The following is a 56963-nucleotide window of genomic DNA, read 5'->3' as shown; positions in this document are numbered from 1 at the left end:
TATAGGCCTGCAGCGCCTTGGCGGTCTGCTCGGAGGTGCTGGCCACCGGATCCAGGTAGTTGGCCGCAAACTGCCTGTGCACTTCCGGATCCTGCATCACCTTGTGGATGGCGGCGGCATAGCGCTGCACCTGGGCGGCAGGCATGGACTGGGGCGCAAAAAAGGTGTTCCAGCCGGCTGCAGACAGGTTCACACCCGCTTCCTTCAGGGTCGGCACATCGGGCACAACAGCATTGCGGGCATCGCCACTGACAGCCAGCAGGCGCAGCTTGCCAGCCTGGTGCTGCTGCACCAGGGTGTCGAGCGTATCGACCGCTACCGGCACCTGCCCGCCCATCAGATCGGTGAGCAGGGGCGCCGAGCCCTTGTAGCCCACTGCCTCGGCCTCGACGCCAGCTTGCTGGCCAAGCATCAGCGCAAAAAAGTGCGGCAGGCTGCCGGTGGCAGGCACGCCGATATTGGCCTTGGCCGGGTTGGCCTTGAGCCATGCCAGCAGATGCTTCATCTCCTTGACCGGCACGGCGCTGGCCACGGCCACGCCAAACACATAGCGGTTGACTTCGCTGACCGGCACAAAATCCTGCTCGGGGTCGTAGCCCAGGTTGTTCACCACCAGCGGCGCCACCACCATGACGGCGGGGTTGGCCAGCATCAGCACCGGCTGGCTGGCGGGCGCGTTCTTCACGAACTGCGCAGCCACGCGGCCGCCGGCGCCCACCTTGTTTTCGACAATCACGGTGCTGCCCAGGCTGGCCTGCAGCTTGTCGGCCACGATGCGCGCGACGCGGTCGGTCGCCCCGCCGGGCGGGTAGCCAACGATGATGCGCAGCACGCCATCCTGGGCCTGCGCGGGCAAGGCCCACATCGAAGAGGTAGTGGCCAGCACCGAGGCAGCCAGGGCTGCGGACTGGCCGAGAAAATGACGACGTTGAACCATGGGAAGTGTCTCCGGTGCATATGAACAGGGGCCCGCAACAGCAGGCCCAGGCCCGCTATGGTGCCGCGTTTGATCTAGCCTGAAGGCATAAGCTTTTTCCACTGCAAAACAATCGCCCGCGCAGCATGTCTGCACTGTAGAAAACCAGGGCACAATTGTTCTAATCAACCATCGCCCGGATTTACCCGCAGTGCTGCCCAACCCCCTTGCCGATCCGCAGCAGCCCAGCGACCTGCTGCTCTACCGCCTGGCCAAGCTCACCGCCTCAGCGGGCCGGCTGGTCACGCGGCTGTGCGAGCGGCATTACGGCATCACCCGGCGCGAATGGGGTGTGCTGATGTGGCTGGCGCGCCAGCCTGGTCTGCAGCCCTCGCAACTGGCCGATCTGCTCGAACTCGACCGGGCCCGCATCTCGCGCGCCATTGCGTCGATGCAGGCCAAGGGCCTGTTGCACAAATCCACCGAGACGGGCAACCGCCGCCGCGCCGCGCTGCAACTGAGCCCCGCCGGCCAGCGCCTGCATGATGCGCTGCTGCCCCAGGTGCGGCGCATCAACACCGATCTGGTGGCCACGCTCGATGCAGATGCCCTGCAGCAGCTGGACCAGAGCCTGCACCGCCTGCAGCAGCAGGCGAGCCGGGCCGCGCAGGACGAGGCCAGCGACGCGGCCTTTCCGCCGCGCCAGTCCGGACACCGCCAGAACCCCCTGGGATGAGCCACCGCAGGCGCGCGATCTGCGCACCTGGCTCCATACCCTACCCTGGCAAACCGGCATCGCTGCCCAGGCATCGGCAACTGCGCGACAATCCCTGCCCATGAGCACGACATTTGCACCGCTGACCAACGACACCTTCCTGCGCGCCTGCCGCCGCCAGGCGACGGACTACACCCCCCTGTGGCTGATGCGCCAGGCGGGCCGTTACCTGCCCGAGTACAAGGCCACGCGCGCGCGCGCCGGCAGCTTCATGGGGCTGGCGACGAATGTGGACTACGCCACCGAGGTGACCTTGCAGCCGCTCGAGCGCTTTGCGCTGGACGCCGCCATCCTCTTCAGCGACATCCTGACCGTGCCCGACGCGATGGGCCTGGGCCTGTCGTTTGCCGAAGGCGAGGGCCCGCGTTTTGCCAAGGTGGTGCGCGACGAAGCCGCCGTGCAGGCGCTGGCCGTGCCCGACATGGACAAGCTGCGCTATGTGTTCGATGCGGTGACCAGCATCCGCCGTGCGCTCGATGGCCGCGTGCCGCTGATCGGCTTTTCCGGCAGCCCCTGGACCCTGGCCTGCTACATGGTCGAAGGCAAGGGCAGCGACGACTACCGCCAGGTCAAGTCGCTGATGTACAGCCGCCCCGATCTGATGCACCGCATCCTGGCGGTGAACGCCGACAGCGTGGCCGCCTACCTCAACGCCCAGATCGATGCCGGCGCGCAGGCCGTGATGATTTTTGACAGCTGGGGCGGCGTGCTGGCCGATGGCGCATTTCAGCAATTCAGCCTGGCCTACACCAAGCGCGTGCTGAGCCAGCTCAAGCGCCACGGCACCGATGGCAGCGACGTGCCCCGCATCGTGTTCACCAAGGGCGGTGGCATCTGGCTGCCCGAGATGCGCGATCTGGACTGCGAGGTGCTGGGCCTGGACTGGACCGCCAACCTCGGCAAGGCCCGCGCGATCGTCGGCGGCGAAGCTGGCGGCCCCGGCAAGGCGCTGCAAGGCAATATCGACCCCAATGTGCTGTTTGCACCGCCCGAGCGCATCGCCGAGCAGGTACGCCATGTGCTGGAGAGCTTTGGCACGCCCCACACCGACACCAGCCGCCCGGGCCCCACGCACATCTTCAACCTGGGCCACGGCATCAGCCAGTTCACCCCGCCCGAGCACGTGGCGGCCTTGGTGGAAGCGGTGCACAGCCAGTCGCGTGCGATGCGCGCTTGATGGCGGCGGCTGAGCGCTGCTGCATCGCCCAAGCAAAAGCCCCGCCATGCGGGGCTTTGTGCATCGTGGGAGCAACCTGCTCTCAAGCCTGCGGCGGCCGATTCGCCATGCTTTGCAGCAGGTGCTCGGTGCACTGGACCATGCTGGCATGCTGCTGCGCCTCCTGCGAAGGGCAGAGCGCCGTCTCGGTATCCGACCCCCCGGGCACGGAAACCCAGTGCAGGCGCGCGCCCAGGCTGGCTGCGGCCTGCAGCAGGCTGGCGCTGCGGGCGATCACTGCGACCTTGCCCGCTTCCATGTTGAAGCGGTCCAGAATCTGGCGCAGCAGCGCGGCCTGGGCGTCCAGGCAGTCGCAGTGGTCATCGGGTGGATGGGGGCAGAAGAACACCGCATCAACCTTGGCGCCGACGGTGGCCAGCTCCTTGTACATCTGACGGTGGTAGTCGTTGAGCGCGGCGCAGTCGTACAGGCCCCGCCCCAGACCGGGTTGGTTGGCGACCAGCACCACATGCCAGCCAGACAGGTTGAGCCGGGCGATGCTGATGGCCGCATCGGGCATGCTCTGCCAGTCCTGGTGACCGCTCAGCTGGCCCGGCACGGGCTGGCCGACTATACCGTCGCGCTCGAGAATCGCAAGTTTCATCACAGGCTCCCTCAGAAGACAGGCTGCGGCCCTCGGCCTTGGTGGGCGGCAGCCACGCGCGATGGCTGCGCGTCCATCGAGCTTATCAGGCGGCGGCCAGGCGCGACAGATCGGCGATGCGGTTCATGGCCTCATGCAAGGTCGCCAGCAGGCCCAGGCGGTTGGCCTTGAGCGCCGGGTCTTCGGCATTGACCATCACATGCTCAAAGAAGGCATCGACGGGCGTGCGCAACGCAGCCAGGGTCTGCAGGCTGGCGGTGTAATCGCCTTCGGCAAACTGGGCATCGGCCTTGGGCGCAACGGTTTGCAGCGCGGCAAACAGGTCCTTCTCGGCCTGCTCTTGCAGCAGCGCTTCGCCCACATGGGCACGGACCGGGCCATCGGCCTTCTTCAGGATATTGCCCACGCGCTTGTTGGCTGCGGCCAGTGCCGGTGCCTCGGGCAGTGCGGCAAAGGCGCGCACGGCTTCCAGGCGCTTTTGCACATCGGCCAGGCGCTGGGGGCGGTAGGCCAGCACGGCTTCCACTTCCTGGGCGCCAAAGCCTTGCTCACGCAGGCTGCCGGCCAGCCGGTCATAGATGAAGTCGGACAGCGCGGCGCTGGCATCTTCGATCTTGTCACCAAAGGCGGGCAAGGTGCTGACCAGCAAGGTGTCCAGGTCCAGCGGCAGATCCTTTTCGACCAGCATGCGGATGACGCCCAGCGCATGGCGGCGCAGTGCAAACGGGTCGCGGTCGCCGGTGGGCAGGTTGCCAATGCCGAACATGCCGACCAGGGTTTCGAGCTTGTCGGCCAGCGCGACGATCACGCCGACGTCGCCACGGGGCAGCACATCGCCGGCAAAGCGCGGCTTGTAGTGGTCTTCAATGGCGTCGGCCACTGCCGTGTCGAGCTGGTCGTTGAGCGCGTAGTAGCGGCCCATCGTGCCCTGCAGCTCGGGGAACTCGCCGACCATGTCGGTGATCAGGTCGGTCTTGGCCAGTTGCGCAGCCTGGTCCACCTGTTTGCCCAGCTGGGTGGCACCCAGCTGCTGCGCAATGCTTTTGGCAATGGCGCGCACACGCTGCACGCGCTCACCCTGGGTGCCCAGCTTGTTGTGGTAGACGACCTTGTCCAGCGCTTCCACACGCGAGGCCAGCGTTTTCTTGCGGTCCTGGTCAAAGAAGAACTTGGCATCGGCCAGGCGCGGGCGCACCACGCGCTCGTTGCCGCCGGTCACCGCCGATGCATCGGCCGGGCTGATGTTGCTCACCACCAGGAACTGGTTGGTCAGCGCGCCATCGGCAGCCAGCAGCGGGAAGTACTTCTGGTTGGCCTTCATCGTCAGGATCAGGCACTCTTGCGGCACGTCGAGAAACTCTTTCTCGAAGGCGCAGACCAGCACATGCGGACGCTCGACCAGGGCGGTCACTTCGTCCAGCAGCGCTTCATCGTCGATCGGCTTGACGCCGCCGCCCACGCGCTCGGCTGCGGCCTGCAGCTGGCGCAGGATCTCGGCCTTGCGCTCGTCAAAGCTGGCAATCACGGCGCCCTGCTCGGCCAGGGTCTTGGCGTAGCTGTCGGCATCGCTGATCACCAGCGGATCCACCAGCGCTTCAAAGCGGTGGCCATGCGTGGTGTTGCCGGCCTTGAGGCCCAGCGCTTCGATCGACAGCAGCACCTCGGTGCCATGCAAGGCCACCAGACCGTGCGCCGGGCGCACAAACTGCACGCTGCTCCAGCCGGGCAATTCGCAGTTGCCTTCGAGCTGGTAGGTCATGACCTTGGGGATGGGCAGCTTGGCGATGCTCTCGCTCAGCGCCTTTTGCAGGCCTTCGGCCAGGCTGACGCCAGCGGCCGTGCTGTCGTAGAACAGCGCTTCGGCCTTGCCGTCCTGGGCCCGTTTGAGCTGCGGCACCACCGAGGCGTCGGCGCCCAGCGCAGCCAGCTTCTTGAGCAGGGCCGGCGTAGGCTGGCCATCGGCCGACAGGCCCACGGCCACCGGCATGAGCTTTTGCGAGACCTGCTTATCAGCGGCGCGCGGCAGCACATCGCTGATCAGCGCAGCGAGGCGGCGCGGCGAGGCATAGGCCGTCAGCTGAGAGCCGTCACCGGCCAGGCCCTGCGCACGCAATTGCTGCAGCAGCACCTGGGCAAAAGCGTCGCCCAGCTTTTTGAGCGCCTTGGGGGGCAGCTCTTCAACAAACAGTTCAACCAGAAGATTGGGAGAGGAAGTCATCAGGATTTCCGGGTATGGCGCAGCGCGAAGATGGACAGGCCCAGGGTCAGCAGCGGGAACCATACGTTGTAGAGTTCACTGACCAGGACCTGCACACCGCGCTGCGAGAAAAAGCGGTCTGCAGCGATCGGCGAGACGGCAATCGGTCGCCAAGGGCTGAAAAAACGTTCGGAGCTCAACGGCCACAACAAGGCAATGCCGCTGCCGCCGCTGGTCATCATGTCCAGCAAGGGGTGCGACAAGGTGCAGAAAAACACCCAGGCAAAGCCGGCCAGGCGCGGCACATTCCACCAGCGGGCCAGCCGCAGGCCAAGCAGGCCCATCAGCAGTGCAAACAGGGCCGTGTGGGTGATGCCACAGTGGGCCCAGATGCCACTGCCGGCGCTGCCGAACTGGTAGGGAATGCCGTCGAAATCAGGCGCAATCGCGGCCAGCGCGCCCACCAGCAGCATGCTGGGCGGCACACGGCGGCTGCCCAGCGCCAGCGCTGCGGCAACCGGTACGGCGACATGCGTGAAGATCGTGGGCATGGGCAGCGCGGCGGGGGTGTTTAGGCAGCAGCCTTGGGCGGGATCTGCGCCACCCACTCGCGCGGCGCCATCGGGAAGCCCAGGCGCTCGCGGCTGTCGTAGTAGCTCTGCGCCACGGCGCGCGCGAGGTTGCGGATGCGGCCAATGTAGGCGGCCCGCTCGGTCACGCTGATGGCGCCCCGCGCATCGAGCAGGTTGAAGGTGTGGCCGGCCTTGAGCACTTGTTCATAGGCGGGCAGCGCCAGTTGCTGCTCCATCAGCAGCTTGGCCTGCTTTTCATGGGCGCCAAAGGCCTGGAACAGGAACTCCGCATCGGAATGCTCGAAGTTGTAGGTGGACTGCTCCACCTCGTTCTGGTGGTAGACATCGCCATAGGTCAGGCCGTCGGTCCACTGCAGGTTGTAGACGTTGTCCACGCCTTGCAGGTACATGGCCAGGCGCTCCAGACCGTAGGTGATCTCGCCGGTCGCGGGCTTGCAATCGATACCGCCCACTTGCTGGAAATAGGTGAACTGCGTCACTTCCATGCCGTTGAGCCAGACTTCCCAGCCCAGACCCCAGGCACCCAGGGTCGGGTTTTCCCAGTCGTCTTCGACAAAGCGGATGTCGTTCTTCTTCAGGTCAAAGCCCAGCGCTTCGAGCGAGCCCAGGTACAGGTCGAGGATGTTGGCTGGCGCGGGCTTGAGCACCACCTGGAACTGGTAGTAGTGCTGCAGGCGGTTGGGGTTCTCGCCGTAGCGGCCATCCTTGGGACGGCGGCTGGGCTGCACATAGGCGGCTTTCCAGGGCTCGGGGCCGATGGCGCGCAGGAAGGTGGCGGTGTGCGAGGTACCTGCACCCACCTCCATGTCATAAGGTTGCAATAGCGCGCAGCCCTGGTCGGCCCAGTACTGCTGCAGCTTCAAAATGATTTGTTGGAAATTCAACATGGAGAGTCTGGTGGTGGACGCAGCCTGCTGCTGGCGGCCCGCGAAGTGGGCGCGCAGCGGCAAGATCGGACTGCATGCATGCCTTGCTGCCTGTCTGCACCAGCAAAGCGGTCAAAAACATTTGATTTTAGTGCTTTCAGCCGCGCTCTGGGCGGCGATAGCCGAGCGCACCAGGGGCCAGCACCGCCGGGCGCCGCAGGCTGCCCGCGCTGGCGGGTGTTGGAGCCGCGCCTGTGCTGCATCAGCGATCTCATTTTGATAGCAGCCCAGGCACTGTTGCGCCCGCAAAAGAAAAGCGCCCGAAGGCGCTTGGTCAGAGGGATTGTGGAGGGGGACCGGTCAGGCAGCATCCCAGCGCTTGAGCACCAGGCAGGCATTGGTGCCACCAAAGCCGAAGCTGTTGGACAGCACCTGCTTCAACTCCGCCACTCGCGCCTTCGTGACCAGCGGCATATCACCGACGGCGGGATCGGGATGGTCCACATTGGCCGAGCCGGCGATGAAGCCCTTCATCAGCATGATGAGGCTGTAGATCGCTTCCTGCACGCCGGTGGCGCCCTGCGAGTGGCCGGTCAGTGACTTGGTCGACGAGAACGGCGGAATACGGTCGCCAAACACCTTGCGGATCGCGTGCAGCTCGGGCACATCACCCACCGGGGTGGAGGTGCCATGGGTGTTGATGTAGTCGATCGGGGCGTCCAGGCCTTCAATGGCCTGGGCCATCGCGGCGACCGCACCTTCGCCCGAAGGCGCCACCATGTCTTCACCGTCCGACGAGATGCCGAAACCGACGATCTCACCGAGGATGGTGGCGCCACGGGCCTGGGCATGCTCCAGGCTCTCGAGCACCAGCGCACCGCCGCCGCCGGCAATGACAAAACCATCGCGGTCGGTGTCATAGGGGCGGGAGGCCTTGGTCGGGTCGTCGTTGAACTTGCTGGACATCGCGCCCATGCCATCGAACAGGATGGCCAGGCCCCAGGACAGCTCTTCGCCGCCGCCGGCAAACATCACATCCTGCATGCCCCAGGAAATCTGCTGGGCGGCTGCGCCCACGCAGTGCGCCGAGGTCGAGCAGGCCGAGGTGATCGAGTAGTTGATGCCCTTGATCTTGAAATTGGTCGCCAGGTTGGCCGACACGGTCGAGCCCATGCAGCGCGTGACCTGGTAGGGGCCGACGCGGCGAATGCCTTTTTCACGCAGGGTATCGGCCGCCTCGATCTGGTTGGCCGGCGAGCCGCCGCCCGAGCCCATGATCAATCCGGTACGCGGGTGGCTGATTTGTTCGGGTGACAGGCCTGCCTGGGCAATCGCTTGCTGCAGCGAGATCTGCGCGTAGGCGGCAGCATCTCCCATGAAGCGCAGCTGCTTGCGATCAATGAAGTCTTCAACATTGATGCGCGGAATGCCCGCGACCTGGCTGCGCAGGCCCATTTCCTTGAACACCGGCATGTGATCGATGCCGGAGCGGCCTTCGCGCAGCGAAGTCTCCACGGCCTCCAGCCCCACACCGATACAGGAGACGATGCCGGCCCCTGTAATAACCACCCGACGCTTCATGCTGCGTTTTCCTTGCCGTCGCCCTCGCGCAGGAACAACCCCACACGCAGGTCATTGGCGACATAGATTTCCTTGCCGTCGGCGAGCAGTCGTGCATCGCCAATGGCCATGTTCAGTTTGCGCTTGATCACGCGCTTGATGTCGATTTCGTAGGTTACCAGCTTCACGTCGGGGCCGACTTCGCCGGTGAACTTGACCTCACCGGCACCCAGGGCGCGGCCCCGGCCTGGCAGGCGCAGCCAGGTCAGGTAAAAGCCGATCAATTGCCACATCGCGTCAAGCCCCAGGCAGCCAGGCATCACCGGGTCGCCCTGGAAGTGGCACTTGAAGAACCACAGGTCGGGATTGACGTCGAGCTCGGCCACAATTTTTCCCAGCCCGTGCGCGCCGCCGTTTTCGCTGATTTCCGTGATGCGGTCGAACATCAGCATCGGCGGCAGTGGCAAACGGCCACTTTCAGGGGTAAACAACTTGCCCTCACCGGAGGCGATCAGTTGTTCATAGGAAAAAGATTCAGCCATTGTCAGTCCAACTTCTGGTGGCGGTCACTCCGCCGCATTTCTCTGATGGTGCCCAGGCACCATTACCTGCAGGTACGCATTATCCCGCTTCTGGGCCCGAACGTGCGAGACAAAGCCGTGGAGTGCGCTGTGCTTTGTCCACCAAACCCCGGCTATCTGCGTTTTTTAACAGCAGTTACATTTGCAACGGGTACCCGTTGGGGTAGTGCCGGGGCGGCAAGCCTCCCGGAGAGGTGCCGCCATCTGCTGGTAACGTGCTTTCTTAAGACGGCATCTGCATTTGCACGGTGCCGCGTGCTTTACCGGCGCCGCCGGCCCAGCCAGGCCGCCAACACCACCAGCACACCCAGGCCCCACAGCGGCCATAACCCCCACCGGCCCGCCCACTGGGCAAACCAGGTAGGGCCCGCATCGACGCCCTGCACCTGCGCCTGCAGCACCGCCCGGCTTTGGTGCGGCAGGATCTGCTGGACCACGCCAGCCCGGTCGATCACGGCGGTGGCGCCAGTGTTGGTGGCACGCAGCATGGGCCGCGCCAACTCCAGGGTCCGCATGCGGCTGATTTGCAAATGCTGGTCGATCGCGATCGAATCACCAAACCAGGCGATATTGCTGGCATTGACCATGATCGTCGGCGATTGTGCATTGTCGACAAAGCGGCTGGCCAGCTCTTCGCCAAACAGATCCTCATAGCAGATGTTGGGCGCCCAGCGCTCGCCTGCCCAGGGCAGCGAGGGCTGGTTCATGCCGCCGCGGTTGAAATCGCCCAGCGGAATCTGCATCAAATCGGTGAACCAACGGAACATCGGCGGGATGAACTCGCCAAACGGCACCAGGTGGTGCTTGTCATAGCGGTAGGCCTCGGGCTGGCCGGGCACCAGGCCGACCATCGAGTTGGTATAGCCCTGCTCAAAATCGCCCAGCGGCACACCGATCAGCGCGGCCTGCTGGCCGCTGGCAAAGCGCTGCTGCAGCTCTTGCCAGTAGCCATGCGGGGTTTGCTGCAGCAGCACGGGGATAGCGGTCTCGGGCGCAATCACCATGTCCGCCTGGCTTTGCTGCAGCTGCTGGGCATACCAGGCCAGCGCCATCGGAATGCCCGAGCTGGCCTGGAACTTCTCGCCCTGCGAAATATTGCCTTGCAGCAAGGCCACCGATACTGGCTTGTTGGGCGCCGCCGCCACCGGCGCCTGGGGCAGGCGCTGGGCCAGCCAGAGTACCCCGGCCACTGCCACCAGCGCGGCATAGCCTGGCCAACGGGCGATATGCGCGCCGCGCAGTCCGGCCAGCCACATCGCAGCAGCCGATGCGACCGCGCCAATGCCATAGACCCCCATCCAGGGCGCCAGACTGGCCAGCGGTCCCTCGACATGGGCATAGCCGCCCGCGCCCCAGGGAAATCCGGTCCACCACTGGCCGCGCGCCAGCTCGGCCAGCAACCACAGCGCTGCAAACAGCAGCACCGCACCCGCCAGCCGCTCGCCCCGCCAAGCGACGAACAAGCCACAGGCCACCGCGTAGTAGAGCCCCAGAAAAGCGGCCAGGCCCAGCACCGCCAGAACCGCCAGCGGTGCCGGCAGTCCGCCGTAGGTATGCATGGAGATGAACAGCCACCAGAAGGTGGCGCAGAGCCAGGCGCAGGCAAAGGCCCAGCCGATCAACACCCCATGCCAGGGCCGCTGCACACGCAGCAGCGCGGCAGGCAGCATCGCCAGCGACAGCCACTGCAGCCACCACAGCGGCTGGCCATGGTGGCCCGGAAAACCACCGGTATGCCAGGGCCAGGCCAACGACCAGGCTTGCAGGACCCCGGCCATCAAGGCCAGGCAGACCCACCACCACGGAAAGCGGCGCGGTGACTCAAACAGGGAATAGGAAGAATAGGAAGCGGGCACAGGTCGATCAGGGTTGGCAGGGAACACCACCGCGCGCTCTACGGGCACGGCCGCTGGGCGCACTATACGCGATCCCCCTGCGTAGTGCCTGCGGCAGCGGGGCACCGCGCAAGCAACAGCCACCCCACCCAGCAACACCCGATAGAAAGAGGCAAATGCGGCGAATTAGCGACAAAAGAGAATGCATTTGAGAATAATTATCGATTGCAATATAAAATTACAAACTGCTTATCCTCCTCACGCTCCCCTCCCCCCTCCCGAACACCATGCAATACGCACGCTACACCCCGGTGGTCCACGCCGTTCTGCTGGCCATCGGCGCTATCGGCTTTGCCGCCCCTGCGCTGGCACAAAACGTAGACAACCCAGAGACGGCGCCAACCCCGGCTCAGGCCAGCGCCCCCAGTACCACGCTGGAGACCGTGACCGTGATCGGCTCGGTCAACGATCTGCAAAGCCTGGACTTCTATGCGCCCAACTCCAGTGCCGTGCTGCAAAAGGACCAGATCGACGCGCTGGGTGCCCGCAAGCTGGACCAGGCGCTGCAGTACCAGGCCGGCGTGGTCAGCGAGCCCTTTGGTGCGGACAACAAGGTCGAGTGGTTCAAGATCCGTGGCTTTGACGCCTCGGTGTCGCTGGATGGCACGCCTACGTCGCCCAATGGCTACTTTGTCTGGAAGCCAGAAATCTTTGGTGTCGAAACGGTCGAAGTGGTCAAGGGCGCCAACTCGCTGGTCTTTGGTGCCTCGGAGTCCGGCGGCGTGGTCAACCTGGTGACCAAGCGCCCCAAGAAGGAGCGCGCGCTGCAGCTGAACACCGAAGTCGGCAACCAAAAGCGCCTGGGCGCCGGCATTGACTACAACGACATCGCCAATGCCGATGGCACCGTGTATTACCGCCTGGTAGCGCAGGCACGCCGCGAAGACGGCCAGCAGCGTGACACCAACATGAAGAGCTACTACCTGGCTCCCAGCGTCACGATGGAGTTCACGCCCCAAACCTCGCTGACCCTGCTGGGCAGCGTGCAGCGCGAAGATGGCCGCCCCACCAACGGCTTCCTGCCCGCCTACGGCACCATCACCGATACGCCTTATGGCCGCATCGACCGCCGCTTGAACGCGGGCGAGCCCGGTGTGGACCACCTCAAGCGCACCCAGTCCAGCCTGGGCTGGCTGCTGAGCCACCAGATCAACAGCGACTGGAAGTTCACGCAGAACTACAAGTACACCCACCTCGATCTGGACCAGGTCAACACCTTTGCCTATGGCTCGGACGGCGACCGTACGCTGTCGCGCGGCTACACCTACACCGACGGCACCTCCAAGAGCCATTACCTGGACAACCGCATCACTGGCAAGCTCAAGCTGTCCGACAGCATCCAGCTGCTGCCCACCTTCGGTATCGACTACCTCAAGTCCGATACCGATGGCCTGAACAACGGCTTCGGCTTCGTGCCGGGGCTGGACATGTTCAACCCCGTCTACGGCGCGCCTTTCGACATCACCGGTACGCCTTATGGCCTGCACTCCAAGCAGTGGGGCGCCTATGCCTCCACCCAGTTGCGCGTCGGCAGCCACTGGAACTTCAACCTCGGCTTCCGCCATGACAAAGCCAAGAACACCGGCTCGGTCAGCGGCTCGGATGCGGCCTACGACGTCAGCAAGAACAGCGTCAACCTGGGCGCAATGTACATCACCGACTTCGGTGTCTCGCCCTACATCAGCTATTCGGAATCCTTCAAGCCCATCGCCGGTGTGGACAGCCAAGGCGTGACCTACAAGCCTTACGAAGGCAAGCAAAGCGAAATCGGTCTGAAGATGGAGCCCACCTGGCTCAATGGCACCCTGACCCTCGCCTACTTCGACATCAAGGAAAAGAACGCGCTGATCTCGGACGCCTCCAACATCCAGACGCAATCGGGCAAGCGCACCAACAAGGGCATCGAGCTGCAAGGCGACTTCAAGCTGGGTGCGGCGACTGCGGTCAAGGCGGCCTACACGCACAACAACTCCAAGCAGGACATCTCGACCACGCAGACCGTGCGCACGCCGCTGATTCCGGACAACCAGGTCAGCCTGTGGCTGAGCCACAGCCTGAGCCTGGCCAACAGCCAGAAGCTGACGGTGGCGGCCGGTGCCCGCTACAACGGCCAGACCGAAGACCAGCGCTACAGCCCTGGCAAGCGCATCTCCGGCTACACCTTGCTGGACCTGATGGTGCGCTACGACCTGAGCCGCGAATGGGCGCTGCAACTCAATGCCCGCAACCTGACCGACAAGACCTATGTCAGCGGCTGTGACTTCTACTGCTACTACGGCGGTGGCCGCACCGTCGATGTGCAGCTGCAGTACCAGTGGAAGTAAGCCACTAAGATGGAATGCATCGTGCCAGTGCTGCGGGCAGCGCCCGCGGCACTGGATGTGGCTTCTTCTCTGCCTCCTTTTCCATGACGACTTCTTCCGGCAGTGCCGCCCCCTCTGCCGCCGGCACCGGACCCGCGCAGTGGTCCGTTCGCGCTTTGCTGACGGTCGTTTTTCTGGGCCTTACCGCCGGGGTGCAGATGAGCGACTATGGCCTGCAGGCCATCTCGCTATCGGCCATCCAGAAAAGCTTTGCGATCAGCGATGCCGCTATTGGCGCCTTGCAGGGCCTGGCCGGTGTGCTGGTAGGCAGTGCGCTGGCGATTCCGCTGGCGCGGTTTGCCGACCGTTTCTCGCGCAAGCGCGTGCTGCTCTGCCTGATTGCCGCCTCCACCGCGATGATGGTGCTCAGTGCGCTGGCGCCCAACTTCCCCCTTTTCTTTCTCGGCTGCTCGGCCGCCGGTATCACCGAGTTTGCGATGGTGCCGCTGGTCTACTCGATGATCCCCGACCTGGCACCGCAGCGCCACCGCGTGCTGGCCAACCTGGGCTTTGCGGCCCTGGTCTCCAGCGGCGCCAGCGCAGGCTTTTATTTTGCCGGTGACATCCAGAACGCGGCCGTCGCGCTGATTCCAGGCGATCTGGACGCCTGGCGCAAGGCCTTCCTGCTGCTGTCGGCGGCTGGCCTGCCTTTGCTGCTGGCGGGCCTGCTCACCGCCGATCCGCCGCGCTACATCGCCAGCAGTGATGGGGCCAGCGGTGCCTCGCTGCGCCAGTTCCTGCGTGCGCGCTGGCAGCCCATCGGCCTCTTTGTCGGTATTGCCGGCAGCCTGATGATTGCCGTGCAAGGGCTCAACCAGCTGATCGCCCTGGCGCTGGAGCGGCGCTTTGAGGCCACGCCCGCCCATATTGGCGAGGTGATGGGCCCGATCCTGCTGGTCAGCACCCTGGGCTGCCTGCCGGTGGTGGCCGGGCTGGACCGCTGGCTCGCCCGGCGCCTGGGCCAGGCGGTGCGCCCGCTCGTCATGGGCGTTTGCGCGCTGCTGGCCATCCCGGCCATCCTGATGCTGTTCTCCACCGCATCGCTGCCGCAGGCCTTTGTCGTGGTGGGGCTCTTTCTCTTCATCACCTGCACCGCCAATGCGCTGGTGCCGACGATGCTGCAGGACCTCACCCCCGCCGCGTTGCGCGCCCGCATCTTTGCACTGTGGAGCTTTGTGGTCTCGGTGTTCAGCGCGCTGGGCCCGCTGCTGGCGGGCTTTATCTCCACCTGGGTGGTGCAGGGGCATTTGCTCAGTGCCATCTCGGTCACGGCAGTGCCGGCGCTGCTGGTGTCCGCCTGGTGCGCCTGGGCGCTGTTTCAGCGCAACCGCCCCCGGGCGTGCCCCCCGGTCTAAACGGCTGGCGGCTTGCCGGCCAATGCGCAGTGCTGGGCAAAAGCCCAGAGGCGCGCCGCCTGGCCCAGCACACTCTCTTGCTGGTCGCTTTCCTGGTGGCCGCTGTCCGGGTTCAGCAGCAGCAAGGCCGGTGCCGTGCTGGTGGAGCGGCGGCGTACATTGGCGATCAGCTTGGCCGGCTCCCAATAAGGCACCCGGTCATCCTTCAAGCCCGCCGTGCACAGCAGCGGTGGATACGCCGCCTCGCGCACGTTCTCGTAGGGTGACAGCGCGGCGATGTAGTCATAGGCGGCAGGATCGGACAGCGGATCGCCCCAATCCGGCCGCAGCAGCGGTACCAGCGGGTGGCCGGCATCGCTCATGGTATTGAGCATGTCGACAAAAGGCACCTGTGCAATCACGCCAGCCCATTGCCCGGGCCGCATGTTCATCGCGCCGCAGACCAGCAGGCCGCCGGCCGATATGCCGTGCGCCACCGTCTGCTGCGGCGTGCTGTAGCCCAGCCGCTGCAGATGCTGCGCGCAGGCGATGAAGTCGGTCAACGAGTTGCGCTTGTGCTCCCGGCAGCCGCCCTGGTACCAGCCATGGCCTTTCTCGGAGCCGCCCCGCACATGGGCAATCGCATAGCGGTAGCCGGCATCGGCCCAGGCCAGCGCCGGCAGCGAGAACGAGGCCTCATGCGCAATGCCATAGGCGCCATAGCCCGTCAGCAGCAGCGGCTGGGGCTGGCTGGCATCAATGTCCTTGCGCGAGAGCACCGTCAGCGGCACCCACTGGCCATCATCGGCACGGGCCTGCAGCCGCTCGATGCGGTAGTTCGCCGGATCCACCCCGCTCCAGGTCTCGCGCCCCACGTCGGTGATCTGGCCGTCGGCCAGGCGGATGTCCAGCCAGCGCGGCGGCTGGGCCGGCGTCTGGTGCTTGATGCGCACATGGCTGGCATCCCAGTGCTGGCCGGGCAAAAGTTCGAGGCTGTAGGCGGGCTCGTCAAACCCGATGGTGGTCTCCCTCCCGTCACGCTGCAGCAGCACCAGCTGGGGCAGGCCATCGACGCGCTGCAGCCGCACCAGGGTGCTGGCAAAGGGCTGCATCATGGTGATGGGCACGCCCAGCCGGTGCGGGGCCAAGGTGTGCTGCGGCTGCAGCTGCGCCGGGTCCAGCCGCAGAATCTGGCGGTCGGTGGCGCCCCCGGCATTGGTCAGCGCGACCAGGCTGCCATCCCATTCATTGACCTCATAACGGATGCCGCGCTCGCGCGGGTGCAGCACGCGGGGCGCGGCATGCTCCTGGCCAGCAGCAATCAGGCGCACCTCGCTGGTGTCCGGCCCGAACAGGCTCAGCACCACAAAACCGTTGGCCGCTGTGCGCGCCACGCGCATGAAGAGCGCCGGGTCTGATTCCTCATGCACCAGCACCGGCTGCCCGCCCTGCAGCGCACTGCGGTACAGGCGCGAGGGCCGGCTGTGCGCATCGCGCCAGATCCAGAACAGGTCCTGCGACGACGGCGAAAAAGTCAGCCCGCCATAGCCAAAGGCGTCGCCCTCTACCAGCACCTGGGTCTGGCCCGTATGGGTGTCAAACACACAGATGCGGTGGCGGTCATTGCCGATCAGGTCTTCGGCCCAGGCGTAGTAGCGGTCATCGGGGCTGGCCTGGTGGTCGGTGGCGCGGTAATACACCTGGCCTTGCGATTGCACGGCCTCGTCGACCAGGGTCTGCACCCGGCCATCCGAATGGCTGCGCACAAAGACCCGCTGGCCGCCCGCCCCTGGCCGGCTGCTGTAAACCCAGCCTTGCAGCGCGGCAGGCGGCACCAGCTCCGTGCTGCAGACATGGGCCGCCATCGCGTCGTAAAAGCCCTGGGCCAATGCGGCCAGCGGCGCCAGCATCTGCTGCGCATACCGGCGCTCGGCCTGCAGCAGGCTGCCCAAAGGCTCGGGCAGCTGGTCCATGCTGCGCGTGCCGGTCTCGGGGATGTACTTCAGCCAGGCAAAGTCATCATTGCGGCGGCGGCCCAGCTGTTCAATCCAGTGGTCCTGAGGCGCCGCATGCGGGGCGGCAAGGGCCGGCCAAACCGGCTGGGCTGCCGTGGCGGCATGGTCAGTGGCAGGCGCCAAGTTGGGGGCTTGTGGAGAAATGGGCATGGAGCAGCATTTTAGGGAGGCTGCGCTACAGCCCTGCCGCCAAGGCCAAACACGGGGCAGGCACAGCGAACGCCCATAAAAAAATGGCAGCGAACCGAGATTCGCTGCCATGGTTGGCTGCCTGGCTGCAGTCGGTATGGGCGCCTGGCCGGCGCTGGCTCAGGCGTCTGCGGCCGGGTCCGATACCGGCGCGGCCCGCTGCACGCGGAACCAGCGCACTGCGCCGCCCTTGGTCAGCAGCACCTCGAAGTGCAGGCCGCCCAGCATGATGTGGGCGCCGCGCTTGGGCACATGGCCCAGCTCATGGGCAATCAGGCCGCCAATGGTCTCAAACGATTCATCGGGGTCGCTGCTCTCCAGCACCACCTTGAACTCGTCGGCCACCCGCTCGACCGGCGTATCGCCCGAGATGCGGAAAGTGTCATCGGCCAGCGCGAAGATATCGCCCTCGTCCTCGGGCAGGTCGAACTCGTCCTCGATCTCGCCGACGATCTGCTCGAGCACGTCTTCAATCGTGACCAGGCCGGCAACACGGCCAAACTCATCGATGACGATGGCCAGGTGGTTGCGGTTGCCCCGGAACTCGCGCAGCAGGTCGTTGAGGCCCTTGCTCTCGGGCACAAACACCGCCGGGCGCAGCAGCGCACGCAGATTGAGTTGGGGGGAACGTTGGAGCTTGAGCAGGTCCTTGGCCATCAGAATGCCAATGATGTTTTCCTGCTCGCCCTGGAACACCGGAAATCGCGAATGCGCGGTGTTGATGACGGTGTGCAGCACCGACTCGTAGTCGGCCTCGATGTCGACCAGGTCCATGCGCGGTGCGGCCACCATCACATCGCCTGCGGTCATGTCTTCCATGCGGATGACCCGCTCCAGCATCACGCGGGAGTCGGCGTTGATGACATCGTTGCTTTCGGCTTCTGCCAGGGTTTCGATCAACTCGTCCGGAGAGTCCGGAGCCGGGTGAATCAGTTCGGCGACCTTCTGAAAAAAGGTGCGTTTGTCTTCCTTGTCAGGGAAGCGCGAGGGATGGGGGTCTGACACTGTCTTGGAATGCAGGACGTGCGGTAGTGAAACAAGCGATCAGCATAACGGATTGCGGATTTCCTCCGAAATCGCTGCCGAATTATTCAGCACCGCAGCACCCCCACCACTGCCTCGCGGGCGCTCACTGGCCCGATTTGTGCCTGCCTTGCTGCACGTCACGGCGCACTTCCTGCACGGTGGACAGGAAATCCCAGAACTGGCGCGCCTGCTTCTTGAACTGGTAGTCCATCTCGCCCATCTGGTCCTCGACCAGGTCGGCCATGCGCGTGTCAAAGCCTGCGGGCGGCAGCTTCAGATAAGCCTCGGACTCGGAGCCATCGCGCTCCACGGTGGCGCCGGCCTTGCGGGCAATCTTCAGCATCGCGGTGTTCTCCGACAGTGCATGGATGAACAGCATCTGCACGCCCTTGGTGCGGGCGTCCATCGCGGCGCGCTCGAACAGGCGGCTGCCCAGCCCCTTGCCCCGGCCGGACTTGAGCACGGAGACGCCGAACTCTGCGCAGCTGGCCATGTCCGACGACGGCGGCGCATAGGCCACATGGGCCATCGCAATCAGCTTGAGACTGCGGTTGTAGATGCCAAAGATCTCGTCACGCTCGAAGTTGAGCCCGTCCACATAGCGCTCAATCTGCGCATCGCTGGCCTGGTAGCCAAAACGCAGATAGCGGTCCTGCGCATCCAGGCTCAGCAGGTGGGCGAGGATGCGTGGGCGGTGACGCTCGCTGAGGGCGCGGATAGGAACCATAGAGGCGGAAGGTCGTGGCTTCTTGCCGTCGGGCTGCTGCGGGCTCTCGCCCCACCGGCCAAAGAAGGGGAAAAACGCCATCATGCCGTTCGCAACGGATGAAGGGAACCATTCTTTCGTCGTGATCATGGGGTAAATATACGGGTTAACCCGCGTATTATCAATCATGCTGCGATGCAGCATATTTCGTGCCTATGGCTTACCCCCCGCTTACAAAGGGTATTCAACGCCCGCAGCCATGCGGCTTTGCGCTGGGCGCGGGCACTGGAGCATGCAGTTCAACGGGCCGCTCAACGGCCTGGCGATTGCAGCGCGGTTTGCGCTGGCGCAAAAAGTAATAGGTCTCAGACCCCGGGCAGCACTGGCAAAGCTGTGGTGAGCTTGACACGGTCCAGCACAAAGCTGGTCTTGCAATCCTGCACGGCGGGGTGGCGCAGCAAGGTGTCCAACACAAAGCGGCTGTAGTGCGCCATGTCGGCGACGACCACGCGCAGCAGATAATCCATGTCGCCGGTCAGCGCCACGCACTCCACCACCTCGGGCCAGCTTTGCACGCTGGCGCGGAAGAGATCGAGCGGGTTGCGCTTGCTCGCCTCGGTGAACTTCTCCAGCCGCACATTGAGGTAGGCCGTCATCGACAGCCCCACCGCTTCGGGCTTGACCAGCGCCACATAGCGCTCGATGACACCCACCTCTTCAAGGCGCTTGACCCGGCGCAGCACTGCGCTGGACGACAGGCCCACCTGCTCGCCCACGACGTCATAGGTCTCGCGGCCATTGAGCTGCAGGCGCTGCAGGATGGCACGGTCAAGCTTGTCCAGGGGGTAGGCAGTGGTGGTCATGGCAAAGGTCCGGATGGTTTTGCTGCACCGCAGCAGCGCGACACAACAGGATCACGCAATTTTAATGCTTGATTTCCGGCAAGATCACATAAAACAGGCTTTACATGCGATGATACTGGGATAAATCGCCAAAATGCTGCGCACCAAGGCCGGTACAGTGGAGCCACAGCAGCCAGCCGATGCTGGCGCCACCAGAGACGATCCACAGGAGACCCGCGATGACCGCCGCCATTCCCCACCAGACCATTGAGTTCACGACCTGGGACAACCCCATGGGCACCGACGGTTTCGAGTTCATCGAATATGCCGCACCCGATCCGGTCGCGATGGGCAAGGTCTTTACATCGATGGGCTTCAAACCCGTCGCGCGCCACCGCCACAAGAACGTGACCCTGTACCGCCAGGGCGAGATCAACTTCATCATCAACGCCGAGCCCGACAGCTTTGCCCAGCGCTTTGCCCGCCTCCACGGCCCCAGCGTCTGTGCCATCGCCTTCCGCGTGCAGGATGCCAAGGCCGCCTACGAACGCGCACTGGGCCTGGGCGCCTGGGGCTATGCCGGCCAGGCCGGCCCGGGCGAGCTGAACATCCCCGCGATCAAGGGCATTGGCGACAGCCTGATCTACCTGGTGGACCGCTGGCGCGGCAAGAACGGCGCACAAGCCGGTGACATCGGCAACATCGGCTTCTTCGATGTGGACTTCGAGCCGCTGCCCGGCGTCAGCGCCGAGGAAGCGCTGAACCCGCATGGCCATGGCCTGACCTATATCGACCACCTGACCCACAACGTGCACCGTGGCCGCATGGACGAATGGGCCGGCTTCTACGAGCGCCTGTTCAATTTCCGCGAGATCAAGTACTTCGACATTGAAGGCCAGGTCACCGGCGTCAAGAGCAAGGCCATGACCAGTCCCTGCGGCAAGATCCGCATCCCCATCAACGAAGAGGGCAAGGAAAAGGCCGGCCAGATCCAGGAATACCTGGATATGTACAACGGCGAAGGCATCCAGCACATCGCGATGGGTTCGGACAACCTCTATGAAACCGTGGACCGGTTGCGTGCCGGCGGCGTCAAGCTGCTCGACACCATCGACACCTACTACGAGCTGGTCGACAAGCGCCTGCCCGACCATGGCGAGGACGTGGCCGAGCTGAAAAAGCGCAAGATCCTGATCGATGGCACCGGCCAGAAGTTGCTGCTGCAGATCTTCAGCGAAAACCAGCTCGGCCCCATCTTCTTCGAGTTCATCCAGCGCAAGGGCGACGACGGTTTTGGCAATGGCAATTTCAAGGCGCTGTTCGAGAGCATTGAGCTCGATCAGATGCGCCGTGGGGTGCTATAGGAAAAATTGAACGGTCGCAGCATTGATATTCCTTAATTTGCCATGCGGCCTCTCTATACTGCGGAGCGATTTATCAATCTGGAAACAATTGTGAAACGCTCCGTCACCTTCGCCGCCATTCTGTCTGGTTTCATGTTGGCTGCCAGCGCGCAGAACGCCAGCCAGCCGCTGACCTTCGTGGTCCCCTACCCCGCCGGCGGCCCGCTGGACACCTCGGCCCACCTGCTGGCCCAGGGTGCTGAAAAGCAGTTGGGCGCCATCACGGTGGCCAACAAGCCGGGCGCGGGCGGCGCCACCGGCGCAGCACTGGTGGCCCATGCCAAGCCCCAGGAAAACATGGTGCTGATGGGCGCGGTTGCCACGCATGCAGTGCTGCCCTACCTGGGCACGCCCCCCCAGTACGACGCACAGAAGGACTTCAAGCCGCTGATCCTGGTAGCGCGCGTGCCCAACGTGCTGGTGATGAAAAAGAGCCGCGCCGACCAGCTGGGCATCAAGACCACCTCGGAGATGGTGGCCTACATCAAGGGCCACCCCGGCACGTTGAAGATGGGCTCGGGCGGCAACGGCAGTATCGGCCATATCTCCGGCGAGATGCTCAAGTCGCTGGCCAACCTGCAGATGCCCAGCGTGCCTTATGCCGGCGCCGCACCGGCCCAGAAGGCCTTGCTGGGTGGCGAGATCGATGTGGTGTTCGACAACCTGGCCTCGGCCCTGCCGCTGATCAAGTCCGGCGAACTGCTGGCACTGGCGGTGACGACCTCGGACCGCAATGTCGCCCTGCCCCAGGTGCCGCCGGTGAACGAAGCGGTGCCGGGCTTTGATGTGTCCACCTGGTTCGGGGTATTTGCGCCCGCCAGCCTGCCTGACCAGGAAGCACAGAAGTACGCCTACGCGTTCCAAGGTGCGCTGACCGACCCGCGCTTCAAGGCCGAATACCTGAAGATGGGCATTGGCCCGGAAGACATGCGCCTCAAGGAGCTGTCGCACTTTGTTTCGCAGGAAGGACGCAAGTTTCAGTTTCTGATCAACACGATCAAGATCAAGGCCAACTGAGCGCCTGCAGCCCATCAACTGCGGGTGCCCGGCTGGTCTCTATAAAAAATGAAGGAGCACAGCATGGGACAAGCACCTGTGGTTTATGGACAATCCGACCGCCCACCCCGCGGCGACTACAGCCGCGCGCAGGAGGACTACACCTGCGCGCAAGATTACGCCGCCTACACCGAGGCCGACCACGACACCTACCGGCGTCTGTATGCGCGCCAAAAGGCTTTGCTGCCGGGGCTGGCGAGCCAGGCCTTCATCGATGCGCTGCCCTCGCTGGGCGTTGAAGACCGCATTCCCCGCTTTGAAGACATCAACCAGCGCCTGCGCCAGGCGACAGGCTGGGAGATCGTGGCCGTACCGGGCCTGATCCCGGAGGTGCCATTTTTCAGCCTGCTGGCCAACCGCAAGTTCCCGGTCACCGACTGGATCCGCAAGCCCGAAGAGTTCGACTATGTGGTCGAGCCCGATATCTTCCATGACCTCTTCGGCCATGTGCCCTTGCTGTTCAACCCGGTGATTGCCGACTATGTACAGCGCTACGGCCAGGGCGGGCTCAAGGCCGAGCGCCTGGGCGCCTGCGAAATGCTCAGCCGCCTGTACTGGTACACGATCGAGTTCGGCCTGATCCGCGAGCAAGGGGAGATCCGCGCCTATGGCGCCGGCATCCTGAGCTCATCGGGTGAGCTGCAGCATGCCGTCAACAGCCCGCTGCCCCAGCGCCTGCCGCTGTCGCTGGAGCGCACGATGCGCACCCGCTACAAGATCGACACTTACCAGCAGACCTATTTCGTCATCGACGATTTCCAGCAGCTGTTTGACATGACCGAAGGCGACTTCACCCCCGTGTATGCCGCATTGCGCGGCCTGCCGGAGCTGGCAGCAGACGCGCGCGACTGATACCAGGCGCGCGCCGCTCAGCGGTAGCGCTTGCAGGTCTGGGACGGCAGCTCGGCAAACAGCGCCTTGTACTCCTGCGCAAAGCGGCCAAAGTGCCAAAAGCCCCAGGCCAGTGCGGCGTCGGAGACGCTGCTGCCCTGCTTGATCGCGCGGCGTGCACCATTGAGGCGCACCGCGCGCAGATAGCTTTGCGGCGAGATGCCCAGCACTTCCTGGAACGAGTATTGCAAGGCCCGGCGGCTCACCGCCAGCGCCTGGCACAGGTCTTCCACCGTCAATGAGCCATCGGCACCGGTCGCCACCACCCGCTCCCGCGCCAGGCTGACGATATGCGCACGCCGCTGGTACGACAGCTGTTCATCGGCCTCGCTGCCCACCCCATCGCGCAGCACGGCGGCAATGGCGGCAAGCACATCGCCGGCCATCTCGTCGAGCTGCTGGGGCGGCAAGGCCCCGGGCGCCGTCTGCGCCAGGCACTGCTGCATGTCGGACAGCAGAATCGGCAGGCGCCAGCGCTCATGGGCCGAGACCGGCCGCAGATGCGGCTGCGCCAGCTGGGCCTGCAGCTGCTCGCGCTCGCTGGCGGTCAGGTAGGGCTCCAGGCTTCCCTGCTCCACGACAAAATCAATGATCTCCAGGCCACCCGGCGAGACAAACTCGAAGGGGCCATCGCCCGAAAACACAATCGCATGCCCTTCGCTGCAGGAGCGGTTGCAGAACATGGTGTTGCCCGGAATGCTGCTGGGCAGCCCGATGGCCAGTTGCCCGGCGCGCAATGCCCCGGTCTGGTGCAGTGCCTGGCTGGAGAACTCGCGCCAGGCCTGGATGGGCCTCAGATGCAGGCTGGTCACCCGGCCCTCGAAGCTGCCCGCTGACAGCTGCTCATAGCGCTGGTTCCAGCCTTGCAGCAGGGCCGCCTGCTCGTCGACATCACAGGTCTGCGCCACCTGCGCCGCTGGCGCGCCTGCAGCGGCGCTGTGCTCCGCCCGGCGGCTGCTCAGCGTGGGCGATGGACAAGGGGCGCTCAAGGACATGGAGGCGCTGTGGCGTGGCGAGGCATACCGGCATGGTCATGCAAAAAGCGGACCAAGGTCAACCCAGCCTTCCCCTGATCCAGATTTGCCGAAATCGGATAGAGCGCAGCCCGCATTCTTGCCACCATGGGAAGCACCACAGTTCACGAGGTAGGCCATGGCCGATAACGCACCCCCTGCAGGCGCCAGCGCCGCGCACCCGAGCAACTATTTCGAGCAGCGCCAGCTGCGGCGCGGCGCCGCCGGCTGGCTGCTGCTGGTCGGCCTGGGCGTGGCTTATGTCATCTCGGGCGACTATGCCGGCTGGAACTTCGGCCTCAAGACCGGCGGCTGGGGTGGCCTGCTGGTGGCCTCGGCGCTGATGGCCACGATGTACACCTGCATGTGCTTTGCACTCGCCGAGCTGGCCACCATCGCCCCCACGGCCGGTGGCGGCTACGGCTTTGCGCGGCGCGCCTTTGGGCCTTGGGGCGGTTTTCTCTGCGGCGTGGCAATCCTGATGGAGTACGCGATTGCCCCGGCGGCGATTGCCACGTTTATCGGCGCCTACTGCCAGTCGCTGTTCGGCATCGATGGCTGGATGGTCTACCTGGGCTTCTATGCCGTCTTTCTGGGCATCCACATTTATGGCGCCGGCGAGGCCCTGCGCCTGATCTTTGCCGTTACCGCGCTGGCCGTCGTTGCGCTGGTGGTCTTCATCGCCGCGATGGTGCCGCATTTCCAGGTCAGCAACCTGTTCGACATCGCCCCCACCGACGCCTGGGGTGCGAGCGACTTCCTGCCGTTTGGCTACCTGGGCATCTGGGCCTGCATCCCCTACGGCATCTGGTTCTTTCTGGCGGTGGAGGGCGTGCCGCTGGCCGCCGAAGAAGCGCAGGACCCGCGCCGCGATCTGCCCAGGGGCCTGATCGGCGCCATCGCCGTGCTGGTGCTGTTCTGCGGCCTGATCCTGGTGCTGGCACCGGGCGGCGCCGGTGCAGCGGCCTTGACGAACTCGGGCAACCCGCTGGTCGAGGCGCTCGAATCGAGCAAGGTGCTGGGTGGCCCCAGCTGGATCAGCCGCTTCGTCAACTTTGTCGGCCTGGCCGGGCTGATTGCCAGCTTCTTCTCGATCATCTACGGCTACTCGCGCCTGGTGTTTGCGATGTCCCGCGCCGGCTACCTGCCCCGGGGTTTGTCGTTGACCACGCAGCGCAAAACGCCCTACCTGGCGCTGCTGGTGCCCGGCGCCATCGGCTTTGCGCTGTCGCTGACCGGCCAGGGCGATCTGCTGATCCTCGTTGCGGTGTTTGGCGCCACGATCTCCTACGTGATGATGATGGCCGCGCACATCTGGCTGCGCATCAAGGAGCCGAACCTGCCCCGCGCCTACCGCACCCCGGGGGGCGTGTTCACCTCGGGCATCGCGCTGGTGCTGGCCTGCATCGCCGTGGTGGCCGGTTTTCTGGTCGATCCCCGGGTTCTCATTGGCGCCGTCATCGTATACGCTGTCTTCGTCGCCTACTTTGCGCTGTACAGCCGCCACCACCTGGTGGCCGACGCCCCCGGCGAGACAACCCCCTGAGGAAGCGCTGCAACCATGCCCCATTCCCATACCGTTGGCGCCGAACGCCATGTGTTTGCATCGCTGCGCGAGCTGATGGCCAAGGCCACACCGGCCCGCTCGGGCGACAACCTGGCCGGCGTCGCAGCCCGGCATGACACCGAGCGCGTCGCCGCGCAGATGGCGCTGGCCGATCTGCCGCTGGCCCACTTCCTGCAAGAGGCACTCGTGCCCTATGAGAGCGACGAAGTCACCCGCCTCATCATCGACAGCCATGACCGCGCCGCCTTTGCCCCGGTGGCGCACCTGACGGTGGGCGGCTTTCGCGACTGGCTGCTGTCCGATGCCGCCCATGAAGCCGCGTTGAGCGCACTGGCACCGGGCCTGACCCCGGAGATGGTGGCCGCCACCTCCAAGCTCTGCCGCAACCAGGACCTGATCCTGATCGCGCAGAAATGCCGCGTGGTCACCCGCTTTCGCAATACCATCGGCCTGCCCGGCCGCATGTCCACCCGCCTGCAGCCCAACCACCCCACCGATGACCCCTCTGGCATTGCCGCCAGCCTGCTCGACGGCCTGATGTATGGCAATGGCGATGCCGTCATCGGCATCAACCCGGCCAGCGACAGCATCGCCGCCGTCAGCACCTTGCTCTTCATGCTCGACGAGGTCATCCAGCAGTACCACATTCCCACGCAGTCCTGCGTGCTCACCCATGTGACCACCAGCATCGAGGCCATCGGCCGGGGCGTGCCGGTGGACCTGGTGTTCCAGTCCATCGCAGGTACGCAGGATGCCAACCGCAGCTTTGGCATTGACCTGGCCTTGCTGCAAGAAGGCTATGACGCGGCGCAGAGCCTCGCGCGCGGCACGGTCGGCAACAACGCCATGTACTTTGAAACCGGCCAGGGCAGCGCGCTGTCGGCCGGCGCCAACCATGGGCTGGACCAGCAGACCTGCGAGGCGCGTGCCTATGCGGTGGCGCGCAAGTTCCAGCCGCTGCTGGTCAACACCGTGGTCGGCTTTATCGGCCCCGAGTACCTCTACGACGGCAAGCAGATCATCCGTGCCGGGCTGGAGGACCATTTCTGCGGCAAGCTGCTGGGCCTGCCGATGGGCTGCGACATCTGCTACACCAACCATGCCCAGGCCGACCAGAACGACATGGACGTGCTGCTGACCTTGTTCGGCGTGGCCGGCATCAACTTCATCATGGGCATTCCGGGCTCGGACGACATCATGCTGAACTACCAGACCACGTCCTTCCACGACGCGCTCTACCTGCGCAAGACCCTGGGCCTGCGGCCCACGCCGGAGTTCGAAGCCTGGCTGCAGACCATGGGCATTGCCCAGTCCGGGGGCCCAGGCCTGCGCCTGGCCGATGGCCTGCCCGTCCCCTTCTCGCAAGCGCTGGCCCAGCTCAACTGACCTCTGCCCATGTCCCCACGCCCCTCCGCCCCCGCACCGCTGCCCGCCGCCGCCGAGCCCGCGAGCGCGACCGTCACCCCCAACCCCTGGGAGCGCCTGCGCCAGTTCACCAGCGCCCGCATTGCACTGGGACGCGCCGGCACCAGCCTGCCTACGCGCGCGCATCTGGACTTTGCGCTGGCCCATGCCCAGGCGCGCATGGCCGTGCATACCGAAGTGGATATGGAACAGCTGGCTGAGCAACTGCAGACACTGGCACCGCCGGGCCAGCCGGTCCTGCGCCTGCACAGCGCCGCGCAGGACCGCCCCACCTACCTGCAGCGGCCGGATCTGGGCCGGCGCCTGGACACGGCGTCGCGCAGCCTGCTCCAAGGCCTGCCGGGCGCCCCGGCCGATGTGGTGTTCGTCGTCGCCGATGGCCTGTCATCGCTGGCGATCGAGCGCAATGCGCGGCCCTTTCTGCGCCAGATGCTGCCGGCACTGGCCACGCACTGGCGCATCGGCCCGATCAGCGTGGTGCGCAATGCCCGGGTGGCGTTGGGCGATGAGATAGCGGCGGCGCTGGGCGCCTCGCTGGTGGTGGTGCTGATCGGCGAGCGCCCGGGCCTGAGCTCTCCCGACAGCATGGGCTTGTACATGACCTGGCAGCCCCGCCCGGGCATGACCGACGAGTCGCGCAACTGCATCTCCAATGTGCGCGAACAGGGGCTGAGCTATGTGCAGGCGGTGCACAAGCTGCACTACCTGATGCAGCAGGCGCGCCAGCGCCAGCTCTCGGGCGTGCAGCTCAAGGACGAGTCCGATACGCTGGCCGCGCCCGAGCAGGCTGGCCAGCCCTTTGTGCTGGCTCCCACTGCTGCGCAGCGGCCCCGTTGACGCCTGGGTGCCAGCCGGCCATGCGCCGCCGGTGCTTGTCTGCTAGGCTGGGGGGTCAGACCATGTTCACCCCCGCCGCCAGACCCACCATGCCCGCCTCCGCCCTGCCGCTGCCCGCCGGTCTCCAGTTCCTTGAGCGTGGTTGGCTGTCCGCCAACAATGCCGTGTTTGTGCGCGGCGTCACGGCGGTGGTTGACACCGGCTACTGCAGCCATGCCGAGCAGACCGTGAGCCTCCTTGAGGCCAGCCTGCAGGGCGCGCCGCTGCAGCGCATCGTCAACACCCATTTGCACAGCGACCACTGCGGCGGCAATGCCGCCTTGCAGCAGCGCTGGCCCCAGGCCCGCACAGGCATTGCACCCGGCCATGCGCAGGCCGTCGCCGATTGGGACGAGCACCAGCTGAGCTACCGCCCCACCGGCCAGGACTGCCCGCGTTTCCGGATGGACGAGGTGCTGCAGCCCGGCACCGATACCCCGCTGGGCGAGCAGCGCTGGCAAATCCATGCGGCGCCCGGCCATGATCCGCATTCGGTGATTCTGTTCGAGCCCGCCTCGCGCACCCTGATCTCGGCCGACGCGCTCTGGGAAAACGGCTTTGGCGTGGTCTTTCCGGAGATCGAGGGCACCGCGGCCTTTGACGAGGTGGCTGCCACCTTGGATGTGATCGAGCACCTGCAGCCCCGCCTGGTGCTGCCCGGCCATGGCAGTGCGTTCAGCGATGTGGCCACCGCATTGCAGACCGCGCGCCAGCGGTTGGAGCGCTTTGTGCAAAGCCCCGAGCGCCATGCGCTCTATGCCGCCAAGGTGCTGCTCAAGTACAAGCTGCTGGAATGGCAGCAACTGCCGCTGGCGCAGGTGCAGGCCTGGCTGGCCGCCACACCCTACTACGGCCTGCTGCACCAGCGCTACTTTGCCGACCAGGACCTGGCGCAGTGGCATGCATCGCTGGTGGCCGACCTGGAGCGCTCAGGCGCCGCACGGCGCGAGGGCGCGCTGCTGGTCAACCAGTAAGCCTCTCGCTATCAGGGCAGCTCTTTGGACAGGTCCGGCTCGCCCTCGGGCTTGGGGCCCACCGAGCCCAGGCGCGCACGCAGCGACTGGGGCTGGCCGGTCAGAATGGCCGCATAGCTGGTCGTGTTGGAGAGCACCTTTTTCACATAGTCGCGCGTCTCGGCAAAGGGCACGTTCTCGGCCCAGATGGCACCGTCCAGCACCGGGCCATTGCGCCAGTTGCGCGGCCGGCCGGGGCCGGCGTTGTAGCCAGCGGCAGCCAGCGCCATCGAGCCGTCGAAATCGTCCAGCGCCAGCTTCAGGTAGGCGGTGCCCAACGTGATATTGGTGTCGCGGTCGTTGATGCTGGCCGGCGTGAAATCGGTCATGCCGATCTTGCGGGCGGTCCAGCGGGCGGTCGCCGGCATGATCTGCATCAGGCCCGAGGCACCCACGCCCGAGCGCGCATCCATGATGAAACGGCTTTCCTGGCGGATCAGGCCGTAGACATAGGCGGGATCCAGCCCGATCTCACGCGAGCGGCTGACCACGGCCTCCTTGAACGGCATCGGGTAGCGCTGGCCCACATCGACCACCGTCTTGGTGCGTTCGCTGGTGTTGATGCAGCGGTCCCAGATCTGGCGCTGGCAGGCCAGCTCGGCAGCGGCCAGCAATTGGGCATCGTCCATGCCGCCGCGCTGGTGCAGATTGGTCATGTAGTTCCACTCGCGCACGCCTTCGCTGCGCAGCCCCAGCTGGATCGCATAGAGCGCACGTGCCAGGCCCGCATTGCTGCGCACCGACTCACGCGCCTGCGCATCGATAGGCACCGGCTGCGCCGGGATGACGATGGGCTGGCCCAGCTCTTCCTGCGCCAGCTGCTCGTAGAAGCCTTGCGTCCCGGCAATCTTTTGCAGCAGTTGGCGCGACTGCTGGGTCTGCGCCTCGCTGATGCGCCCGGCCTGCAAGGCCTTGGCCTGCCAGTACATCCAGGTCGGGTCTTCGCGCTCTTCGGCGCTCATCGCCTCGATGCTCTTGCGCACCTGCTGCCACTGGCCGGCCCGCAGCGCGGCGCGGGTCTTCCAGGCCAGCAGGTCGTCGCTCAGGTTGGCATCCTTGCCGACCTTCGCGAAGCTGGTCATCGCATCGGGCGACAGCCGCGTCGCCTGGGTCTTGCCGATCACCCCCCAGACCCAGTCACGGCGCGGCTGCGTCAGCAGCTCGTTCCAGCGGGCCTCCATCAAGGTCGCTGCGCCATCAGGGTTGTCCGCGGCCAGCTTGATCAGCGCCAACGTGGCCAGCTCCTGCTGCTCCTTCGAAGACGTCTTGGCCTGGGCCGTCAGGAATTTGCTGGGCGATTGCAGCATCGTGGCAAACGCGGGCAGTTGCATGGGGGCGACCACTTCCACCGCAGCGCGGGCGGCGCGGGGGCGGCCCGCCTCCATCGTCTGGCGCGCCCTGCGCCAGATGTCATCGGCCTGCAGGCCGCCGGCAGAAAACAGCTCGGACGCCGCCAGGTTGCAGCCATCCTCCGAATCGCGCTGCGCATACCAATTGCTCTTGACCGTGTTGGCCAGCGCCTCACGCTCGCCGCCCTTGGCCAGATCGATCACTGCCGCATAGCAGCGCAGTTCGCGGTCGTCGCCCATGCGGAACGCCGGGTACATCGCATCGAAATTGCTCCAGTCGCGGCGCTGGCCCAACAGGCGCAGCCAGTCGTTGCGCAGCCGGTCTTCCTGGTAGGTGCCGGCCCAGCGGGTCAGAAAGGCCTGCACTTCGTCCTGCGTGGCCTCGTTCAGGCGGGCACGCAGCTCCCAGTAGGCGGCCCAGGGCTCCAGCACATGGCCGCGCGCATTGGGCAGCAGCTGGTTGAGCTTGTTCTTCTCGCGTTTGCGGAAGGCCTGCTGCATGTCAACGATCACATCGTCATTGACCATGCCGCTGCTGACCGACGGACTTGACTGCAGTTGCACAGGCGTTTGCACCGAGGTCTGCGCGGCCGTCGCGCCCTGCAAAATCGTCTGCGCAGCCAGCGGCCAGGCGCTGCAGGCCAGCAAGGCCGCCATCAAGGGGGTGAAAACATTCCGACGCATAGCCGCTCCAGGTTGCAAGACGGCGGCGCTATCCAGCGGCGCCCAGGTGAACCCTAAAATCATACACACCGCCACTGCCGCCGGCAGCCACAAGGTCGGCAATCCGAGGCATCCGCTTACATGCCCTTACCGAATCCACCCCAAGCGGTCCCCACGATACCTGGTTTTCACGGTAACCCATTTGCCGGGAGCAGCAGTTTTGGGTGTCAGAATGGCTGACCCAGCGTGTTTCTGTAGGGATATTTGCAATGGATAAAAAAGCCGTGCGCCAAGCGCTCATCGAACAGCGTCTGCATATGCCCGATCGTCTGGAGCGCGCCGAACAGCTCCAGCAAGTGCTGCGTTTTTGGCTGATGGAACGCCAGGATGCCGTCATCGGCGCCTACTGGCCGATCAAAGGCGAGTTTGATCCGCTGCCAGCGCTGCACCGCTGGAAGGAAGACGGTGCGCTGATGGACGAGCCCAAGCTGCGCCGCATCGCCCTGCCCGTCGTCAACAAGCAGCACAAGACCTTGAGCTTCCATGCCTGGTACCCCGGCTGCCCGATGGAGATGGACGCCTACGACATCCCCAAGCCGCAAAATACCGAACTGGTGGTGCCGACCCTGCTGTTTGTGCCCTGCGTGGGCTATGGCCCGGGTGGCTACCGCCTGGGTTACGGCGGCGGTTTTTATGACCGCACGCTGGCCGCGCTGGAGCCACGCCCCTTCGCCGTCGGCCTGGGCTTTACCAACGGCTTTGTCGACGACTTCGAGCCCGAGGCCCATGACCTGCCGCTGGATGCCATCCTCAATGACAACGGCGTGGTGTGGCCGCTGGGCGCGTCCTAGGGATTGCTACGCTCCTTGGGGGCCTGTGCCTGCGGTGTCAAACCTGGCACCCTCTGCACATCCCCTGCCGGGGTCTGAGCGCGGTAGCGGATGCTCCGCACTCGTTCCATAGGGCGGGAGTTCTGCACAGGGCCCCGGACGTTTTCATCCATTAATCAATTGAGATCATGCTGCAGCTTTATATCGGCAACAAAAATTACTCCTCCTGGTCCATGCGCGCCTGGGTGCTGCTGCGCCAGGCAGGCATCCCGTTCGAGGAAAAGCTGATCCGCTTTGATGGCTTTGACAGCCAGTCCGAGTTCAAGCGCACGATGACGGCCATCAGCCCCACCGGTACGGTGCCGCTGCTGCGCGATGGCGATATCAGCGTCTGGGACAGCCTGGCGATTGCCGAGTACGCGGCCGAGCAGTTCCCGGACAAGCAGCTCTGGCCCCAGGACAAGGCGGCCCGCGCCAGCGCCCGCAGCATCTGCGCAGAGATGCACGGGGGCTTCACCGCACTGCGCAGCGCCTGCCCGATGAACATCGAAGCCGATCTGGCCGAGGTCGGCCGGATCGTCTGGCGCGACAACGCCGCCGTGCGCAAGAACGTCGAGCGCCTGTGCAGCATGTGGAGTCACCTGCTGGCCCAGCATGGCGGGCCCATGCTGTTTGACCAATTCAGCATCGCCGATGCCTACTACGCGCCGGTGTGCTCGCGCCTCAAGACCTACCAGTTGCCGGTCCCCGGCGAGATCGCCGCCTATATCGAGCGCGTGCACCAATTGCCCGGCGTCAAGGCCTGGATCGATGCGGCGCTGGCCGAGCAGGATTTTGTCGCGGTGGACGAGCCCTACCGCGCCGAGCGCTGAGGGCCGCCAGCCTCCCCGTGGTGTCACAAAGCCTGCGGCCGGTACACCCGCGCATTCAGCGGGGCATTGACGCTGATGAGGTAGGCAAAACGTTCGTCCTCCGGCAGCAAACGCTGGACCGCTTCAAACAGCTCGGCATGCGCCAGGTTCTGGCGCAGCAGCGCTTGCACCTGGGGCACATCGGCCGTCCACGCACTGCGGCGCAATGCGCGTTCTGCGACCTCGTCTGCACGCAGGTGCGCATAGACATAGACCAGACCATGGGCCATCGCCTGCCACTGCGCAGCCGATACCTGCCCGCTGCGCAGCACATGGTCTTGCAGGGCCTCTTCGGTGGCTGATTGCTGGCTCTCCCGTTGTGCATCGTAGACGGCCTGCCATTGCTGCTCGGTCAAGGTCGGCACGGTACTGCCCACGGCAGCGGCATCCTGCAACGCCATGCGCTTCCAGGCCTCCAGGCCGGGCATGGGTTGCGCCAGCTGAAAATCCATCATCTCCGCATACATGCGGGCATTGAGCTGGCGCAGATTTTTGGGGGTGGCAGCGACCACCGCAGAGGGCGAAGGCTGGGCCTCCAGCCACTGCGTCAGCTCCTGCATGGCCGTATCGCGCGGAAACTGGCGGTACTGGACATGGCGGGGATAGTGGTCGGCCTGGAACACCGGGTTGGTGCCCGCCCCCAGCGCGGCGCCCTCCCCATAGAACCGGATCACATCGGCAGAGAAATAGCGGTCCGCCAGCTCCAGCACCAAGGCCAGACTGCCGTTTTGCGCATGCGTGCCCGCCCAGATCTTGACACCAGGCATTTCATCCACCGTGTAGCGCCCGGCCGATGCATAACCGAGGGCCTTGCATTCCTCTATCACCTTGCGCACCTGCGGGTCGCTGAACTGCAGCTTGTCCAACTGCATCGTGATGCGCGCCACCACACCTTGCGGGGCGCTGCCCAGCGCCTGGGCGTGCCTGAGCATGCGCGAAAAATACCAGCGCATGCCGAACTTGAGCAGCACCCACAGACCGGCAAACGTCAATGCCATGGTCACCAGCACCACGCCAATGGTTGTCCACATAACCCCCCTCCCTCTTTGTCATATGTTGGATCGGCCTCTGAGGCCAGCCCGGCAGCATAGCGAGGAAGTGCTGCTAATGCAAAGAGCTTATATGGTTGGTGAATACATCATGGCTCAAGCAGCGTCTGCAAGCCCCTCGGCCCCTGCGGCGGGATCGGCCACAACGGCGCGCAGCGAACCGAGCGGCGCAGCGCATGGCGCTGAGCGCCCTGCAGACTTTGAACGGGTTCCTAGACCGAAGTGCTGGAGTGACGGGGCTGGCGGGCCTGGTCCAGGCTGGCCTGCAAGGCCGCGATCAGCTGCTGGGCCACCAGCTTGACCACCGGGCCCGGCGGCCGGGTAGCGTCCACCGCCACGCTGATGTCCTGCGGCTCGGCGCCCTGGTCGCGAATGGGGATGAACACCAGCGCACCGGCCGCCAGTTCGGGCGCCACGTCCAGCTCCGAGGTAAAGATCAGGCGCTGCCCACCCAGCGCCAGCTGTTTGACCAGTTGCAGCGAATTGCTTTCGACAAAGCCCCGCGCATCCTTGAACAGCCAGCTGAACTGCGCCTCCAGCAGGCGGCGGATGGTGATGGCGCGGCTTTGCAGCGCGATCGGGTAGGCGGTGGCCTCCTGAAAACTGACGGTCTTGCGCCCGGCCAGCGCATGGCCCGGAGCCACGACACAGCCCAGCGGCAGCTGGGCTTTCCACAGCACCAGCAGCTCACGGCGTGGCGCCAGGTTGAAGATGGCGGCCAGGTCGGCCTTGCCGGTCATCAACGCGGTCTCGGCATCGTCGGGGGTGCTCAGCTCGACGGACAGGCTGACCAGCGGGTGCTCGGCATTGAGCGCCTCGACCAGCGCTGGCAACACGCCGGTGGCATGGCTGTCCATCGCTACCAGCGACACATGGCCCTGGTGGATGCCCTGAATGCGCCGCACCTCGGCCACCATGCGGGTCTCATCCTGGCGCCAGCGGCGGGCCATCGTGATCAGCGCGTCACCGGAGGCCGTCAGCCGCATGCCGCGCGGCATGCGCTCGAACAGCGGAACGCCCAGCTCCTCCTCCAGCGCCAGAATCTGGCGGTTGATGGCGGAGGCTGCCACATGCAACTCGCGGGCAGCCTTCTGGATCGAGCCCGAGCGGGCGACCTGGTCCGCATAGCGCAGCGCGGTAGGTACAAGCGAATGGCGCATAAGGGGTCTCTCCGGAATGTCGCGATTGTACTAATTTTGCGCATGCATCATTGCCAAACCTATGATGGACGGCAATGCTCTGCAGCCCTAGCATGGCCTGCATGACACCTGCTGAACGCCTTGACTACCTCAACCATTGCAGCCCCGACGACTTCTGCGCAGCGATGGCCGACATCTGGGAGCATGCGCCCTGGGTGGCAGCGCAGACCGTGGCGCTGCGCCCCTTTGCCAGCGCCGATGCCTTGCACAGCGCCATGCTGGCCGTGGTCGCCGGTCTGGATGAACCGGCGCGCATCCGCTTTTATGCGGGCCACCCGGAGCTGGGCGGCGAGCTGGCCCGAACAGGGGCGATGAATGCCGCATCCACCGACGAGCAGGCCAGCCTGGGCCTGGGCCAGCTGCAGGCCGCCGAGGCCCAGCGTTGGGATGGTCTGAACCGCGCCTACCGTGAGCGCTTTGGCTTTCCCTTCATTCTCTGCATCCGCCAGCACAGCCTGGCATCGGCCTTGCTTGTGTTCGAGCAGCGCCTGGGGCACACCCGGCAGAGGGAGCTGCAACTGGCGCTGAACGAGATTGCGGCCATCAGCCGCCTGCGGCTCGCGCGTTACCTGCAGGAAGCCGATCCCGCCCCGGTCTGCACGCATTGACTTTTCAGGAGTGTTCACCATGCATCGTCGTCTCCACCTTATCAGCCTGGCCGCATCGCTGGGTCTGCTGGCCTTCAGCGCGCAGGCGCAGACTGCCAGCTATCCGACCCACCCCGTCAAAGTGGTGGTCGCCCTGCCCGCAGGCGGCGGTGTGGACATGATCGCGCGCCTGGTGGGCCAGCAGCTGCAGGCCGGCACCGGCCAGCCTTTCATCGTCGACAACCGCGCGGGCGCCTCAGGCCGCATCGGCCTGCCGGCCGTTGCCAAGGCCAGCCCCGATGGCTACACCCTGATGGCCTCGCCGGCGTCCTTTCTGACCACCAACAAAAGCATCTTCAAGGACCTGCCCTACGACCCGCAGGCCGACTTTGCGCCCATCACCAAACTGGCGAACCAGGCCATGGTGCTGGTGGTCAGGGACCGCAAGAAATTCCCCAACGCCGCTGCCGTGCTGGCCGCTGCCAAAGCCCAGCCCACCGTCGTGACCTATGCCAGCTCGGGCGAAGGCAGCCCCCAGCATCTGGCGGCGCTGATGTTCGAGACCCGGGGCCAGCTGCAGATGACGCATGTGCCGTACAAGGGCGGCGCCCTCGCCATCAACGACATGCTCGGCGGCAATGTGGACCTGCTGTTTGCGCCGTTGCCCGAAGCCCTGCCCCACCTCAAATCGGGCAAGCTCACGGCGCTGGCGCTGATGAGCGACAAGCGCTCGCCGTTGATTGCCGAGGTGCCGACGATGGCGGAGGCCGGCATTCCCGACATGGTGATGCAGACCTGGATCGGCCTGCTGGCCCCGGCGCGCACGCCGCGCCCGATTGTCGATGCGCTCAACCGCCAGGTGCAGGCCATCTTGCTGCGCGAAGACATCAAGCAGCAACTGCAGGACGTGGGCATGGAAGTGGCGCCCACGACACCGGAGCAGTTCCAGCAAACCATTGCGCAGGAGATCAGCCTGCATGCACAGCTGGTCAAGGCCGCAGGCCTGGTGCCGCAATAGCGCAAAAAGACCAGGGGCCTGGCCCCTGGTCCTCGTCGATTGCTTCATCGCGGCCCGTGTTCAATCTCCAACGGACGCTCAGATTCCCTTGGACGAGGGGTTGGCAAAGGCATCACGCGTTTCGGCGTTCAGCGGGTAGTTGATGTTGATGCCCTTGGGTGCAATCGGCGACATGAACCAGCGGTTGTAGAGCTTTTCCATCTCGCCCGATTGCATCAGGCCGGTGACGGTCTCGTCCACCAGCTGCTTGAAGGCCGGGTCGTCATTGCGCAGCATCAGGGCCTGGTTCTCGGTGCGCAGGCTCTCGCCAACGATTTCGTAGTTCTGCGGATCGCGCGCATTGGCGATCTGGCCGGCCAGCAGGATATCGTCCAGCACAAAGGCGGCAGCCTTGTCGCCCTGCACCAGCAGGAAGGACTCGGTATGGTCCTTGCCCGGCACATTGGTGATGTCGAGCTTGCTGGCACGGTCGGCCTGGCGCAGCAGGCGGAACGACGTGGTGCCGGTGGTGGTGGCCACCGACTTGCCCTGCAGATCGGCAATGCTCTGGATGCCCGAACTCTTCTTGACCAGCATGCGCACGTTGTAGCGGAAGATGTCCGGCGAGAAGGCCACCTGCTTTTGGCGCTCCACCAGGTTGGTGGTCGAGCCGCATTCCAGATCCACCGTGCCGTTTTGCACCAGCGGAATGCGGTTGGCCGACGTGACGGCCTGGTAGTTCACCTTCAGCGCCGGCAGCTGGAGCTTGGTTTTGACCGCCTCCAGGATGTGTGCGCAGATGTCCATGCTGTAGCCGATGGGCTTGAGGTTGGCGTCCAGGTAGGAGAAGCCGAACGAGGCCTCGCGGTAGCCCAGCGTGATGGCGCCCGAGCTTTTGATCTTGTCCAGCGTGCTGCTGCCTTGCGCCATCGCCGCCACAGAGGCACACGCCAGCGCCGCCAGTGCCACCGCACGCTTCACACCCATTTTTCCTTGCATAACCATCATCCTCCTGGCACCCCATTGGTACCGGCCAGTGCCTTGCGGCGTTTCAGAACTTTTGCTCCTTTTTTATTTTTTTTGGATCATATGTTCCATATCGCACAATAGCTACCCGTGATTTCCCTAAATCTGAAGAAAGACCCGCCGCCATGGGCGTAATCGACCAACTGCGAGACCGCTTTGCCTCCCTGAGCCCTTCGCTGCAGCAAGTGGCGCGCTATGTGCTCGACCACCCCAACGATGTGGTGACCCAATCGATGCGCACCGTCGGCCAGCATGCGCAGGTGCCGCCCACCACCTTGGTGCGTTTCGCCCAGACCTGCGGCTTTGAGGGCTGGAACCCGTTCAAGCAGGCGCTGACCGCTGACATGGGCCTGGCCAGCGAAGCGGGCAACCAGTATGGTGAGCGGGCCCGCAGCCTGATGGGCCGCGCGCGCGACAAGCGGCTCACCGCCGAGATGTTTGCGATGCAGCGCAGCAACCTCGACCTGACCGAGCAGCACAGCGCAGCGCGCCTGGTGACCGCAGCCAAGCTGCTGGAGAAGGCCGGCCAGGTGCATGTGATGGGCATGCGCGCCTGCTTTCCGGTGGCCTTTTCGCTGGTCTATGTCTACCGCCTGTTTCGCCGCTCGGTGCATCTGCTCGAAGGCATGGGCGGCGTGCGCGAGATGCAGCTGCGCGCGATCGACCAGGGCGATGTGCTGGTCGCCATCAGTTTTGCGCCTTACTCGCAGGAGACCGTGCATGCGGTGGAACTGGCCCGTTCGCGAGGCTGCAAGGTGCTGGCCTTGACCGACAGCCTGGCCTCGCCGCTGTCACTGGCGGCCGATGAAACCCTGCTGTTTGCGGTCAACAGCCCCTCCTTCTTTCCCTCTGTCACCGCTGCCCAGGCGCTGTCCGAATCGCTGCTGGAGGTGCTGGTCAGCCGCGCCGGCCCGCAGGCCGTGGCCCGTATCGAGTCGGCCGAGGGCGAGCTGCACGACAGCGGCGTCTATGTGCAGCCGGTACGCAAGTAAACTCGTGCGATGAAAACATATATGGTCGGCGGCGCAGTGCGGGACCGCCTCTTGGGACTGCCGGTGAATGACCACGACTGGGTGGTCGTCGGCTCCACACCCGAGGCCATGCTGGCCCAGGGCTTTGTGCCGGTCGGCAAGGATTTCCCGGTCTTTCTGCATCCCCGCACGCATGAGGAATATGCGCTGGCCCGCACCGAGCGCAAGTCCGGCCGGGGCTACCGGGGCTTCAGCATCGCTACCTCGCCCGATGTGACCTTGGAGCAGGACCTGGCCCGGCGCGACCTGACGATCAATGCGATGGCCGCCCCCGTCGGCTGGAATGGCAGCGACCCCGTGACCGACCCCTATGGCGGCCAGGCCGATCTGCAGGCCCGGGTGCTGCGCCATGTGACCGAGGCCTTCCGCGAAGACCCGGTGCGCATCCTGCGCTTGGCGCGCTTTGCCGCGCGCTTCCATGATTTCTCCGTCGCCCCGGAAACCGTCGCGCTGATGCGCCAGATGGTGGCCGATGGCGAGGTCGATGCGCTGGTGCCCGAGCGCGTCTGGCAGGAACTGGCACGCGGCCTGATGGAGGCCTGGCCCTCCCGCATGTTCGAAGTGCTGCGCGATTGCGGCGCCCTCGCCCGCCTGCTGCCCGAGCTGGACCGCCTTTGGGGCGTGCCCCAGCGCGCCGACTACCACCCCGAGGTGGATACCGGCATCCACGTGATGATGGTGCTGGACCGCGCCGCCCAGCTGGATGCGCCGCTGCCCGTGCGCTGGGCCTGCCTGGCGCATGACCTGGGCAAGGGCACGACGCCGGCCGATGTGCTGCCCCGCCATATCGGCCATGAGGAGCGCAGCGTCGACCTGGCCCGCCAGGTACAACAGCGCCTGCGCGTGCCCAGTGACTGCGCCGAACTGGCGCTGGTGGTCGCCGCCGAGCACGGCAATATCCACCGCAGCCCGGGCATTGCAGCCGCTGCCGTCGTGCGCCTGCTGGAGCGCTGCGACGCGTTCCGCAAACCCGATCGCTTTGCGCAGGCGCTGCTGGCCTGCCAGTGCGATGCGCAGGGGCGGCTGGGGCTGGAAGACAAGCCCTACCCGCAACGCGCACAGCTGCTGCGCCTGCTGGCCGCCGCGCAAGCCGTCAGCACCAGAGAGGTCGCAGAACGCGCCGCCCGCACCGGCCGCCAAGGCGCCGAGATTGGCGCGATGGTGCACGAGGCGCGTTGCCAGGCAGTGGCGCAAATGGTGGCGGCCGACGCTGCCGCAGCCGCTGCTAACGGGCAGCCCTAAGCTACTGAGGCGGGTGAGGCATCGCCAGGTCAAGCCGGCGGTGCCGGCACCGAATGCAGCAGCACCGGCACATTGCCATCGCCATTGACGCTTTCCAGCTGCACGCCAAAGCCCCACAACCGCGCCGCGTGCTTGAGCACTTCCTGCACATCGTCGGCCAGCGGCCGGCCCTGGTACTGGGTATGGCGCAGGGTCAGGCAGCGGTCGCCGCGCAGGTTCACGTTCCAGACCTGGATATTGGGCTCGCGTGCGCCCAGGTCGTACTGCTGTGACAAGGTCTGGCGCAGGTTGCGGTAGCCATCCTCGTTGTGGATCGCGCTGACCAGCAGCTCGCGTTCGCTGGCATCGTCATGGATGGAGAACAGGCGCATGTCGCGCATCAGCTTGGGGCTCAGGTACTGGCCGACAAAGCTCTCGTCCTTGTAGTTCTGCATGGCATGGTGCAGCGCCGGCAGCCAGGGCGTGCCGGCCAGATCGGGGAACCAGCGCCGGTCTTCGTCGGTCGGGTGCTCGCAGATGCGCTGGATGTCGCGGTACATCGCAAAGCCCAGTGCATAGGGGTTGATGCCGCTGTAGGCACGGTGGCCGGCAGGCGGCTGGTAGATCACATTGGTGTGCGACGACAGCCATTCGATCATCACGCCATCGGTGAGCCAGCCCTCGTCGTACAAGGTGTTGAGCAAGGTGTAGTGCCAGAAGGTGGCCCAGCCCTCGTTCATCACCTGGGTCTGGCGCTGGGGGTAGAAGTACTGGGCGATCTTGCGCACGATGCGCACCACCTCGCGCTGCCAGGGCTCCAGCAGCGGGGCATTCTTTTCGATGAAGTACAGCAGGTTTTCTTCCGGCTCCTTCGGAAAGCGCTCATGGTGCTGCACCGGGCTGTTCTTGTCGGGGCGCGCAGGCAAGGTGCGCCACAGCTCGTTGACCTGCTGCTGGGCATAGGCCTCGCGCTGCTCACGCTCGGCGCGCTCGCGCGCCAGGGTTTTCTTGGACGGGCGGCGGTAGCGGTCCACCCCTAGGTTGGCCAGCGCGTGGCAGGAATCGAGCCACTGCTCCACCGTATCCAAGCCGTGCTTTTCCTCGCACTGGGCGATGAAGTCGCGGGCGTACACCAGGTAGTCGATGATGCTTCCCGCATCGGTCCACATGCCGAACAGGTAATTGCCTTTGAAAAAGCTGTTGTGCCCATAGGCCGCATGGGCAATCACCAGCGCCTGCATCGCGGTGGTGTTCTCCTCCATCAGGTAGCTGATGCAGGGGTTGGCGTTGATGACGATCTCGTAGGCCAGGCCCATATGGCCGCGGCGATAGCGGCGCTCGGTGGCCAGAAACTCCTTGCCATAGCTCCAGTGCCGGTACCCCACCGGCATGCCGACGCTGGCATAGGCGTCCATCATCTGCTCGGCCGAGATCACCTCGAGCTGGTTGGGGTAGGTGTCCAGCCCGTAGCGCTCGGCGGTCTCCGCAATGGCAGCGTGGTAGCGCTCGATCAGCTCGAAGGTCCAGTCGCTGGGGTCGGGGAGCGGCTGCCGGGGCCGCTGGCCCGCCGGCCGGGGCGTGGCGGGAACATCGCGCTGCGAGCGGTCAGCGGACAATGGCACTTTCCAATGCGGGGAGCCCTTGCGCCGTGCAAGCACGGGGTATTGCGACGGATTCATACCGTGACCCCTTCCTTTTTGAACAGGTCACGGAACACCGGGTAGATATCGCCGGGCTCCGCTACCTTGCGCATCGCAAAATGCGGGAACAGCGGCAACAACTGGCTGTATTCCTGCCACAGGCTTTGCTCGTCGGGGGCCACCTGCACATAGGCAAAGTAGCGCGCCAGCGGCAGGATCTTGTCGGCCAGCAGGTTGCGGCAGTTGCCGCCATCGTCGCCAAAGTTGTCACCATCGCTGGCCTGGGCCACGTAGATGTTCCAGTCCGCCACCGGGTAGCGTGCGCGGATGACCTGATCGAGCAGCACCAGCGCGCTGCTGACCACGGTGCCGCCGCTTTCGGTGGAATGGAAGAACTCGTCCTCGCCCACCTCGGCCGCCTGGGTGTGGTGGCGGATGAAGACGATCTCGATCTTCTCGTAGTGGCGGGTGAGAAACAGGTACAGCAGGATGAAGAAGCGCTTGGCCAGGTCCTTGCGGGACTGGTCCATCTAGCCCGACACGTCCATCACGCAGAACATCACCGCCTGGCTGCTCGGCTCGGGCACCTTGGTGCGGCTGCGAAAGCGCAGGTCCAGGGGGTCGAGAAAGGCCACCTTGCCCATGCGCGCCTGCAACCCGGCAATGCGTTGCTGCAGCTCGGCCACCACTTCGCTGGTGCCATCGTCCTGCGCCAGCAGGTCTGCCAACGTATCCTGCAGGGCCTTGAGTTCACGGTTGGGCGCCTTGGTCAGCGCAATGCGCCGGCCCAGCGCGCCGCGCATCGTGCGCAGCACGGCCAGGTTGTGCGGCGTGCCGTCATGGCTGTAGCCGGCGCGGCGCGTCTTGTATTGCAAGGTACTGGCAATGTGGGTGCGCAGCAGGCGCGGCAGCGCCAGGTCTTCAAAGAACAGTTCCATGAACTCTTCCTTGGTCAACGTGAAGGTGAAGTCGTCTTCGCCCTCTCCCCCATCGCTGGCCTGCGAGCCACCACCACCGCCGGCCCCGCCCTGGGGCCGGGCGATGCGGTCGCCCCGCACATGCTCGGTATTGCCCGGATGCACGGTGTCGCGCACACCGCCAGGGCCGTGGTGGAACACCGGCTCCTGGATGTCCTTGCGCGGGATCGTGATGGTCTCGGCCTGCTCGATGTGGCGGATGTCGCGGTTGGCAACGGCGCGGCGTACCGCCTCGGAAATCTGCGCCTTGTAGCGGCGCACGAAGCGCTCGCGGTTGCCCACCGACTTGTTCTTGCCGGAGAGCCTGCGGTCGATGATTTGCAATGCCATCTGTGCCCCCATCCATGAAGCGGCGCGTCCGGTCCCGGCGCGCCGTTCGGTCTGCTTCAGCTGCTCTTGCGCACGCGCAGGTACCACTCGCACAGCAGGCGCACCTGCTTGGGGGTGTAGCCCTTGGCTTCCATGCGGGTGACAAAGTCCTCGTGCTTGCGCGCATCCTCGGCGCTGGCCTTGGCATTGAAGCTGATGACCGGCAACAGCTCTTCGGTGTTGGAGAACATCTTCTTCTCGATCACCAGGCGCAGTTTCTCGTAGCTGGTCCAGCTGGGGTTCTTGCCCTGGTTGTTGGCACGCGCACGCAACACGAAGTTGACGATCTCGTTGCGGAAATCCTTCGCATTGGCAATGCCGGCCGGCTTTTCAACCTTCTCCAGCTCGGCGTTGAGCGCATTGCGGTCAAACACCTCGCCGGTGTCGGTATCGCGGTACTCGCTGTCCTGGATCCAGTAGTCGGCATAGGTGACATAGCGGTCAAAGATGTTCTGGCCGTACTCGCTGTAGCTTTCCAGATAGGCGGTCTGGATTTCCTTGCCGATGAACTCGGCGTAGTGCGGCGACAGGTACTCCTTGATGTAGCTGGTGTAGCGGGTCTCCACATCGGCAGGGAACTGCTCGCGCCCGATCTGCTGCTCCAGCACATACATCAGGTGCACCGGGTTGGCTGCCACCTCGGTGCTGTCGTAATTGAAGACCTTGGACAGGATCTTGAACGCAAAGCGCGTGGAGATGCCGGACATGCCCTCGTCCACGCCGGCGTAGTCGCGGTACTCCTGGTAGCTCTTGGCGCGTGGGTCGGTGTCCTTGAGGCTTTCGCCGTCATACACCTGCATCTTGCTGAAGATGCTGGAGTTCTCGGGCTCCTTGAGGCGGGTGAGCACCGCAAACTGCGCCATCATCTTGAGGGTGCCGGGCGCGCAGACAGCGCTGGCCAGCGAGGATTCGCGGATGAGTTTTTCGTAGATGCGCACCTCCTCGGACACGCGCAGGCAATACGGCACCTTGACGATGTAGACCCGGTCGAGGAAGGCCTCGTTGTTGCGGTTGTTGCGGAAGGCCTTCCACTCACTCTCGTTGCTGTGGGCGAGCACCATGCCATCGAAGGGTATGGCGCCAAAGCCCTCAGTGCCCTTGTAGTTGCCTTCCTGGGTGGCCGTCAGCAGCGGATGAAGCACCTTGATCGGTGCCTTGAACATTTCGACAAACTCCAGCAGGCCCTGGTTGGCCAAGCACAGGCCGCCCGAGTAGCTGTAGGCATCGGTATCGTCCTGGGCATAGTTCTCCAGCTTGCGGATGTCGACCTTGCCGACCAGGCTCGAAATGTCCTGGTTGTTCTCGTCACCCGGCTCGGTCTTGGCAATACCGATCTGGCGCGAGATGCTGGGGTAGCGCTTGACGACGCGGAACTGCCGAATATCACCGCCGTACTCATCGAGGCGCTTGACGGCCCAGGGTGAGAGCACATGGTTGAGGCAACGGCGCGGAATGCCAAACTGCTCTTCAAGGACCGGTCCGTCCTCGATCGGATCGAACAGCGCCAGCGGGGATTCATTGACCGGTGAGCCCTTGAGCGAATAGAACGGCACCTTCTGGATCAGGTATTTCAGGCGCTCGGCGATTGAGCTCTTGCCGCCCCCCACCGGGCCCAGCAGGTACAGGATCTGCTTGCGCTCCTCCAGGCCCTGGGCGGCATGGCGGAAGAAGCTCACGACCTGCTCGATGGAGTCTTCCATGCCGTAGAACTCGGCAAATGCAGGGTAGCGGCGGATCACCTTGTTCGCAAACAGGCGCGAGAGATGCGGATCGTTGCGGGTGTCGATCATCTCCGGCTCCCCGATGGCCGCCAGCATGCGGTGGGCCGCCCCCTCGTAGACCATCGGGTCACGCTGGCACAGCGCAAGAAACTCGTCGAGCGACATTTCCTCCTCCCGCAGACGAACGTAGCGGGCGGCAGAGTTGCTGATGACATCCATACGACCTCCGTGGCGGCACCCAAGGGGCTGACCGTGCCGCAAACTTGTTAGGACCCCTCTGCAAAACTCTCTGCCATGGCCGCAATGCATCCATACCATTTGGCGAGGGTTTTGCAGAACCTCCCTAGGCAACCGTTATCGTGACTTGGTTTTAGCACCTTAGCGGCGCTTTGACCAGATCACTTTTCCTACACACGGATGACCACAATGCGGGCAATATTTCTGGTTACGGGGCCACTGCCTGCGCTGGCCCATAAAGGGCACACTTCCCCTCGAGCGGCGCCGCTCCGCCTCGCGCCATGCGTGCAGGCCACAGCGGCGCTTGGCGGCTGAAGGCGGCAAGACGGCCCGCTCCTATCGTCATAAAAACGACACACCCGCGTCACACCCCTGCCATCGGCGCCGCCGATACTCCGTGCGCACCACAGAGCATGTTCGCCCGGATCTCTCATGGGCCTCTGTGGTGCATCCAACACGACATAACACCCCACGGAGTTACCGATATGAGCGCAGTGCTGACCTCGCGTCGCCGTCTTTTGCAATTTCTGGGCAGCGCACCATTGCTGCCTCTGTCCAGCTCCCTGTCGGCCGCAGGCCTGCTGACCGCCTGCGGCGGGGGTGACGACGACGATGGCCCGACGGCGGCGTTCAAGTCGGTGAGCTTCTCCAACATGGCTGCGCCCAACCTGACCAACCCCGCAGCGATGGCCACCACCTCGACCAGCGCCGTGATGACCATCCTGTACGCCGACGACAGCAAGCGCGAAGTGGCGCTGGCCTACGAATCGTTCTTCGTCACCGGCGACATGGTGGCGGACGGCAAGGGCGGCAAGATCCTGGCCGGCGGCTACTACGACATCAACAACCAGCCGATCATCGACAAATCGGTGGCGGGCAGCGAGCGCCAGTTCTTCTCCGACTGCCCCGATGGCTCGTCGATCATCCAGGTCGCCGACGCCAAGGTGGACGGCGTCAAGGGCAAGCCCGTGTTTGCCGTCGTGCAGTTCGAGTACACCTCCAAGGACCAGTCCGGCGCCGATGCCTACGGCACCTTGCCTTCGCCGATCGCCGTGCTGACGCTGGACCAGGACCAGGACACCGGCAAGCTGAGCCTGGTCAAGTACCACAACGTCGACATGTCCAAGGCCCACGGCCTGTGGATCACCTGCGGCGCCAGCCTCTCGCCGTGGAACACCCACCTGTCCAGCGAAGAGTACGAGCCCGATGCGTTCACCGCTGCCAGCTCGGCCCAGTTCAAGGCCTTCAGCAAGCATGTGTACGGCAACGAGACCACGGCCAACCCTTACCACTACGGCCACCTGCCGGAGATCATCGTCAACAAGGACGGCACCGGAACGGTCAAGAAGCATTACTGCCTGGGCCGCATCTCGCACGAGCTGATCCATGTGATGCCCGACAACCGCACCGCGCTGATGGGCGATGACTACACCAATGGCGGCCTGTTCATGTTCGTGGCCGACAAGGAAAAAGACCTGTCCGCCGGCAACCTGTACGTCGCGCATTACACTGATGTGCTGACCGACACCTCGACCGCCAAGATGGAATGGATCCACCTGGGCCATGCCACCAGCGCCGAGATCGAAGCGCTCGCTAACAGCCTCAAGCCGACCGACATCATGGAGTCGCTGACGGCCGACCCCAAGGACCCCAGCTATACCGCGGTGTTCCTGGACGGCAAGGCCGCCTGGCTCAAGCTCAAGCCGGGTATGGAAAAGGCGGCCGCCTTCCTGGAAACCCACCGCTACGCCAACCTGGTCGGCGGCTCGATGGCATTCACCAAGATGGAAGGCACCACCGTCAACATCAAGGACAAGGTCGCCTACTCGGCACTGGCCAACATCCAGACCTCGATGATCAATGGTGACAAGGCCTGGAATGCCAAGCACAACGTGACCTTCCCCAAGACCGTGAAGGCCGGCGGCGTGCTGGCCCACAACCTGGGCGGCGGCATCAAGGACCGTCAGGGCGCCACCATCAACAGCGAATGGGTGCCACAGCAGTCGCACATGCTGATGATGGGTGAGGACATTGCCGCAGACGCACTGGGCAACACCTCCAACCCCGACAAGATCGCCAGCCCGGACAACCTGAAGTTCTCCGAAAAGATGCGCACCTTGTTCATCGGCGAAGACAGCGGCAACCACGTGAACAACTTCCTGTGGGCCTATAACGCGGACACCAAGCAGCTGTCGCGCATCCTCTCAACCCCTGCGGGCGCCGAATCCACCGGCCTGCACGCCGTGGACGAGGCCAACGGCTGGACCTACATCATGAGCAACTTCCAGCACCCGGGCGACTGGAGCGCGCTGCATGCCAAGATCAAGGACCAGCTCGATCCGCTGATCAACGCCAACTACAAGAACAAGTTTGGCGCCTCGGTCGGCTACCTGACCGGCAAGCCGCAAGCCGTGAAGCTGTAATCTGCCCACAGCGTGCGCGTGGCCACGCGCGCACGCGCTTTACAGACAACGATGCCATCCGGACGGATGGCATTTTTCATGGCCCTGCGCGGCTACAAAACCGATTGCAGCCAGCGCACGATCTCACCGGGCGGCAGCGCGCCGGAGATGCGTGCGGCCTCCTGGCCGCCCTTGAACACCACCATGGTCGGAATGCTGCGGATATTGAAGGGCTGGGCCACATGCGGATAGGCCTCGGTATCGAGCTTGGCAAAGCGCAGCCGGGGCTCCAGCTGTTTGGCGGCCAGTGCATAGCCGGGGGCCATCTGCAGGCAGGGGCCGCACCAGGGCGCCCAGAAATCCACGACGACAGGGATGTGGTTGCGCCCCAGCTGCTTGGCAAAGCTGTCGGCATCCAGCGCGACCGGTTCGCCGGTGAACAAGGGCTGGTGGCAGCTGCCGCAATCGGGCTGCTGGGCCAGCTGCGCGCGCTGCACGCGGTTGGTGGTATGACAATGGGGGCACACGATGTGCAAGCTGTCTTCCGTCATGGGGCACTCTCCTGCTGCCCATCATAGGCAGACCTAGAAGGCGCAGGTGCAGGCCGAGGCCGCATATTTCAAGCCAGGGTCAGCAGCACCGGCTGGTGGTCGGACAGCTGTGTGGCGCTGTCGCTGTGCCAGGCCTGCAGATGGCTGCACAGGCTGCCGCTGACCAGCGCAAAATCGCAGGCCACTGGCGCGGGCCCCCAGGTGCGGTCAAACAGGCAGAAGGTGGGCGGCTGCGGCGCACTGCCATGCAGCAGCGGCCAGCTGTCATGCCACAGCGCGGATCCGTCGGTCTGGGCTGCAACCAGCGCGGCATAGGCGGGCTCGCCGGCGTGCATGTTGAAATCGCCACACAACACCGCATGCGGGGTGTGCACTGGCGTGGTGTAAGGCGTGGCCGCCGCTGCCGCACCGGGCAGTGCCTGCAGCTGCGCCAGCGCCTCGGCATGGATTGCCCGCAGCGCCTGCACCTGGGCCATGCGCTGGCGCGCACTGTGGTACTCCAGATGCGTGCACATCACCCGCACCAGGCCCAGGGCCGGGTCGCGCACCGTCACCACCAGGCAACCCCGGGGCATGCTGACCACAGCGGCCTCGGCCAGCCAGGGCAGGCGGTGCTGCGCCACCTCGGCCACCGGCAGGCGGCTGGCCACCACATTGCCAAAGCGGCGGCGCTGGCCGCTGGCATCCACCCCATCGGTGGTGGCGCCAAAGAACAGCTGCCAGCCCGGCAGCAGTGCCTGCAGCTGCGCCACCTGGTCGCCCGGTGCGCCCGCCAGCCCGCCATGGCCCACAGCCACCTCCTGCAGGCAAAGCACATCGATGCCGCCCGTGCCCGTGCCCATCGCCAACGCATGGCGCACGATGCGTGCCGGATCAACCAGGCCATCGAGGCCGCAGCACCATTGCACATTCCAGGTCAGTATTTGCATGTGGAAAACTCTGTGGATAGCCGCGCCCGCTGGCGCCATCGCCCGCCATTGTGCAGCAGGGGCCAGGCATTTTTCGTATCAGTGCCCTAAGCCAGACCCAGCGCCCCTATAGTCGGGCGATGTCCAAGCACCAAGATTCCTTTCAGATCCGCCCCGCTACCGTGGACGATGTCGCGGCCATGTTCCAGGTGCGCCTGGCCGTCGCCGAGAACCGCCTGAACCGTGACGCGCTGGCCGCCGTCGGCGTAACCCCCGACTCCATTGCCGAGGCCATCCGCAGCGCGCCTTGCGCCTGGGTCGCCACGACCGAAGGCGAAGTCGCCGGCTTTGCGATGGTGGACCTGGACAGCGCCTGCCTGTTTGCGCTGTTTGTGCGCAGCAACCACGAAGGCCGGGGCATGGGCAGCGCCCTGTGCCAGGTCTGCGAGCAGGCCTTGTTTGCGCAGCATGAAGTGGCCTGGCTGGAAACAGCCAAAACCAGCCGCGCCGCGCGCCTCTACCGCCACCTGGGCTGGGGCAACGAGAGCGATATCGGCGATGGCGATATTCGCCTGACCAAGCGGCGCGATTGACGCCGCACACCGCTGCAGGCTGGCCGGGCTTCTGCTACATTGCGCTGATGGCTCTGTGCACCGCCCCACGAATTATTCGCATCGTCGAACCGACGGTGGGATAGCGCGCGGCCACGCAAGCATGCAACCCACCCTGGAGGTGGGTTTTCCGTCTCTGGGGCTCCCTTCAAGGAGATGGAATGAACACCACCCAAGCGCCTGATACCCCAGCCGGTAGCCCTAGCGGCACCCTGCACCTGCTCTGCGGAAAGATCGCCTCCGGCAAATCCACCTTGGCCCGGCAGCTCGCCGCGCAGCCCCGCACCGTGCTGGTCAGCGAGGATGCCTGGCTTGCCCCGTTGTACCCGGATGCGCTGGTCTCGATCCAGGACTATGTGCTGCTGTCCGCCAGACTGCGCAGCGCGATGCAGCCCCACATCGTGTCGCTGCTCCAAGCCGGCACTTCGGTGGTGCTGGATTTCCCGTCCAACACCACCGCCACCCGCGCCTGGGCGCGCAGCATCTTTGAAGCAGCAGGGGCGCCGCATGTGCTGCACTGGCTGCAGCTGCCCGACGACGAATGCAAGCGCCGCCTGCGGGCGCGCAATGCGTCGGGCGAGCATCCGTTTGAAACCAGCGATGCGCAGTTTGACCTGATCAGCCAGCACTTTGTGGCACCGTCTGCGGCGGAGGGCTTTCAGCTGGTGCTGCACGGCTGATAACCGCTGCCAGCGCAAGGGGTTACACCAGCGCCCGGGCGTCCCCACGCAGCTGGAATACATTCGCATTGCAGGCGCTGTAGCCGGGGCCGGCCCAGGCCACGTGGAACATCGCTCCACCCAGACTGCTGGCGCGGGCGCCGGCAGCCTGCAGCGATGGCATATGACAAAGAACGCAGTGCCACGTTCTCGCGCCCCTGACGCGGCGTGATGACGCGGATGCGGCCGGCGGTCGCGGCCGGGATGGCACCCAACTCCAGCCGCAAGGCGGCAAACGCTGCCACGCAACCGTGGCAAACGGTTCTGCTCCTTCAGGCATGGCAGCTGCGCATCACACTGCGCGGCACGCGCGATATTCCTGACTTACAGCACCACGCCAGCCCGATCCTTGGCGGACATTGACGGCTCTGTGGAACGTACTGCCCCCAAGAGCGCCGCCTTACTTGATCCCAGCCCGCATAAAGCTCTGCACAAACTGGCGCTGGAACAGGACGAAGCCGATCAGCAGCGGCGCCGAGGTCATCAAGGTCGCCGCGGTGATGGTGGACCAGTCCACGCCCTGCTCCACGCTGGAGAACACCTGCAGCCCGACGGTGAGCGGGCGCGATTCCACGCTGTTGGTGATGATCAGCGGCCAGAGAAAATTGTTCCAGTGAAAGCTCACCGACACCAGCGCAAAGGCGGTGTAGACCGGCCGGGCCAGCGGCACATAGACGCGCCAGAGGATCTGCAAGGTGCTGGCCCCTTCGACACGCGCGGCCTCGTCCAGCTCCTTGGGGATGCCCATGAAGGTCTGGCGCAGCAGGAAGATTGCAAAGGCCGAGGCAAAGTACGGCAGGCCAATCGCGAACAAGGTATCGACCAGACCGAGCCGGGCCATGGTCTGGTAGTTCTCCACCAGCAGGATGTCGGGCATGATCATCAGCTGCACCAGCACCAGCGCAAAGGCGATGTTCTTGCCCCGGAACTGGTAGCGCGCAAACGCAAAGGCAGCCAAGGTGGACAGCAGCAACTGCGCCGCCAGGATGAGAGCCACCAGCAAGCTCGTGTTCAGAAAGTAGCGCGCAAACGGTGCGGCATCCCAGGCCTTGCGGAAGTTCTGCAGGGTCCAGGGGGCGCTCAGGTCAAAGCGGATCGCGTAGTCGCTGGGGTGGAAGGCGGTCCAGAACGCATAGGCCAGCGGCAGAATCCACAGCAGCGCCAGCAGCCAGGCGGCAACGGTGTCCAGCCAGGTATGGCGGTAGATGACGGCAGGGGCTTGGCTGCGGCTCATTGGTAGTGCACCTTCTTGTCCAGCACAAAGAACTGGAACAGCGCCACGCTGGAGAGCACCACCACCAGCACCACGGTGATGGCCGCTGCATAGGCCGTGTCCCAGAACTTGAAGCCCACCTCATACAGGTGGTAGAGCAGCAAGGTGGTGGCATTGTCCGGGCCGCCCCGGGTCAGGATGAACACATGGTCCACCAGACGGAAGGCATTGATCACCGCATTGACCAGCACGAACACCGTGGTCGGCATCAGCAGCGGCCACTGCACCCGGCGGAAGAAGTACCAACGCGAGGCACCCTCGATCGCGGCTGCTTCCTTCAGGCTGGGGTTGAGCGTTTGCAGCGCTGCCAGGTAGAAGATCATGAAAAAACCGGCTTCCTTCCACACCGCCACCAGGGTGATCGCCCCCAGCGCGGTGGACGGGCTGCCCAGCCAGTTGTGCGACGGCAGGCCCAGCGCGCCGGTGACCTGCTCCAGCAGGCCGTACTGCGGCGTGTAGAAGAACAGCCAGATATTGGCCACCGCAATCATCGGCAGCACCGTGGGCGTGAAATACGCCATGCGCACAAAGGTGCGGCCGGCGATGCGCTCGTTCACCCAGACAGCCATCAGCAGCGCCAGGCCGATGGAGGCGGGAATCGTGGCCGCCGCAAACCAGAGGTTGTTGCGCACCGCCTGCCAGAACACCGGGTCCTCGGCCATGGCCTGGTAGTTCTCGGCTCCCACCCACACTGCGGCACGTGCGCCCTTGGGGGTGGAGTAAAAGCTGTCGATCAAGGTCGCCACTGCGGGCCAGTGGGTGAAGGCGACCAGCAGCACCAGCGCAGGCAGCAGCAGCAACCAGGCGTGGATGCTGCGCTGGCCGCTGCCGGCCATGGACGAGGAAGAAGCGCTCATGCGTTGGGTGTCTCTCAATGGGGCGGGATGGCTCCCCCACCCTGCCCCGGCATGGCCTGCAAGCGGGCCACGCCGGGTACGGCTTTACTGGTAGCTGCGCAGGATGCGGTCGGCTTCCTTCTGCGCATCCTTCATCGCCTGCGCCGAGGTCTTGGTGCCGTTCAGCGCAGCCTGCACCGCGTCGTTCAGCACCTTGGTCACGCGCTGGTTGTCATGCGTGGAGAACTCGGCCACCGAGACGGGCAACTGGTCGCGGGCGACCAGCGCCTGCGGGAACTCCTGGCCGTATTTCTTCAGCGCCGGCGTGTCATAGGCCGCAGGCGATACGGCCACATAGCCGCTGTCCATGCTCCACTGCGCAGCGCGCTCGGGCTGGGTCACCCACTTGGCAAATTCGAAAGCGGCCTGCTGCTGCTCCTTGGGTGCCTTCTTGAAGATGTAGAAGTTGCCGCCACCGGTGGGCGAGCCGCCCTTGCGCACATGGCCGGCGATCTGGCCAACCCCGAAATCAAACTTGGCATTGGCCTTGATATTGGTCAGGTTGCCGGTGGTGGTGACGATGATCGCGGCCTTCTTCTCCAAAAAGTCCTTCGGCGTCGTGCCCCACTCGATCACGCCCTTGGGGTGCACGCCTTCCTTGGTCAGGTTGACCCAGTAGTCCAGCGCCTCGATCACCTTGGGGTTGTCGAAGCTGACCTTGGTGCCCGCCTCGTTGGCCAGCAACACATCATTGGGGGTGGTCAGGGTTTGCAGCATCCAGTAGGCAAATCCGGTCGATGGGATCTGGATGCCGTACTGGGTCACATTGCCGCTGGCGTCTTTCTTGGTGAGCTTCCTGGCCGCCTCGCTCAGCTCCTTCCAGGTGGCAGGGGCCTTGTTCGGGTCCAGGCCGGCCTCCTTGAAGGCTTCCTTGTTGTAGTACATCACCACGGTGGAGCGCTGGAAAGGCACGCCCCAGGTCTTGCCACCCGTCTGGCTGTTGGCCATGAAGGCGGGGTAGAAGCCCTTGAGCCAGGCCTTGTCGGCATCGGTCTTCGCGAAGTCGTCGATCGGCACGATGGCGTCGTCGTCGATCAGCGTAAACATGTCGGTCGACAGCAGCACCGAGGTGGCCGGTGCCTTGCCCGACTTGTTGGCGGTGAGCGCCTTGACAATGGTTTCCTGGTAGGTGCCCGCGTAGATCGGCGTGATCTTGTACTGCGGATGCGCCTTGTTGAAGTCATTGGCGTAGCCGTCGATCACCTTGGTGATCGGGCCGCCCACGGCCACGGGGTAGTAGAAAGGCACTTCCAGCGGATCGGCCGCATGCGCGAGGCCCGCACCCAGGCCGAGCATGGCGGCGGCCGATGCGGCCAGGGTCTTCAAAAACATATTGCGTTGCACGGAATCACTCCTCGGGTTGAGCGCCTGCCTGCAGGCGCTGCTCAAACAGACCAGTCAAAGAAAAATGGGTCGCCTCAGGCCATGCGCAGGCCATCGGCATCGAAGAAATGCATGTCTTCCGCACGCCAGGCCAGGCGCAGCGCCTGCCCCACGGCCGCTGCCTGCTGGCCGGGTGCGCGCACCGTGATCTGCTCGCTGCCAATCGCGCAGCGCAGCACCACATCGGCGCCCAGGTATTCCAGGCCGATCACCTGCGCATCTACGCCTTCGGCTGCCAGGCACTGCACCGCCTCGGGCCGCAAGCCCAGTGCCGCAGCACCGGCCGGCGCTGGCACCTGCACCTGGCTGCCGGCAATCGCGCCATCGCTGAGCCGCAGCAAATTCATCGCCGGTGTGCCAATGAAGCGTGCCGCAAAGGTGCTGGCGGGGCGGGCGTACATCTCGCGCGGGGTCGCGCATTGCTCGACCCGGCCCTGGTGCAGCAGCACCACCTGGTCGGCCATGCTCATCGCTTCGGTCTGGTCATGGGTGACATAGACCACGGTCAGCCCCAGGCGCTGCTGCAGCTCGCGCAGCTCGGCACGCATCTCCTGGCGCAGCTGGGCATCCAGGTTCGACAGCGGCTCATCCATCAGGCAGACATGGGCCTGCGCCACCAGCGCCCGGCCCAGCGCCACGCGCTGCTGCTGGCCGCCCGAGAGCTGGCCCGGCTTGCGGTCCAGCAGGTGCGCCAGGCCCAGCAGCCCGGCCGCATCCTTCAAGCGCTTGTCAGCCTCGGCCCTGGGCACCTTGCGCACCGCCAACCCAAAGCCGATGTTCTCGGCCACCGACAGATGCGGGAACAGCGCATAGTTCTGGAACACCATCGCAATGCCGCGCTGCGCAGGGGGCAGTTCGGTCACATCGCGCCCTCCAATCAGCACCTGGCCGGCACTGGCCGTCTCCAGCCCGGCAATGATGCGCAGGGTCGTCGATTTGCCGCAGCCCGAAGGGCCGAGCAGCACACAAAAGCTGCCCGGCGCGATCTGCAGATCGACCGAATGCAGCGCCGTGGTGCTGCCCCAGGATTTGGCAACCTGCCGTAACTCAATGCTTGACATCGCGCCAGTGTATGAAAGCGGGATGACAATTTGTTTACAAGCTTTCCCTTAGCTGACAAGCCGCTCCAGCGAAAGCGAAGCATCCACTCCCTGGATTCGCTTACAACCATGACAATGCTGCGGCGCAGCACCGTCGCTGCAGCTCCACGGGAAATTATTTACAGCCAGCGCGCAATCCCGGCCGCCAGCAGGCTCAACACCACCGTGGTTGCAATCGGCAGCCACAAGGTTCTGCCAAACAGCCGAATCTCAAAATCCCCCGGCAAGCGCCCCAGCCCCAGCTTGCGCAGCAGGGCCGCAAAGCCGTTGAGCAGCAGCAGCGCCAGGAAAATCACAATCAGCCAGCGGATCATCGCAAGGCCTCCATAGGACTAAGGGCCAGAGCGCTCATCATGCGGCGCAGTACACCTGCTCGCCGGCAATCCAGGTCTCCTGCACGCGCAAGCTGCCAATGTCGGCGACGGGCACCGTGAAGATATCGCGGTCCAGCACCGCAAAGCTGGCTTCAAAGCCGGGGGCAATCTGGCCGAGCCGGCCCTCGAACGGCGACAGGCTGGCCGCGCGTGCGGTGTAGAGCAGCAGGGCCTGCGGCACGGTCAGCGCCTGGCTGTCCACAATGGGGGCGCCGTTGTAGGCGCGGCGCTGCACGGCGGCCTGGATGGAGACAAAGACATTGTCCGGATCGGCCCAGGTGGTGGCCGGCGCGTCGGACGACAGCGCCACATGGTCGATCTCCTCGTAGAAGGTCTTGAGCGCATAGGACTGGTCGAATTCCGCATCGATCAGGTTCTCGGTGTAGGCCTCGTACTCGGCAAACATGAAGATGATCTGCGTGGCCACGCCCCACTGCATCGGCATGGCGTTCATCTGCGCGATCTGCGCGGGCTTGAGCAAGGTGGCATGCTCCAGCCGCACCGACGGCACGCCCGCCGGCAGCCAGGGATTTTTATCGGCAAAGAAGTCGATCACCAGCTGCAGGGCCGCATCGCCCATCGCATGCACGGCCATCTGCGCGCCGTTGGCCACCGACCATTCATAGGCCTGCGCCAGTGCCGCGCTGCTGAGCAGGGACATGCCAAACAGGCTGCCCGTGTGCTTGTAGGCACAGCTGCACCAGGCCGTCTTGCCGGAGATGGAGCCATCGGCAAACAGCTTGATGCCGGCGATCTTGATGCGGCCATTTTTTTGCGCGGCCTGCAGCCCTGCCAACAGGTCGCCCTTGCAAGGCTCCCAGGAAAAATACAGCGCTGCCTGCTGTTTGAAGCCGGCTTGCGCGGCATCGCGGTAGACATCGAGGTGGTGGAAGGGCTGGGTGAAGGCCATCATGTCGGTCACCGCGACAATGCCGCGCTCGCTGAAGCGCTGCGAGGTGCGCGCCAGGCTGCCCACGGCCTGCGCATAGTCCAGCACCGCCTTGGCCCGCTGCACCACACTGTTGGCCGCCAGCTCGGTCAGCACGCCATTGGGCGAGCCATCGGCATCGCGGCCAAAGTGGCCACCGATGGGGTCGGGCGTGTCCCTGCCAATGCCCGCCAGCGCCAGCGCACGGCTGTTGCAAATACCCGAGTGGCAATCGGAGCGGCCCACATAGACCGGCTGCGTGGCCGACACCAGATCCAGGTCATGGCGCGTTGGCGTGCGCCCTTCCTTCAGCTTGGACTCGTCATAGCCCCAGCCCTCAATCCAGTCGTTGGGTCCGAGCCCCGCCTTGGGGTGCTTTTTCAGCGCCGCAATCAGCCCCGGAATGTCTTCGACCAGCGGCACCGTGCAAGGCACCGCATCGACGATCTGCGACAAGAACGTGGGATGCGTATGCACATCCACAAACCCCGGCACCACCGTCCGCCCCTGCAAATCCACCTGCCGATCCGCCACCGGCTGCGCCGCATCGCCCACATGCCCCACCCAGCGCACCACCCCATCCGCCACCACAAAAGCCGTCGCGAAATCGCTCTCGCTGCGGCCGGTAAAAACATGGGCGTGGGTGAACAGGCAAGAGGACATGACAAGGGCTGCAAAAGCAAAGACGGCCAAGAAGCCGCCATTGTCCGCGATTGCCGGAACCACCTAAAAAACCTAACGCGTTGGCTGTTCAAAACAGCCACGCATGCAGCAAGCGCAGCGCCCGAACCACCACCACCAATGGCGAGATGGGCGCGCAGGCGCGACGCCGGGGGCGCAGACAATACGCCTGTATGGCAAGCCCCCGCAACAAAGCCTGCGCGCCCATATCGCCACCCCAAAACGAAAACTGCCAACGCCCCAAACAACAACAGCACCGCCAGGGAAGCCCACCCAACAGCGGATTGGACTTCAAAACACCCCACAAGGCAGCGAGCGCAGCGCCTGAACCACCACCACCAATGGCGAGATGAGCGCGCAGGCGCGACGCCGGGGGCGCAGACAATACGCCTGTATGGCAAGCCCCCG

General features: G+C 65.0%; 49 protein-coding genes and 1 pseudogene (1 of these 50 running past the window's edge). 20 read left to right on the top strand and 30 right to left on the bottom strand.

Going from position 1 to position 56963, the window contains the following annotated elements:
* On the bottom strand, positions 1 to 937 hold the 5' portion of the coding sequence (locus ACCQ08_RS11305) for a Bug family tripartite tricarboxylate transporter substrate binding protein (protein WP_373449819.1). 47 nt of this gene lie to the left of the window's left edge; the window shows 937 of its 984 coding nt (coding positions 1-937); it begins with the start codon at positions 935 to 937; its stop codon lies beyond the left edge, outside the window.
* Positions 938 to 1127: 190 nt separating this feature from the next.
* Here ACCQ08_RS11305 and ACCQ08_RS11300 point away from each other — a divergent pair, with 190 nt between their 5' ends.
* A complete protein-coding gene (locus tag ACCQ08_RS11300) occupies positions 1128 to 1652 on the top strand; it encodes a MarR family winged helix-turn-helix transcriptional regulator (protein ID WP_373449818.1) in 525 nt (174 codons plus the stop codon).
* 100 nt (positions 1653 to 1752) lie between these two features.
* Positions 1753 to 2868: a uroporphyrinogen decarboxylase gene (gene hemE, locus ACCQ08_RS11295; RefSeq protein WP_312450436.1), complete on the top strand. Its 1116-nt coding sequence runs from the start codon at positions 1753 to 1755 to the stop codon at positions 2866 to 2868.
* 82 nt (positions 2869 to 2950) lie between these two features.
* Here hemE and ACCQ08_RS11290 read toward each other — a convergent pair whose 3' ends face one another.
* The 7 genes from ACCQ08_RS11290 to lnt form a co-directional block, all read right to left on the bottom strand.
* Positions 2951 to 3511 (bottom strand): histidinol phosphate phosphatase, encoded by a 561-nt coding sequence (locus ACCQ08_RS11290; protein WP_373449817.1) that lies wholly within the window; start codon positions 3509 to 3511, stop codon positions 2951 to 2953.
* An 85-nt stretch (positions 3512 to 3596) separates the two neighbouring features.
* Positions 3597 to 5729 carry a glycine--tRNA ligase subunit beta gene (glyS, locus tag ACCQ08_RS11285; RefSeq protein WP_373449816.1) on the bottom strand — a complete coding sequence of 711 codons (2133 nt, stop codon included), beginning with the start codon at positions 5727 to 5729 and terminating at the stop codon, positions 3597 to 3599.
* Positions 5729 to 6259, bottom strand: coding sequence for a metal-dependent hydrolase (locus ACCQ08_RS11280; protein ID WP_373449815.1), 531 nt, complete (start codon positions 6257 to 6259; stop codon positions 5729 to 5731). The genes glyS and ACCQ08_RS11280 overlap by 1 nt, the downstream gene beginning before the upstream one ends.
* Before the next feature lie 20 nt (positions 6260 to 6279).
* Positions 6280 to 7188 carry a glycine--tRNA ligase subunit alpha gene (glyQ, locus tag ACCQ08_RS11275; RefSeq protein ID WP_116926715.1) on the bottom strand — a complete coding sequence of 303 codons (909 nt, stop codon included), beginning with the start codon at positions 7186 to 7188 and terminating at the stop codon, positions 6280 to 6282.
* 339 nt (positions 7189 to 7527) lie between these two features.
* Complete coding sequence (gene fabB / locus ACCQ08_RS11270) at positions 7528 to 8748, bottom strand: beta-ketoacyl-ACP synthase I (RefSeq protein WP_239809575.1); 1221 nt, start codon at positions 8746 to 8748, stop codon at positions 7528 to 7530.
* A complete protein-coding gene (gene fabA / locus ACCQ08_RS11265) occupies positions 8745 to 9275 on the bottom strand; it encodes a bifunctional 3-hydroxydecanoyl-ACP dehydratase/trans-2-decenoyl-ACP isomerase (protein ID WP_208300988.1) in 531 nt (176 codons plus the stop codon). Before fabA ends, fabB begins: the two co-directional genes overlap by 4 nt.
* A gap of 293 nt (positions 9276 to 9568) precedes the next feature.
* Positions 9569 to 11086: an apolipoprotein N-acyltransferase gene (gene lnt, locus ACCQ08_RS11260; protein ID WP_373449930.1), complete on the bottom strand. Its 1518-nt coding sequence runs from the start codon at positions 11084 to 11086 to the stop codon at positions 9569 to 9571.
* A 344-nt stretch (positions 11087 to 11430) separates the two neighbouring features.
* On the opposite strand from lnt, the gene ACCQ08_RS11255 reads away from it, so the two are divergent.
* Positions 11431 to 13527: a TonB-dependent siderophore receptor gene (locus ACCQ08_RS11255; RefSeq protein WP_373449814.1), complete on the top strand. Its 2097-nt coding sequence runs from the start codon at positions 11431 to 11433 to the stop codon at positions 13525 to 13527.
* Between the two features lie 83 nt (positions 13528 to 13610).
* Positions 13611 to 14921 (top strand): MFS transporter, encoded by a 1311-nt coding sequence (locus ACCQ08_RS11250; protein WP_373449813.1) that lies wholly within the window; start codon positions 13611 to 13613, stop codon positions 14919 to 14921.
* Here the strand turns inward: ACCQ08_RS11250 and ACCQ08_RS11245 are convergent.
* From ACCQ08_RS11245 to ACCQ08_RS11230, 4 genes are all read right to left on the bottom strand, one after another.
* Entirely contained in the window at positions 14918 to 17065 is a 2148-nt protein-coding gene (locus ACCQ08_RS11245) for a prolyl oligopeptidase family serine peptidase (RefSeq protein WP_373449812.1), read from the bottom strand. The genes ACCQ08_RS11250 and ACCQ08_RS11245 overlap by 4 nt on opposite strands.
* Before the next feature lie 159 nt (positions 17066 to 17224).
* On the bottom strand, positions 17225 to 18109 hold the full coding sequence (locus ACCQ08_RS11240) for a transporter associated domain-containing protein (RefSeq protein ID WP_312835331.1): 885 nt from the start codon (positions 18107 to 18109) through the stop codon (positions 17225 to 17227).
* 124 nt (positions 18110 to 18233) lie between these two features.
* Positions 18234 to 18986, bottom strand: coding sequence for a GNAT family N-acetyltransferase (locus ACCQ08_RS11235; protein WP_239809579.1), 753 nt, complete (start codon positions 18984 to 18986; stop codon positions 18234 to 18236).
* A gap of 215 nt (positions 18987 to 19201) precedes the next feature.
* A complete protein-coding gene (locus ACCQ08_RS11230) occupies positions 19202 to 19699 on the bottom strand; it encodes an Lrp/AsnC family transcriptional regulator (RefSeq protein ID WP_239809580.1) in 498 nt (165 codons plus the stop codon).
* 218 nt (positions 19700 to 19917) lie between these two features.
* Here ACCQ08_RS11230 and hppD point away from each other — a divergent pair, with 218 nt between their 5' ends.
* The 3 genes from hppD to phhA all read left to right on the top strand — a co-directional run bounded on the left by hppD (position 19918) and on the right by phhA (position 22989).
* On the top strand, positions 19918 to 21042 hold the full coding sequence (gene hppD, locus ACCQ08_RS11225; protein ID WP_239809581.1) for a 4-hydroxyphenylpyruvate dioxygenase: 1125 nt from the start codon (positions 19918 to 19920) through the stop codon (positions 21040 to 21042).
* Positions 21043 to 21132: 90 nt separating this feature from the next.
* On the top strand, positions 21133 to 22098 hold the full coding sequence (locus tag ACCQ08_RS11220; RefSeq protein WP_312411237.1) for a tripartite tricarboxylate transporter substrate binding protein: 966 nt from the start codon (positions 21133 to 21135) through the stop codon (positions 22096 to 22098).
* A 63-nt stretch (positions 22099 to 22161) separates the two neighbouring features.
* Positions 22162 to 22989, top strand: coding sequence for a phenylalanine 4-monooxygenase (gene phhA / locus ACCQ08_RS11215; RefSeq protein WP_373449811.1), 828 nt, complete (start codon positions 22162 to 22164; stop codon positions 22987 to 22989).
* A 17-nt stretch (positions 22990 to 23006) separates the two neighbouring features.
* On the opposite strand, the gene ACCQ08_RS11210 is transcribed toward phhA, so the two are convergent.
* Positions 23007 to 24023, bottom strand: coding sequence for a helix-turn-helix domain-containing protein (locus tag ACCQ08_RS11210; RefSeq protein ID WP_373449810.1), 1017 nt, complete (start codon positions 24021 to 24023; stop codon positions 23007 to 23009).
* Between the two features lie 157 nt (positions 24024 to 24180).
* Between ACCQ08_RS11210 and eat the strand changes: the two genes are divergently transcribed.
* The 4 genes from eat (at position 24181) to ACCQ08_RS11190 (ending at position 28883) form a co-directional block, all read left to right on the top strand.
* Positions 24181 to 25587, top strand: coding sequence for an ethanolamine permease (gene eat / locus ACCQ08_RS11205; protein ID WP_373449809.1), 1407 nt, complete (start codon positions 24181 to 24183; stop codon positions 25585 to 25587).
* A gap of 15 nt (positions 25588 to 25602) precedes the next feature.
* On the top strand, positions 25603 to 26994 hold the full coding sequence (locus ACCQ08_RS11200) for an ethanolamine ammonia-lyase subunit EutB (protein WP_373449808.1): 1392 nt from the start codon (positions 25603 to 25605) through the stop codon (positions 26992 to 26994).
* A 9-nt stretch (positions 26995 to 27003) separates the two neighbouring features.
* Positions 27004 to 27870 carry an ethanolamine ammonia-lyase subunit EutC gene (eutC, locus tag ACCQ08_RS11195; protein ID WP_373449807.1) on the top strand — a complete coding sequence of 289 codons (867 nt, stop codon included), beginning with the start codon at positions 27004 to 27006 and terminating at the stop codon, positions 27868 to 27870.
* Between the two features lie 89 nt (positions 27871 to 27959).
* Positions 27960 to 28883, top strand: coding sequence for an MBL fold metallo-hydrolase (locus ACCQ08_RS11190; protein ID WP_373449806.1), 924 nt, complete (start codon positions 27960 to 27962; stop codon positions 28881 to 28883).
* Positions 28884 to 28894: 11 nt separating this feature from the next.
* Here the strand turns inward: ACCQ08_RS11190 and ACCQ08_RS11185 are convergent, their stop codons facing one another.
* A complete protein-coding gene (locus tag ACCQ08_RS11185; RefSeq protein ID WP_373449929.1) occupies positions 28895 to 30799 on the bottom strand; it encodes a transglycosylase SLT domain-containing protein in 1905 nt (634 codons plus the stop codon).
* 404 nt (positions 30800 to 31203) lie between these two features.
* On the opposite strand from ACCQ08_RS11185, the gene ACCQ08_RS11180 reads away from it, so the two are divergent.
* Both ACCQ08_RS11180 and ACCQ08_RS11175 read left to right on the top strand, forming a co-directional pair.
* Positions 31204 to 31785: a 5-formyltetrahydrofolate cyclo-ligase gene (locus ACCQ08_RS11180; protein WP_373449805.1), complete on the top strand. Its 582-nt coding sequence runs from the start codon at positions 31204 to 31206 to the stop codon at positions 31783 to 31785.
* Between the two features lie 167 nt (positions 31786 to 31952).
* A complete protein-coding gene (locus ACCQ08_RS11175) occupies positions 31953 to 32636 on the top strand; it encodes a glutathione S-transferase family protein (RefSeq protein WP_312411260.1) in 684 nt (227 codons plus the stop codon).
* Between the two features lie 23 nt (positions 32637 to 32659).
* Here the strand turns inward: ACCQ08_RS11175 and ACCQ08_RS11170 are convergent, their stop codons facing one another.
* Together ACCQ08_RS11170 and ACCQ08_RS11165 are read right to left on the bottom strand one after the other, a co-directional pair.
* Complete coding sequence (locus tag ACCQ08_RS11170) at positions 32660 to 33706, bottom strand: hypothetical protein (protein ID WP_373449804.1); 1047 nt, start codon at positions 33704 to 33706, stop codon at positions 32660 to 32662.
* A gap of 230 nt (positions 33707 to 33936) precedes the next feature.
* Positions 33937 to 34884: a LysR family transcriptional regulator gene (locus ACCQ08_RS11165; RefSeq protein ID WP_369459644.1), complete on the bottom strand. Its 948-nt coding sequence runs from the start codon at positions 34882 to 34884 to the stop codon at positions 33937 to 33939.
* Positions 34885 to 34985: 101 nt separating this feature from the next.
* Between ACCQ08_RS11165 and uraD the strand changes: the two genes are divergently transcribed.
* Both uraD and ACCQ08_RS11155 read left to right on the top strand, forming a co-directional pair.
* Positions 34986 to 35531, top strand: coding sequence for a 2-oxo-4-hydroxy-4-carboxy-5-ureidoimidazoline decarboxylase (uraD, locus tag ACCQ08_RS11160; RefSeq protein ID WP_312530309.1), 546 nt, complete (start codon positions 34986 to 34988; stop codon positions 35529 to 35531).
* A gap of 19 nt (positions 35532 to 35550) precedes the next feature.
* Positions 35551 to 36528, top strand: coding sequence for a Bug family tripartite tricarboxylate transporter substrate binding protein (locus ACCQ08_RS11155; RefSeq protein WP_373449803.1), 978 nt, complete (start codon positions 35551 to 35553; stop codon positions 36526 to 36528).
* Positions 36529 to 36606: 78 nt separating this feature from the next.
* On the opposite strand, the gene ACCQ08_RS11150 is transcribed toward ACCQ08_RS11155, so the two are convergent.
* Positions 36607 to 37494, bottom strand: coding sequence for an amino acid ABC transporter substrate-binding protein (locus ACCQ08_RS11150; protein ID WP_373449928.1), 888 nt, complete (start codon positions 37492 to 37494; stop codon positions 36607 to 36609).
* A 164-nt stretch (positions 37495 to 37658) separates the two neighbouring features.
* Between ACCQ08_RS11150 and ACCQ08_RS11145 the strand changes: the two genes are divergently transcribed.
* Entirely contained in the window at positions 37659 to 38525 is an 867-nt protein-coding gene (locus tag ACCQ08_RS11145; protein ID WP_373449802.1) for a MurR/RpiR family transcriptional regulator, read from the top strand.
* Positions 38526 to 38534: 9 nt separating this feature from the next.
* On the top strand, positions 38535 to 39806 hold the full coding sequence (locus ACCQ08_RS11140; protein WP_373449801.1) for a multifunctional CCA addition/repair protein: 1272 nt from the start codon (positions 38535 to 38537) through the stop codon (positions 39804 to 39806).
* 29 nt (positions 39807 to 39835) lie between these two features.
* On the opposite strand, the gene ACCQ08_RS11135 is transcribed toward ACCQ08_RS11140, so the two are convergent.
* From ACCQ08_RS11135 to ACCQ08_RS11125, 3 genes and pseudogenes are all read right to left on the bottom strand, one after another.
* On the bottom strand, positions 39836 to 41464 hold the full coding sequence (locus tag ACCQ08_RS11135; protein WP_312450481.1) for a SpoVR family protein: 1629 nt from the start codon (positions 41462 to 41464) through the stop codon (positions 39836 to 39838).
* Positions 41461 to 42732, bottom strand: a pseudogene (locus ACCQ08_RS11130) (YeaH/YhbH family protein). The gene ACCQ08_RS11135 and the pseudogene ACCQ08_RS11130 overlap by 4 nt, the downstream one beginning before the upstream one ends.
* A 56-nt stretch (positions 42733 to 42788) precedes the next feature.
* Positions 42789 to 44711: a PrkA family serine protein kinase gene (locus ACCQ08_RS11125; RefSeq protein ID WP_239809599.1), complete on the bottom strand. Its 1923-nt coding sequence runs from the start codon at positions 44709 to 44711 to the stop codon at positions 42789 to 42791.
* Between the two features lie 503 nt (positions 44712 to 45214).
* On the opposite strand from ACCQ08_RS11125, the gene ACCQ08_RS11120 reads away from it, so the two are divergent.
* Complete coding sequence (locus ACCQ08_RS11120; protein ID WP_373449800.1) at positions 45215 to 47152, top strand: PhoX family phosphatase; 1938 nt, start codon at positions 45215 to 45217, stop codon at positions 47150 to 47152.
* A gap of 92 nt (positions 47153 to 47244) precedes the next feature.
* Here the strand turns inward: ACCQ08_RS11120 and trxC are convergent, their stop codons facing one another.
* Both trxC and ACCQ08_RS11110 read right to left on the bottom strand, forming a co-directional pair.
* Positions 47245 to 47682 carry a thioredoxin TrxC gene (trxC, locus tag ACCQ08_RS11115; protein ID WP_021028739.1) on the bottom strand — a complete coding sequence of 146 codons (438 nt, stop codon included), beginning with the start codon at positions 47680 to 47682 and terminating at the stop codon, positions 47245 to 47247.
* Between the two features lie 68 nt (positions 47683 to 47750).
* Positions 47751 to 48611: an endonuclease/exonuclease/phosphatase family protein gene (locus ACCQ08_RS11110; protein ID WP_373449799.1), complete on the bottom strand. Its 861-nt coding sequence runs from the start codon at positions 48609 to 48611 to the stop codon at positions 47751 to 47753.
* 119 nt (positions 48612 to 48730) lie between these two features.
* On the opposite strand from ACCQ08_RS11110, the gene ACCQ08_RS11105 reads away from it, so the two are divergent.
* A complete protein-coding gene (locus tag ACCQ08_RS11105; protein WP_373449798.1) occupies positions 48731 to 49183 on the top strand; it encodes an N-acetyltransferase family protein in 453 nt (150 codons plus the stop codon).
* A 179-nt stretch (positions 49184 to 49362) separates the two neighbouring features.
* Positions 49363 to 49881, top strand: a complete 519-nt coding sequence (locus ACCQ08_RS11100; RefSeq protein WP_373449797.1) for an AAA family ATPase — start codon at positions 49363 to 49365, stop codon at positions 49879 to 49881.
* 22 nt (positions 49882 to 49903) lie between these two features.
* Here ACCQ08_RS11100 and ACCQ08_RS11095 read toward each other — a convergent pair whose 3' ends face one another.
* From ACCQ08_RS11095 to ACCQ08_RS11060, 8 genes are all read right to left on the bottom strand, one after another.
* Entirely contained in the window at positions 49904 to 50044 is a 141-nt protein-coding gene (locus tag ACCQ08_RS11095) for a hypothetical protein (RefSeq protein WP_373449796.1), read from the bottom strand.
* 276 nt (positions 50045 to 50320) lie between these two features.
* Positions 50321 to 51154 carry a carbohydrate ABC transporter permease gene (locus ACCQ08_RS11090; protein ID WP_373449795.1) on the bottom strand — a complete coding sequence of 278 codons (834 nt, stop codon included), beginning with the start codon at positions 51152 to 51154 and terminating at the stop codon, positions 50321 to 50323.
* Positions 51151 to 52050 carry a carbohydrate ABC transporter permease gene (locus ACCQ08_RS11085; protein ID WP_239809606.1) on the bottom strand — a complete coding sequence of 300 codons (900 nt, stop codon included), beginning with the start codon at positions 52048 to 52050 and terminating at the stop codon, positions 51151 to 51153. Before ACCQ08_RS11085 ends, ACCQ08_RS11090 begins: the two co-directional genes overlap by 4 nt.
* An 84-nt stretch (positions 52051 to 52134) precedes the next feature.
* On the bottom strand, positions 52135 to 53421 hold the full coding sequence (locus tag ACCQ08_RS11080; protein ID WP_373449927.1) for an ABC transporter substrate-binding protein: 1287 nt from the start codon (positions 53419 to 53421) through the stop codon (positions 52135 to 52137).
* 86 nt (positions 53422 to 53507) lie between these two features.
* Positions 53508 to 54533 carry an ABC transporter ATP-binding protein gene (locus tag ACCQ08_RS11075; protein WP_312411324.1) on the bottom strand — a complete coding sequence of 342 codons (1026 nt, stop codon included), beginning with the start codon at positions 54531 to 54533 and terminating at the stop codon, positions 53508 to 53510.
* Positions 54534 to 54691: 158 nt separating this feature from the next.
* Complete coding sequence (locus ACCQ08_RS11070) at positions 54692 to 54886, bottom strand: DUF2905 family protein (protein ID WP_021028510.1); 195 nt, start codon at positions 54884 to 54886, stop codon at positions 54692 to 54694.
* Between the two features lie 37 nt (positions 54887 to 54923).
* Positions 54924 to 56537 (bottom strand): amidohydrolase, encoded by a 1614-nt coding sequence (locus ACCQ08_RS11065; protein ID WP_373449794.1) that lies wholly within the window; start codon positions 56535 to 56537, stop codon positions 54924 to 54926.
* Between the two features lie 88 nt (positions 56538 to 56625).
* Positions 56626 to 56963 (bottom strand): hypothetical protein (locus ACCQ08_RS11060; RefSeq protein WP_373449793.1); only part of this gene is annotated, 338 nt, incomplete at its 5' end.

The sequence above is a fragment of the Comamonas sp. SY3 genome (genome assembly GCF_041730275.1).
GTDB classification, from domain to species: Bacteria; Pseudomonadota; Gammaproteobacteria; order Burkholderiales; family Burkholderiaceae_C; genus Comamonas; species Comamonas sediminis.
This window is presented reverse-complemented; position numbering and strand designations above follow the sequence as displayed.

Bases quoted from the DNA above. Each gene is read 5' to 3' on its own strand.
- hemE (WP_312450436.1), top strand. From the start codon at position 1,753: ATGAGCACGACATTTGCACCGCTGACCAACGACACCTTCCTGCGCGCC.
- ACCQ08_RS11290 (WP_373449817.1), bottom strand. From the start codon at position 3,511: ATGAAACTTGCGATTCTCGAGCGCGACGGTATAGTCGGCCAGCCCGTG.
- glyS (WP_373449816.1), bottom strand. From the start codon at position 5,729: ATGACTTCCTCTCCCAATCTTCTGGTTGAACTGTTTGTTGAAGAGCTG.
- ACCQ08_RS11280 (WP_373449815.1), bottom strand. From the start codon at position 6,259: ATGCCCACGATCTTCACGCATGTCGCCGTACCGGTTGCCGCAGCGCTG.
- glyQ (WP_116926715.1), bottom strand. From the start codon at position 7,188: ATGTTGAATTTCCAACAAATCATTTTGAAGCTGCAGCAGTACTGGGCC.
- fabB (WP_239809575.1), bottom strand. From the start codon at position 8,748: ATGAAGCGTCGGGTGGTTATTACAGGGGCCGGCATCGTCTCCTGTATC.
- lnt (WP_373449930.1), bottom strand. From the start codon at position 11,086: ATGGCCGGGGTCCTGCAAGCCTGGTCGTTGGCCTGGCCCTGGCATACC.
- ACCQ08_RS11255 (WP_373449814.1), top strand. From the start codon at position 11,431: ATGCAATACGCACGCTACACCCCGGTGGTCCACGCCGTTCTGCTGGCC.
- ACCQ08_RS11250 (WP_373449813.1), top strand. From the start codon at position 13,611: ATGACGACTTCTTCCGGCAGTGCCGCCCCCTCTGCCGCCGGCACCGGA.
- ACCQ08_RS11245 (WP_373449812.1), bottom strand. From the start codon at position 17,065: ATGCCCATTTCTCCACAAGCCCCCAACTTGGCGCCTGCCACTGACCAT.
- ACCQ08_RS11235 (WP_239809579.1), bottom strand. From the start codon at position 18,986: ATGATCACGACGAAAGAATGGTTCCCTTCATCCGTTGCGAACGGCATG.
- ACCQ08_RS11230 (WP_239809580.1), bottom strand. From the start codon at position 19,699: ATGACCACCACTGCCTACCCCCTGGACAAGCTTGACCGTGCCATCCTG.
- hppD (WP_239809581.1), top strand. From the start codon at position 19,918: ATGACCGCCGCCATTCCCCACCAGACCATTGAGTTCACGACCTGGGAC.
- phhA (WP_373449811.1), top strand. From the start codon at position 22,162: ATGGGACAAGCACCTGTGGTTTATGGACAATCCGACCGCCCACCCCGC.
- ACCQ08_RS11210 (WP_373449810.1), bottom strand. From the start codon at position 24,023: ATGTCCTTGAGCGCCCCTTGTCCATCGCCCACGCTGAGCAGCCGCCGG.
- eat (WP_373449809.1), top strand. From the start codon at position 24,181: ATGGCCGATAACGCACCCCCTGCAGGCGCCAGCGCCGCGCACCCGAGC.
- ACCQ08_RS11200 (WP_373449808.1), top strand. From the start codon at position 25,603: ATGCCCCATTCCCATACCGTTGGCGCCGAACGCCATGTGTTTGCATCG.
- eutC (WP_373449807.1), top strand. From the start codon at position 27,004: ATGTCCCCACGCCCCTCCGCCCCCGCACCGCTGCCCGCCGCCGCCGAG.
- ACCQ08_RS11190 (WP_373449806.1), top strand. From the start codon at position 27,960: ATGCCCGCCTCCGCCCTGCCGCTGCCCGCCGGTCTCCAGTTCCTTGAG.
- ACCQ08_RS11185 (WP_373449929.1), bottom strand. From the start codon at position 30,799: ATGGTCAATGACGATGTGATCGTTGACATGCAGCAGGCCTTCCGCAAA.
- ACCQ08_RS11180 (WP_373449805.1), top strand. From the start codon at position 31,204: ATGGATAAAAAAGCCGTGCGCCAAGCGCTCATCGAACAGCGTCTGCAT.
- ACCQ08_RS11175 (WP_312411260.1), top strand. From the start codon at position 31,953: ATGCTGCAGCTTTATATCGGCAACAAAAATTACTCCTCCTGGTCCATG.
- ACCQ08_RS11170 (WP_373449804.1), bottom strand. From the start codon at position 33,706: ATGTGGACAACCATTGGCGTGGTGCTGGTGACCATGGCATTGACGTTT.
- ACCQ08_RS11165 (WP_369459644.1), bottom strand. From the start codon at position 34,884: ATGCGCCATTCGCTTGTACCTACCGCGCTGCGCTATGCGGACCAGGTC.
- uraD (WP_312530309.1), top strand. From the start codon at position 34,986: ATGACACCTGCTGAACGCCTTGACTACCTCAACCATTGCAGCCCCGAC.
- ACCQ08_RS11155 (WP_373449803.1), top strand. From the start codon at position 35,551: ATGCATCGTCGTCTCCACCTTATCAGCCTGGCCGCATCGCTGGGTCTG.
- ACCQ08_RS11150 (WP_373449928.1), bottom strand. From the start codon at position 37,494: ATGGGTGTGAAGCGTGCGGTGGCACTGGCGGCGCTGGCGTGTGCCTCT.
- ACCQ08_RS11145 (WP_373449802.1), top strand. From the start codon at position 37,659: ATGGGCGTAATCGACCAACTGCGAGACCGCTTTGCCTCCCTGAGCCCT.
- ACCQ08_RS11140 (WP_373449801.1), top strand. From the start codon at position 38,535: ATGAAAACATATATGGTCGGCGGCGCAGTGCGGGACCGCCTCTTGGGA.
- ACCQ08_RS11135 (WP_312450481.1), bottom strand. From the start codon at position 41,464: ATGAATCCGTCGCAATACCCCGTGCTTGCACGGCGCAAGGGCTCCCCG.
- ACCQ08_RS11125 (WP_239809599.1), bottom strand. From the start codon at position 44,711: ATGGATGTCATCAGCAACTCTGCCGCCCGCTACGTTCGTCTGCGGGAG.
- ACCQ08_RS11120 (WP_373449800.1), top strand. From the start codon at position 45,215: ATGAGCGCAGTGCTGACCTCGCGTCGCCGTCTTTTGCAATTTCTGGGC.
- trxC (WP_021028739.1), bottom strand. From the start codon at position 47,682: ATGACGGAAGACAGCTTGCACATCGTGTGCCCCCATTGTCATACCACC.
- ACCQ08_RS11110 (WP_373449799.1), bottom strand. From the start codon at position 48,611: ATGCAAATACTGACCTGGAATGTGCAATGGTGCTGCGGCCTCGATGGC.
- ACCQ08_RS11105 (WP_373449798.1), top strand. From the start codon at position 48,731: ATGTCCAAGCACCAAGATTCCTTTCAGATCCGCCCCGCTACCGTGGAC.
- ACCQ08_RS11100 (WP_373449797.1), top strand. From the start codon at position 49,363: ATGAACACCACCCAAGCGCCTGATACCCCAGCCGGTAGCCCTAGCGGC.
- ACCQ08_RS11095 (WP_373449796.1), bottom strand. From the start codon at position 50,044: ATGCCATCGCTGCAGGCTGCCGGCGCCCGCGCCAGCAGTCTGGGTGGA.
- ACCQ08_RS11090 (WP_373449795.1), bottom strand. From the start codon at position 51,154: ATGAGCCGCAGCCAAGCCCCTGCCGTCATCTACCGCCATACCTGGCTG.
- ACCQ08_RS11085 (WP_239809606.1), bottom strand. From the start codon at position 52,050: ATGAGCGCTTCTTCCTCGTCCATGGCCGGCAGCGGCCAGCGCAGCATC.
- ACCQ08_RS11080 (WP_373449927.1), bottom strand. From the start codon at position 53,421: ATGTTTTTGAAGACCCTGGCCGCATCGGCCGCCGCCATGCTCGGCCTG.
- ACCQ08_RS11075 (WP_312411324.1), bottom strand. From the start codon at position 54,533: ATGTCAAGCATTGAGTTACGGCAGGTTGCCAAATCCTGGGGCAGCACC.
- ACCQ08_RS11070 (WP_021028510.1), bottom strand. From the start codon at position 54,886: ATGATCCGCTGGCTGATTGTGATTTTCCTGGCGCTGCTGCTGCTCAAC.
- ACCQ08_RS11065 (WP_373449794.1), bottom strand. From the start codon at position 56,537: ATGTCCTCTTGCCTGTTCACCCACGCCCATGTTTTTACCGGCCGCAGC.